Annotated in this window: 50 protein-coding genes and 2 pseudogenes (2 of these 52 cut by a window edge); 36 read left to right on the top strand and 16 right to left on the bottom strand. The window is 70.5% G+C overall.

Features of this window, described 5'->3' with window-relative positions; translation table 11 throughout:
* From ABZV78_RS02780 to ABZV78_RS02760, 5 genes are all read left to right on the top strand, one after another.
* Positions 1-493, top strand: the 3' portion of a protein-coding gene (locus ABZV78_RS02780) for an EAL domain-containing protein (RefSeq protein ID WP_355635054.1). 1,787 nt of this gene lie to the left of the window's left edge; 493 of the gene's 2,280 nt are visible here — the last part of the coding sequence; its start codon lies beyond the left edge, outside the window; its stop codon occupies positions 491-493.
* 128 nt (positions 494-621) lie between these two features.
* Entirely contained in the window at positions 622-1,254 is a 633-nt protein-coding gene (locus ABZV78_RS02775; protein ID WP_355635053.1) for a hypothetical protein, read from the top strand.
* Positions 1,255-1,340: 86 nt separating this feature from the next.
* The gene (locus ABZV78_RS02770; RefSeq protein ID WP_355635052.1) at positions 1,341-1,964 is read left to right on the top strand and encodes a hypothetical protein; all 624 of its coding nucleotides are present in this window, start codon (positions 1,341-1,343) and stop codon (positions 1,962-1,964) included.
* A gap of 69 nt (positions 1,965-2,033) precedes the next feature.
* Positions 2,034-2,792, top strand: a complete 759-nt coding sequence (locus ABZV78_RS02765; RefSeq protein ID WP_355635051.1) for a MerR family transcriptional regulator — start codon at positions 2,034-2,036, stop codon at positions 2,790-2,792.
* Between the two features lie 50 nt (positions 2,793-2,842).
* Positions 2,843-3,127, top strand: coding sequence for an antibiotic biosynthesis monooxygenase family protein (locus ABZV78_RS02760; protein WP_355635050.1), 285 nt, complete (start codon positions 2,843-2,845; stop codon positions 3,125-3,127).
* 172 nt (positions 3,128-3,299) lie between these two features.
* Here ABZV78_RS02760 and ABZV78_RS02755 read toward each other — a convergent pair whose 3' ends face one another.
* Positions 3,300-4,817: an SLC13 family permease gene (locus ABZV78_RS02755; protein WP_355635049.1), complete on the bottom strand. Its 1,518-nt coding sequence runs from the start codon at positions 4,815-4,817 to the stop codon at positions 3,300-3,302.
* Between the two features lie 46 nt (positions 4,818-4,863).
* A complete protein-coding gene (locus ABZV78_RS02750; RefSeq protein WP_355635048.1) occupies positions 4,864-6,405 on the bottom strand; it encodes a gluconokinase in 1,542 nt (513 codons plus the stop codon).
* Positions 6,406-6,660: 255 nt separating this feature from the next.
* Between ABZV78_RS02750 and ABZV78_RS02745 the strand changes: the two genes are divergently transcribed.
* Positions 6,661-7,830 (top strand): hypothetical protein, encoded by a 1,170-nt coding sequence (locus ABZV78_RS02745; protein WP_355635047.1) that lies wholly within the window; start codon positions 6,661-6,663, stop codon positions 7,828-7,830.
* Positions 7,831-7,834: 4 nt separating this feature from the next.
* On the opposite strand, the gene ABZV78_RS02740 is transcribed toward ABZV78_RS02745, so the two are convergent.
* Positions 7,835-8,272, bottom strand: coding sequence for a VOC family protein (locus ABZV78_RS02740; RefSeq protein WP_355635046.1), 438 nt, complete (start codon positions 8,270-8,272; stop codon positions 7,835-7,837).
* Positions 8,273-8,448: 176 nt separating this feature from the next.
* Between ABZV78_RS02740 and ABZV78_RS02735 the strand changes: the two genes are divergently transcribed.
* Positions 8,449-9,738, top strand: coding sequence for a hypothetical protein (locus ABZV78_RS02735; RefSeq protein ID WP_355635045.1), 1,290 nt, complete (start codon positions 8,449-8,451; stop codon positions 9,736-9,738).
* Here ABZV78_RS02735 and ABZV78_RS02730 read toward each other — a convergent pair.
* On the bottom strand, positions 9,726-10,319 hold the full coding sequence (locus ABZV78_RS02730) for a hypothetical protein (RefSeq protein WP_355635044.1): 594 nt from the start codon (positions 10,317-10,319) through the stop codon (positions 9,726-9,728). The two genes, ABZV78_RS02735 and ABZV78_RS02730, sit on opposite strands and share 13 nt — an antisense overlap.
* A 151-nt stretch (positions 10,320-10,470) precedes the next feature.
* Here ABZV78_RS02730 and ABZV78_RS02725 point away from each other — a divergent pair, with 151 nt between their 5' ends.
* Both ABZV78_RS02725 and ABZV78_RS02720 read left to right on the top strand, forming a co-directional pair.
* Positions 10,471-11,907, top strand: coding sequence for a transposase (locus ABZV78_RS02725; RefSeq protein ID WP_355635043.1), 1,437 nt, complete (start codon positions 10,471-10,473; stop codon positions 11,905-11,907).
* A gap of 25 nt (positions 11,908-11,932) precedes the next feature.
* Positions 11,933-13,102 (top strand): aminoglycoside phosphotransferase family protein, encoded by a 1,170-nt coding sequence (locus ABZV78_RS02720; RefSeq protein ID WP_355635042.1) that lies wholly within the window; start codon positions 11,933-11,935, stop codon positions 13,100-13,102.
* Here ABZV78_RS02720 and ABZV78_RS02715 read toward each other — a convergent pair.
* Both ABZV78_RS02715 and ABZV78_RS02710 read right to left on the bottom strand, forming a co-directional pair.
* Positions 13,072-13,953 (bottom strand): AraC family transcriptional regulator, encoded by an 882-nt coding sequence (locus ABZV78_RS02715; protein ID WP_355635041.1) that lies wholly within the window; start codon positions 13,951-13,953, stop codon positions 13,072-13,074. The two genes, ABZV78_RS02720 and ABZV78_RS02715, sit on opposite strands and share 31 nt — an antisense overlap.
* A gap of 142 nt (positions 13,954-14,095) precedes the next feature.
* Positions 14,096-14,830, bottom strand: coding sequence for a DUF2071 domain-containing protein (locus ABZV78_RS02710; RefSeq protein WP_355635040.1), 735 nt, complete (start codon positions 14,828-14,830; stop codon positions 14,096-14,098).
* A gap of 156 nt (positions 14,831-14,986) precedes the next feature.
* Between ABZV78_RS02710 and ABZV78_RS02705 the strand changes: the two genes are divergently transcribed.
* On the top strand, positions 14,987-15,736 hold the full coding sequence (locus ABZV78_RS02705; RefSeq protein ID WP_355635039.1) for a hypothetical protein: 750 nt from the start codon (positions 14,987-14,989) through the stop codon (positions 15,734-15,736).
* Positions 15,726-16,415 carry a Fic family protein gene (locus ABZV78_RS02700; RefSeq protein ID WP_355635038.1) on the top strand — a complete coding sequence of 230 codons (690 nt, stop codon included), beginning with the start codon at positions 15,726-15,728 and terminating at the stop codon, positions 16,413-16,415. Before ABZV78_RS02705 ends, ABZV78_RS02700 begins: the two co-directional genes overlap by 11 nt.
* Here ABZV78_RS02700 and ABZV78_RS02695 read toward each other — a convergent pair.
* A complete protein-coding gene (locus ABZV78_RS02695; protein WP_355635037.1) occupies positions 16,346-16,714 on the bottom strand; it encodes a VOC family protein in 369 nt (122 codons plus the stop codon). The two genes, ABZV78_RS02700 and ABZV78_RS02695, sit on opposite strands and share 70 nt — an antisense overlap.
* 127 nt (positions 16,715-16,841) lie before the next feature.
* Here ABZV78_RS02695 and ABZV78_RS02690 point away from each other — a divergent pair, with 127 nt between their 5' ends.
* The 8 genes from ABZV78_RS02690 (at position 16,842) to ABZV78_RS02655 (ending at position 24,800) form a co-directional block, all read left to right on the top strand.
* Positions 16,842-18,089 (top strand): RNA polymerase sigma factor, encoded by a 1,248-nt coding sequence (locus tag ABZV78_RS02690; RefSeq protein ID WP_355635036.1) that lies wholly within the window; start codon positions 16,842-16,844, stop codon positions 18,087-18,089.
* A gap of 77 nt (positions 18,090-18,166) precedes the next feature.
* Positions 18,167-18,817: a DUF998 domain-containing protein gene (locus tag ABZV78_RS02685; protein WP_355635035.1), complete on the top strand. Its 651-nt coding sequence runs from the start codon at positions 18,167-18,169 to the stop codon at positions 18,815-18,817.
* A gap of 1 nt (position 18,818) precedes the next feature.
* Complete coding sequence (locus tag ABZV78_RS02680) at positions 18,819-19,190, top strand: YciI family protein (protein ID WP_262281714.1); 372 nt, start codon at positions 18,819-18,821, stop codon at positions 19,188-19,190.
* A 153-nt stretch (positions 19,191-19,343) separates the two neighbouring features.
* A complete protein-coding gene (locus tag ABZV78_RS02675) occupies positions 19,344-20,465 on the top strand; it encodes a hypothetical protein (protein ID WP_355635034.1) in 1,122 nt (373 codons plus the stop codon).
* A gap of 69 nt (positions 20,466-20,534) precedes the next feature.
* Positions 20,535-21,317 (top strand): PPOX class F420-dependent oxidoreductase, encoded by a 783-nt coding sequence (locus tag ABZV78_RS02670; RefSeq protein WP_355635033.1) that lies wholly within the window; start codon positions 20,535-20,537, stop codon positions 21,315-21,317.
* Positions 21,318-21,358: 41 nt separating this feature from the next.
* On the top strand, positions 21,359-21,883 hold the full coding sequence (locus ABZV78_RS02665; protein WP_355635032.1) for a PadR family transcriptional regulator: 525 nt from the start codon (positions 21,359-21,361) through the stop codon (positions 21,881-21,883).
* On the top strand, positions 21,880-22,551 hold the full coding sequence (locus tag ABZV78_RS02660) for an ABC transporter ATP-binding protein (RefSeq protein ID WP_355635031.1): 672 nt from the start codon (positions 21,880-21,882) through the stop codon (positions 22,549-22,551). The genes ABZV78_RS02665 and ABZV78_RS02660 overlap by 4 nt, the downstream gene beginning before the upstream one ends.
* A complete protein-coding gene (locus ABZV78_RS02655; RefSeq protein WP_355635030.1) occupies positions 22,548-24,800 on the top strand; it encodes an FtsX-like permease family protein in 2,253 nt (750 codons plus the stop codon). Before ABZV78_RS02660 ends, ABZV78_RS02655 begins: the two co-directional genes overlap by 4 nt.
* Before the next feature lie 6 nt (positions 24,801-24,806).
* Here ABZV78_RS02655 and ABZV78_RS02650 read toward each other — a convergent pair whose 3' ends face one another.
* On the bottom strand, positions 24,807-25,160 hold the full coding sequence (locus ABZV78_RS02650) for a nitroreductase/quinone reductase family protein (RefSeq protein ID WP_355635029.1): 354 nt from the start codon (positions 25,158-25,160) through the stop codon (positions 24,807-24,809).
* Positions 25,161-26,263: 1,103 nt separating this feature from the next.
* On the opposite strand from ABZV78_RS02650, the gene ABZV78_RS02645 reads away from it, so the two are divergent.
* The 6 genes from ABZV78_RS02645 (at position 26,264) to ABZV78_RS02620 (ending at position 34,105) form a co-directional block, all read left to right on the top strand.
* Entirely contained in the window at positions 26,264-27,445 is a 1,182-nt protein-coding gene (locus ABZV78_RS02645) for an L-histidine N(alpha)-methyltransferase (protein WP_355635028.1), read from the top strand.
* Between the two features lie 47 nt (positions 27,446-27,492).
* Positions 27,493-28,113, top strand: coding sequence for a hypothetical protein (locus tag ABZV78_RS02640; RefSeq protein ID WP_355635027.1), 621 nt, complete (start codon positions 27,493-27,495; stop codon positions 28,111-28,113).
* Positions 28,114-28,267: 154 nt separating this feature from the next.
* Positions 28,268-30,421 (top strand): MMPL family transporter, encoded by a 2,154-nt coding sequence (locus ABZV78_RS02635; RefSeq protein WP_355635026.1) that lies wholly within the window; start codon positions 28,268-28,270, stop codon positions 30,419-30,421.
* A 103-nt stretch (positions 30,422-30,524) separates the two neighbouring features.
* Complete coding sequence (locus tag ABZV78_RS02630; RefSeq protein WP_355635025.1) at positions 30,525-31,424, top strand: hypothetical protein; 900 nt, start codon at positions 30,525-30,527, stop codon at positions 31,422-31,424.
* A gap of 243 nt (positions 31,425-31,667) precedes the next feature.
* Positions 31,668-32,513: a hypothetical protein gene (locus tag ABZV78_RS02625; protein ID WP_355635024.1), complete on the top strand. Its 846-nt coding sequence runs from the start codon at positions 31,668-31,670 to the stop codon at positions 32,511-32,513.
* Positions 32,420-34,105 (top strand): M14 family zinc carboxypeptidase, encoded by a 1,686-nt coding sequence (locus tag ABZV78_RS02620; protein WP_355635023.1) that lies wholly within the window; start codon positions 32,420-32,422, stop codon positions 34,103-34,105. The genes ABZV78_RS02625 and ABZV78_RS02620 overlap by 94 nt, the downstream gene beginning before the upstream one ends.
* Before the next feature lie 63 nt (positions 34,106-34,168).
* Here the strand turns inward: ABZV78_RS02620 and ABZV78_RS02615 are convergent, their stop codons facing one another.
* Positions 34,169-35,278, bottom strand: coding sequence for an HNH endonuclease (locus tag ABZV78_RS02615; RefSeq protein WP_355635022.1), 1,110 nt, complete (start codon positions 35,276-35,278; stop codon positions 34,169-34,171).
* A 532-nt stretch (positions 35,279-35,810) separates the two neighbouring features.
* On the opposite strand from ABZV78_RS02615, the gene ABZV78_RS02610 reads away from it, so the two are divergent.
* The gene (locus ABZV78_RS02610) at positions 35,811-36,320 is read left to right on the top strand and encodes a hypothetical protein (RefSeq protein WP_355635021.1); all 510 of its coding nucleotides are present in this window, start codon (positions 35,811-35,813) and stop codon (positions 36,318-36,320) included.
* Positions 36,321-36,550: 230 nt separating this feature from the next.
* On the opposite strand, the gene ABZV78_RS02605 is transcribed toward ABZV78_RS02610, so the two are convergent.
* Both ABZV78_RS02605 and ABZV78_RS02600 read right to left on the bottom strand, forming a co-directional pair.
* Positions 36,551-38,221, bottom strand: a complete 1,671-nt coding sequence (locus ABZV78_RS02605) for a protein kinase (protein ID WP_355635020.1) — start codon at positions 38,219-38,221, stop codon at positions 36,551-36,553.
* Positions 38,218-38,541, bottom strand: coding sequence for a hypothetical protein (locus tag ABZV78_RS02600; RefSeq protein ID WP_355635019.1), 324 nt, complete (start codon positions 38,539-38,541; stop codon positions 38,218-38,220). Before ABZV78_RS02600 ends, ABZV78_RS02605 begins: the two co-directional genes overlap by 4 nt.
* A gap of 161 nt (positions 38,542-38,702) precedes the next feature.
* On the opposite strand from ABZV78_RS02600, the pseudogene ABZV78_RS02595 reads away from it, so the two are divergent.
* A pseudogene (locus tag ABZV78_RS02595) lies at positions 38,703-38,915 on the top strand (kinase); the annotation flags it as partial.
* A gap of 7 nt (positions 38,916-38,922) precedes the next feature.
* Here the strand turns inward: ABZV78_RS02595 and ABZV78_RS02590 are convergent.
* Positions 38,923-40,104 carry a toll/interleukin-1 receptor domain-containing protein gene (locus tag ABZV78_RS02590; protein WP_355635018.1) on the bottom strand — a complete coding sequence of 394 codons (1,182 nt, stop codon included), beginning with the start codon at positions 40,102-40,104 and terminating at the stop codon, positions 38,923-38,925.
* A gap of 327 nt (positions 40,105-40,431) precedes the next feature.
* On the opposite strand from ABZV78_RS02590, the gene ABZV78_RS02585 reads away from it, so the two are divergent.
* Complete coding sequence (locus tag ABZV78_RS02585; protein ID WP_355635017.1) at positions 40,432-40,674, top strand: hypothetical protein; 243 nt, start codon at positions 40,432-40,434, stop codon at positions 40,672-40,674.
* Positions 40,656-40,925: pseudogene (locus tag ABZV78_RS02580) on the top strand (transposase family protein); the annotation flags it as partial. The gene ABZV78_RS02585 and the pseudogene ABZV78_RS02580, both read left to right, overlap by 19 nt.
* A gap of 1,046 nt (positions 40,926-41,971) precedes the next feature.
* Here ABZV78_RS02580 and ABZV78_RS02575 read toward each other — a convergent pair.
* Positions 41,972-43,078, bottom strand: a complete 1,107-nt coding sequence (locus ABZV78_RS02575) for an XRE family transcriptional regulator (RefSeq protein WP_355635016.1) — start codon at positions 43,076-43,078, stop codon at positions 41,972-41,974.
* Complete coding sequence (locus ABZV78_RS02570; RefSeq protein WP_355635015.1) at positions 43,075-43,770, bottom strand: hypothetical protein; 696 nt, start codon at positions 43,768-43,770, stop codon at positions 43,075-43,077. Before ABZV78_RS02570 ends, ABZV78_RS02575 begins: the two co-directional genes overlap by 4 nt.
* A gap of 353 nt (positions 43,771-44,123) precedes the next feature.
* On the opposite strand from ABZV78_RS02570, the gene ABZV78_RS02565 reads away from it, so the two are divergent.
* The 5 genes from ABZV78_RS02565 to ABZV78_RS02545 all read left to right on the top strand — a co-directional run bounded on the left by ABZV78_RS02565 (position 44,124) and on the right by ABZV78_RS02545 (position 54,024).
* Positions 44,124-45,239: a DNA cytosine methyltransferase gene (locus ABZV78_RS02565; protein ID WP_355635014.1), complete on the top strand. Its 1,116-nt coding sequence runs from the start codon at positions 44,124-44,126 to the stop codon at positions 45,237-45,239.
* Positions 45,239-47,122 carry an ATP-binding protein gene (locus ABZV78_RS02560; RefSeq protein ID WP_355635013.1) on the top strand — a complete coding sequence of 628 codons (1,884 nt, stop codon included), beginning with the start codon at positions 45,239-45,241 and terminating at the stop codon, positions 47,120-47,122. Before ABZV78_RS02565 ends, ABZV78_RS02560 begins: the two co-directional genes overlap by 1 nt.
* The gene (locus ABZV78_RS02555) at positions 47,112-48,653 is read left to right on the top strand and encodes a hypothetical protein (protein WP_355635012.1); all 1,542 of its coding nucleotides are present in this window, start codon (positions 47,112-47,114) and stop codon (positions 48,651-48,653) included. Before ABZV78_RS02560 ends, ABZV78_RS02555 begins: the two co-directional genes overlap by 11 nt.
* A complete protein-coding gene (locus tag ABZV78_RS02550) occupies positions 48,650-53,530 on the top strand; it encodes a helicase HerA-like domain-containing protein (RefSeq protein ID WP_355635011.1) in 4,881 nt (1,626 codons plus the stop codon). Before ABZV78_RS02555 ends, ABZV78_RS02550 begins: the two co-directional genes overlap by 4 nt.
* 83 nt (positions 53,531-53,613) lie before the next feature.
* A complete protein-coding gene (locus ABZV78_RS02545) occupies positions 53,614-54,024 on the top strand; it encodes a very short patch repair endonuclease (protein ID WP_355635010.1) in 411 nt (136 codons plus the stop codon).
* A gap of 366 nt (positions 54,025-54,390) precedes the next feature.
* On the opposite strand, the gene ABZV78_RS02540 is transcribed toward ABZV78_RS02545, so the two are convergent.
* Together ABZV78_RS02540 and ABZV78_RS02535 are read right to left on the bottom strand one after the other, a co-directional pair.
* Positions 54,391-54,903 (bottom strand): flavoprotein, encoded by a 513-nt coding sequence (locus ABZV78_RS02540; protein ID WP_355635009.1) that lies wholly within the window; start codon positions 54,901-54,903, stop codon positions 54,391-54,393.
* Positions 54,900-56,138, bottom strand: a complete 1,239-nt coding sequence (locus ABZV78_RS02535; protein ID WP_355635008.1) for a helix-turn-helix domain-containing protein — start codon at positions 56,136-56,138, stop codon at positions 54,900-54,902. Before ABZV78_RS02535 ends, ABZV78_RS02540 begins: the two co-directional genes overlap by 4 nt.
* Before the next feature lie 249 nt (positions 56,139-56,387).
* On the opposite strand from ABZV78_RS02535, the gene ABZV78_RS02530 reads away from it, so the two are divergent.
* Positions 56,388-56,609, top strand: coding sequence for a hypothetical protein (locus ABZV78_RS02530; RefSeq protein ID WP_355635007.1), 222 nt, complete (start codon positions 56,388-56,390; stop codon positions 56,607-56,609).
* Positions 56,606-57,671, top strand: partial view of an FAD-binding oxidoreductase gene (locus tag ABZV78_RS02525; RefSeq protein ID WP_355635006.1) — the 5' portion only. It continues 95 nt past the right edge of the window; 1,066 of the gene's 1,161 nt are visible here — the first part of the coding sequence; the start codon lies at positions 56,606-56,608; its stop codon lies off the right edge, out of view. Before ABZV78_RS02530 ends, ABZV78_RS02525 begins: the two co-directional genes overlap by 4 nt.

The following is a 57,671-nucleotide window of genomic DNA, read 5'->3' as shown; positions in this document are numbered from 1 at the left end:
CGCCGCCGCCCACCTGCGCCGTCCCGACCTGATCGCCACGGTCACCGGGGCCGTCGGCGCGGCCGGCCTGCCGCCCCGCGCACTCACCCTGGAACTCACCGAGTCGGCCCTGATCGAGGGGAGCGAGGCGGTGCTCGACGGGCTGACCCAGCTCCGCGACCTCGGGGTGCGCATCGCCATCGACGACTTCGGCACCGGCTACTCCTCGCTGAGCTACCTGCACCGGATCCCGGCCACCGAGCTGAAGATCGACCGGTCCTTCGTGTCCCGACTCGACGCCGGCGACGCGCGGGCGTACGCCACGGTGGAGATGGTCACCCGGCTGGCGGGCGCGTTCGACCTGGCCGTGGTGGCCGAGGGCGTGGAGACCGGCAGCCAGCACGCCGCGGTGGCCGCGATCGGCTGCCTGCACGGCCAGGGCTGGCGCTACGGCCGCCCAGCCGCCCTGTCGGAGCTGCTCCCCGCGCTCACCCCGGTCGACGCGGCCCGCTGACCGGCCCGCCCGGCGCAGGGTCGAAGGTCCCGGGCAGGACGGGGGGTTCGGCCCTGCCGGCGGTGCCCCGCCCACCGCCACGATGGTGTCGACAAGAAACGCAGACACCATCCACACAGGAGCCGAAGATGAAGCGACGGACGCTCGACCTGTTGTTCAGCATCGGTGGGCTGGGCCTCGCGGTCCTGCTGCTCGTCGTCGGCGTCGTCCTGACGACGAACGCCAACTTCGCCAACCGCTACGTGCACGACCAGCTCGCCGCCCAGCACATCAGCTTTACTCCGGCCGACCGGCTGAGCGACGAGGAGAAGAAGTCGGACTGCCTGCGCGAGTACGCCGGCAAGCAGCTCACCACCGGCAAACAGGCCGAGTGCTACGCAAATGAGTACATCGGCCTGCACCTCAAGTCGATCGGCGACGGCAAGACCTACGCCGACCTGGGCGCGCCGCAGACCGCGCTGCGCGAGCAGGTGGCCCAGGCCCAGCAGAGCAACGCCGCCAACCTGGCCGACCTGCAGAAGCAGCTCGCCGACGTCACCGCCCAGCGGGAGACCGTGTTCAAGGGTGAGACCCTGCGCGGCCTGCTGCTCACCTCGTACGGCTTCAGCGAGTTCGGCCGCAAGGCCGAGCAGGGCGCCCTGGCCATGTACCTCGGCGCGGCGCTGCTCCTGCTGCTCTCGGTCGCCGGCCTGGTGCACGCCTTCCGCACCCCGGCCAGCGAGACCTTCGCCGCACCTGAGAAGGAGCGGGTCACCGCCTGACCTGGTCCCCGACCGCCCCGGCCTCCCGCATCTCCCGGCGGAGGCTGGGGCCGTCGCTGTCCGCCCGAGCGAAGATACTGTCGCGCATGAACCGTCCCACCCCGTTCGACTTCGGCCTCACCTGGTTCGCCACCCAGTTCCATCAGGACTGGCGCTATTCGGGCACAGCCGATGAACTCATTGGGAAGGCGCTCGGTCCGGAGACGGATCCGTGGGAGGTCGAGGCGCTGCGGCGGGACGCCGCCTCGATGCTCCACGGGCTGACCGCGGAGGAGATCGAACTCCTTTGGATCACGGGAACCTGGCAGCCGATCTTTTTCGGCCCGGACGCCGCGTCGCCGTCCGGGCCAGAGTGGCTGCGGCTGATCATCGAGCGGTGTGTGCGCTGGCAGCAGGAACACGGCGAGTCGCCACGACCGGAGGCGGATTGGGAGTCGGGCATCGCCCTCGCTGACGCTGTCGCCAGCGAGATCGTCGGACTGGCGGCGTCCGTACCGGAGGAGTGGAGCCCGGAGGGCCGGCTGACGACGACCCTCCTGCGCTGCAACCGGGCCTGCAGCCCGGACCTGGCCCTGCGCTGGTCGCTCCGGATGGCGACGCAGCACGTGCCATCGATCAAAGCCGATCAGTTCGCGCGCCTGCTCCGCCTGGGCGAGGCTCTCGGGTACGGCGAATATGTCGTCCCCGAGCTTCTGGACTGGGTGGAATGAGAGTTCCGAATCACGCTTGACCCTCACGCAACGGGAGGCGGGAGCCTTGGTCGCGGAAGGGAGGGAACCATGGCGTACACGGTGGGTCAGGTGGCGCGGGCGGCCCGGGTGACGGTCCGGACGCTGCACCACTACGACGAGATCGGGCTGCTCTCGCCGAGCGGCCGCACCGCGGCGGGCTACCGCCGCTACGACGACGCGGACCTGGAACGGTTGCAGCTGATCCGGGCCTACCGGGAGCTGGGGTTCCCGTTGGAGGAGATCGCCGAGATCCTCGACGACCCGGGCGGCGATCCGTTGCCGCACCTACGCCGGCAGCACGAGCTGCTGACCGGGCGGATCGGGAAGTTGCGGGACATGGTCGCGGCGATCGAACTCGCGATGGAGGCGAGAAAGTTGGACATTCAGCTCACCCCGGAGGAGCGGTTCGAGGTGTTCGGGGACTTCGACCCGGACGAGCACGCCGAGGAGGCCGAGCGGCGCTGGGGCGGCACCGACGCGTACCGGCAGTCGACCGAGCGGGCCGCCCGCTACTCGAAGGAGGACTGGCTGCGCAACAAGGCCGAGAACGAGGAGTGGGGGCGGCGGATCACCGCGCTGATGGAGTCGGGCGCCCCGGCCGACTCGCCGGAGGCCATGGCCATGGCCGAGGAGCACCGCCAGCTCATCAGCCGGTGGTTCTACGACTGCTCGTACGAGATCCACACCGGGCTGGCGGACATGTACCTGGCCGACCCGCGGTTCACCGCGTACTACGAGAACATCCGGCCGGGCCTGGCCGCGTACCTGAACGAGGCGATCCACGCCAACGCGATCAGCCGGGCCTGATCCGCCCCGGGTGCCAGGATGGGCCGGACGACTCACCCTCGGGAGGACACGTGTTCATCGTCGCCGGCACCCTCTACGTCGACCCGGCCCAGCGGGACGCCTACCTGGCCTCCTGCACAGAGGTCGTCCGGGCGGCCCGCTCGGCGCCGGGCTGCGTGGACTTCGCGGTCAGCGCGGACCTGGTCGAGCCGGGCCGGATCAACGTCTACGAGCGGTGGGAGTCCGACGAGCAACTGCTCGACTTCCGCGGCTCCGGCCCGGGCGGCGAACAGGCGGCGATGATCCTCGGCGCGGAGGTGCACCGGTTCCTCATCTCCGGCGTCGAAGCGCCGTGACCCGGTCCAAGGGGTTTGAGTCACCCACGTCATCAAGTTCGTAGTCGCTCGCGGGAACATCACCGGCCGGCCGCGACCTGCGCAGAGCGCGCGGACCGCTGAGTCGTTCCCGAGGTCAGCGACGAGCGGGCGCCCGACCAGCCTGGCCGGGCGCCCGCGCGACAGACGCCCGCTACAACACCAGGTCGAGCAGGAGGACGCCGGCGAAGCCGACCACCGAGATGATCGTCTCCATCACCGACCAGCTCTTGATGGTCTGCCCGACGGTCAACCCGAAGTACTCCTTCACGAGCCAGAAGCCGGCGTCGTTGACGTGCGAGAAGAACAGCGAGCCGCAGCCGATGGCCAGCGCGAGCAGCGCCACCTCCGGGCCCTGGAGGGTGGCCGCGAGCGGCGAGACGATGCCGGCGGCGGTGATGGTGGCGACGGTGGCCGAGCCGGTGGCCACCCGGATGCCGACCGCGACCAGCCAGCCCAGCAGCAGCGGCGACAGGTTCGCGCCCTCGGAGGCGTCCGCGACCAGGTTGCCCACGCCCGCGTCGACCAGCACCTGCTTGAAGCCGCCGCCGGCGGCGACGATCAGCAGGATGCCGGCGATCGCCGGCAGCGAGCCGCCCAGGAAGCCGGAGACCTGGTTGCGGCTGAACCCGGTCCCGTAGCCCAGGAAGATCATCGCGAAGATGACGCCGGCCAGCAGCGCGACGATCGGGGTGCCGACGATGTCCAGCGCCTTGCGGCCGGCGGTGTCCTCGGCCAGGGTCAGCTCGCCGATCGCGCGCAGCAGCATGAGCACCACCGGCAGCAGCACGGTGACCACGGCGGCCCAGAGCGCCGGCTCGCGGCGGGCGCGCGGGCCCACCGGCTCCTCGATCGGCGCGCCGGGGCGGCCGGCGCCTGGGTTGACCAGGTCGTCCTCGGTGACCAGGTCACCGTCGGCGTCGAGCCGGCCCTCGCCGGGGCGGGTCGGCCGCCGGTCCCCGCCGACGGCGAGCGGCCGCCGGGTGGGCAGCAGCGCCTCCGGCGCGGTGGCCGGCACGTAGCGGGCGATGAAGTTGCCGAAGACCGGGCCGGCGATGATCACCGTGGGGATCGCGACCAGCAGGCCCAGGGCCAGGGTCTGGCCGAGGTTGGCGCCGAGCGCGTCGATCGCGACCAGCGGGCCGGGGTGCGGTGGCACCAGGCCGTGCAGCACCGACAGGCCGGCCAGCGCCGGGATGCCGATCTTCATCAGCGGCACGTCGACCCGGCGGGAGACCAGCAGCACGATCGGCACCAGCAGGACCACGCCGACCTCGAAGAAGAGGGGGAGCCCGATCAGCGCGGCCACGCCGGCCATGGCCCAGGGCAGCGCGCCGCCGGAGACCCGGCCGACCACCCGTTCCACGATGCTGTCCGCGCCGCCGGATTCGGCGAGCAGGCCGCCGATCATCGCGCCGAGCGCGATCAGCAGGCCGACGCCGCCGACCGTGGACCCGACCCCGCCGCTGAACGAGGTGACGATCTTGTCGGCGCTGACCCCGGCGACCACGCCGAGCACGGCCGCGCCGAGGATCAGCGCCAGGAACGGGTGCACCTTGCCCCAGGCGATCAGCACCACCACCGCGGCGATGCCGAGCAGAGCGGCGATGACGAGTTGGGTGTTGCCGGCGTTCGTGAGCGGTTCCGCCGGTGCGGCGAGCAGTGTGACCACGGCAATCACGACCTTCGGTAGTCGTCCGTGCCTCCGGTACGGGCGATCACTGGGGAGGAGCGGTGGGTGGTGGTTCCGGCGGCAGGCTCGGCGCCAGCCGCCGCAGGGACGCGAACGTCGGTACGAGCGCGTCGTACAGCTCGGAGAAGAGCGGCAGCAGAGCCGCGTACGTGGCGGCGGAGGCGGGGTTCGGGCGTACCGTCTCGTCGATCCTGACCAGGTCGGCGGCGACCTCGATCGACTCGATCAGGCCGAGCGCCTGCATGCCGAGCAGGGCGGCGCCGAAGCTGGACCCCTCGTGCCCGGTCGGGAAGCGCACCGGCATGCCGAGCGCGTCGGCGAGGATCTGCCGCCACAGGGGACTGCGGGCGAAGCCGCCGCTGGCGCGGACCTCGCGTACCTCGTTGCCGGCCGCCCGGACCGAGGCGAGGACCAGCGCGAGCTGCTGGCAGACCCCCTCCAGCGCGGCCCGGACCAGGTGCGCCCGGCCGTGCCCGTGGGTCAGCCCCACGTACGCGCCGCGGGGCAGCGCGCTCCAGTGCGGCGCCCGCTCGCTGAGCAGGTAGGGCAGCATGATCAGCCCGCCGGAGCCGACCGGCGCCCCGGCGGCCAGGTCGAGCAGTTCCTCCTCGGCGTGCTCGCCCAGCTCGGGGGCGAGCGCCTCGTTGGCCCACTGGAGGACGATCCCGCCGTTGTTGATCGCCCCGCCGACCACCCAGCGCTGCTCGGTCAGCGCGTAGCAGAAGACGCCACCGAGCGGGTCGACGCCGGGGCGCTCCACCATCACCCGCATCGCCCCGCTGGTGCCGATCGAGCAGGCCACCTCGCCGGGATGCACCGCGCCGAGCCCCAGGTTCGCCAGCGGCCCGTCGCCGGCGCCCACCACGATCGGGGTGTCCGGGGGCAGGCCGGTGGCCCGGGCCGCCTCGGCGGTCAGCCCGGGCAGCACGTGGGTGGTGGGGACGAGCTGCGGAAGCTGCTCCTCGGTGATCCCGGCGATGCCGAGCGCCTCGGCGTCCCAGGCCAGCCGGTGGATGTTCATGAGCCCGGTGGCGGAGGCGACCGAGTGGTCGGTGACCAGCGCCCCGGCCAGGCGCAGCAGCACATAGTCCTTGATCCCGACCCAGTGCGCGACCCGCTCGTGCAGCTTCGGTTGCTGCTCGGCGAACCAGACCAGCTTGGGCAGCGGCGCCATCGGGTGCACGGGGGTGCCGGTGCGCCGGTGGATGGCCAGCCCGGAAGGGACGGCCCGTAGCCGCTCGGCCTGGGCGCTGGCCCGGGAGTCGGCCCAGGTGACCGACGGGGTGAGCGGAGCGCCGCCGGCGTCCAGCCCGATCAGGCTGTGCATCGCGGTGCTGAACGACAGGCCGGCGATCGGCCGGCGCAGCTCCTCGGCCACCGCCCGGATCGACCCCACCACGGCGTCGAAGATCCGGACCGGGTCCTGCTCGGCGTAGCCGGGGCGCGGCTCCTCTAGGGGGTAGCCGATCGAGTGGGTGGCGAGTTGCCGGCCACCGGTGTCGTACGCGACCGCCTTGGTGCTGGTGGTGCCGATGTCCACCCCCACCACGACGGCCGGGTCGCCCACCGGTGCACCTCCTCGCGTCCCCGGGGGTCGCGGCGCGTCCCGCCCTGCGGCTGACGTTACCGACGCGCCGACCCCCTCGCATGGCGAAGCGGCCCGCCCACGGAAGCCGTGAACCGACGCGGAAGATTCCGCCTAACGTGTCGCGCAATCACCCTTTCGGTCAAATCGGCAATTTGCGCGTGTCTTGCCACCCCCGCGCCGCCGTTGACATGAATGACACCCCGATTGGTGGGCTCGCGCGGCGGAGGAGTCGGCGTGGCGATGACTGATTCGACGGGTTCCACATGGCGCTACCGGTGGGCGCACCGGCAGAACGACCGGCGGCAGCGGGCCTTCCGCGCGGCCGACGAGGCGTGGCGACGCCGCGACGACGAGCTGCGGCGGCTGCGTACTCTCGCCGGTTCCTTCCACGGCTCGACCGAGGCCGGCGCGGGCCTGCCCATCGAGTTGGCCCCCGGTGAGGTCGTCTTCTGGACCCTGCCGGCCGCGCAACTGGTCGAGGTCCGGCACACCGCCGTGCTGCCGGCCCCCGAGCTGACCGTCGACCCGGAACCGCCGACGCTGCGCCCCCGCCGCCCCGAAGGGGTGAAGGTGGTCGACGCCGGGCTCGCCGTGCTGACCAACCGCCGTCTCGTTCTGCTCGGCGGTCGCGGCCGGCGCGACTGGACGTACGGGCGGATGACCGGGCTGTCCCACGACCCGGGGGCGCCCGTCACGCTGATCCAGGTCCTCGACCGGAGGCGTACCTCCGGTCTGCTGCTACCCACCGGCGCGGTGGCCGACTTCCGGTTCACGCTCACCCTGGCCTTCGCCGACGCGATCGAGCAGCGCGCCGCGGTCGTCGCCCAGCTTGACGAGCTGATCGCGGAGCACGAGGCGGAGCGGCCGGCCCGGCCGGCCGTGCTCACCCCGGCCCAGGCCCGCCTCTCCGCGCTGCTCCCCGGCGGCCGGCGGACCATCGCGGTCGCCGTGGCCCTCGCGCTGATCGTGCCGGCCCTGCTCTTCGAGTCCGACCCGCCGGTGCGCCCCGGCTCGGAGATGGCCTCCGCGGCCACCCCCGCCACCAGCGCCACCGCCACCCCCGCCCCCGCGCCCCCGCCGATCGCCCCCGCCGTCCAGCCCCGCGCGAAGCCGCAGCGCACCCGGACCGCGCCGGCCACCGCGCCGACCGGGAGCACCCCGTCGCAGCCGGCGCCCGAGCGCCGCTGCGGCGCCCCGGCCAACCCCTACGGGTACGACTTCTGCGGCGGCCAGCGGATCCGCAAGCCGGCCGCCGGGGTCTGCGACTGGTTCGAGTGTGTGCCCGGCTTCTGGTCCGGTCGCGGCTGGCTGGTGCAGTGCCGCGACGGCACGGTCAGCCTGACCGGCGGGCAGCGCGACTCCTGCGCCGACAACCGGGGCTTCCGCCGGACCTTCTGGACCTGACCGGTCAGCCGCCGAAGTCGGGGACGGTGAGCGAGCCGTCCTCGGCCAGCGGGAAACCGGGGTTCCAGGCGATCTCCCACAGGTGGCCGTCCGGGTCGGTGAAGCAGCCCGCGTACCCGCCGTAGAAGGTGTCCCGGGCCGGCCGGGTGACCGTCGCGCCGGCCCCGGCTGCCCGGCCCATGATCTCGTCCACCTCGGCGCGGCTGCGCACGTTCTGCGCCAGGCTCATCCCGCCGAAGCCGTCCCCGCCCGGGTCGGCCAGGCCGGCGTCGTCGGCCAGCTTGCTCCGCCCCCAGAGCACCAGGGCGAGGCCGCCGGCCTGGAAGAAGACGGTCTCCTCGACCTCCTGGCCGCGCCAGCCCAGCCGCTCGTAGAACGCCCGGGCCCGGGCCCGGGCCACGTCGGCCACGCCGAGGGTGATCAGACTGACGCGCTGGTCCATATCCGGACCGTACCGCCGCTTAGGCCCGCGCACGAAGGGACCTGGTTCGAGGTCGCCTCCCCCGATCGGCCGGCCGGAAAAAGCCGAAACCCGTCGATGCCGTCCATGTCCCTTCCCGGACCCCGACGGTTGTAACGGATGGACGCGGAAGCCCTTTCATGATGCGAGGCAACCCGGTGACGGCGAAAGACGGCGAGGCGCGCGGCTGGCGGGCTCGGTGGGTCGGACGGGAGAACGAGCGGCGGCGCATGGCGTACGAGGCCGCTCTGCAGGCGTGGCACCGGCGCGACGAGGAGTTGCGCCAGCTCTACACCGAGGCCGAGGAACCCATCCAGCAGGCGGAGACACCCGCGGGGCTGCCCGTGCAGCTCGACGACGACGAAATCGTGCTGGCCGTCGAGCCCGCCGCGGAACTCGTCGAGGTGACCGCGCGACACACCGCGGGTCTGCCGACCGCAACGCTCACCGTCGTGCCCCTCGAGGACGGATCGACCCCACAGCGGAGGGGCATCAGCGTGGTCGACGCCGGCACGGCGGTGGTGACCGACCGGCGGCTGATCATCGTGGGCCGCGACGAGCAGGAGGAGTGGCCGTACGCGCAGGTCGCCGGGATCGCCCACCACCCCGGCGACCCGTTCACCCTGCTGCACGCGAAGAGCCCGGGCCGGATCCGGGGCGTGCGGGTGCCCCGGGCCGCCGTATCCGCCTTCCGGCTGCGACTCACCGTGGCGTACGCCGACGCGACGGGAGCGCGCGAGGCGCTGCTGGACCGGCTCGACGACGCGGTGGTGGACCACTGGCACGACAAGCCGCCCGGGCCGGCGCCGGCCACCCCCGCCGACGCGCCGCTGACCGCCCGACTCGTCCGGCCGGCTCTGGTCACCGCCGTCGCGGTGGCACTGGCCATCGCCGCGGTCGCCAGCGTCGTCCATGGGTCCCTCCCGGACCGGCCCGTGATCGGGATGAAGGTGGACGGCGGCACCCGGGTGGAGCCCACCGGTCCGGGCCTGCCGTCCGCGTCCACCGGTCTCGGCGCACCGGGCAGCTCCAGCACTCCCTCCGCCACCGGCACCACCTCCGACCCGCCGCCGGGCGCGGCACCCGGCACCGCCGCGCCCACCTCCGCGCCGACCACCTCCGCGACGACCCCACCCGCCGTCGGCGGGCCAACGAACCCTCCGTCGTCGCCGCGCGCGACCGGCACGCCCGCACCGACCTCGCCGAGCCCCACCCCAGCGGACCTCTGCGGGGCGCCGGCCAACCCGTACGGCTACAACTACTGCGGCGGCTCCTACGTGTACGACCCCGCCTCGGACGTGTGCGACTACTTCGCCTGCGTCGACAACCTCTGGAACGGCAACGGATACCTGGTCCAGTGCGAGGACGGCCTGACCAGCAGGACCGGCATGAAGGGTGGGGGGTGCGCCGAACACGGCGGCCTCAGACGCCCGATCTACGCCGCCTGACCGGGGCCGCCCGCACCGTCGACCGCAGGCGGCCGCAGCGGGACCAGTCCACCGAAGACCAGGGCTGCGCCGACCGGCAGCAGGTCCAGGTTCACCGCGATCGCCACGAACCCGACCAGCACCAGCACCGGCGCCCACACCGGCAGCAGCCGCGCCGCGGCGACCCGGTACAGCAGCACCAGCAGGCCCAGCTCGAACAGCGCCGGCCCGCCGAGCAGCACCACATCCGGCGTGTCCACCGCGTCGGCGAAGCGCGGGAACAGGTCGCCGAGGATCACCCAGACGAAGGCGGCCGCGCCGACCAGGCCGGCCAGCGCGGCCGCGTCGTCCACCGCCCGCAGCCGGGTCGAGCGGGTACGCAGCACGCCGTGCAGCCCGACGATCAGCGCGGCGAAGCCGAGAATGCCCAGCAGGAACAGGGTGTGCCCGGTGTTCCACGCCCAGGCGCCCTTGTCGCTGTGTCCGTCGAGGCGGTCGATCAGGCGGAGCAGGCCGTAGCCGAGGAGCAGCAGCGACGCGGCCACGGCCACCGGCCGCAACCAGGGGTACGCGGGACGGGTCCGGATATCGGTGAGGGTCATGGCGTCAGCCTTCTCGGCGGACCGGCCGGGGACATCCGGGCTCGACCCCCACCGCCCCCCGATTAACCGTTCGCGTCCCTCAGGGACGCGCGGCTAGTGCCGTGACCACAAACGTTCGCCGGGTCGGTGGCTGGAGAGTTTTGTCGTACTGGTGGTGTTGGGTGTGGTTGTGCCTCGTCGTCGGGATCCTGCCGCGCCTCGGGTGGTGCATCGCACCGCGCGTGTGGCGTTGCGGGTGACGTCGGGGCAGCGGCGGCGGTGTTTCGGCCTGCTGCGTTCGGCTGGTGATGTGTGGGCGTGTGTGTTGGAGGTCAACGCGTGGCGGCGTCGCCGCCGGGATGCGCCGTTGACCAGCTATCAGGAGTTGTGTCGGGAGCTGTCGGCGTCGGGGCCGGGCACGTTCGGGGAGTTGGATTCGACGGGTGCCCGGTCGGTGCTGCGCCGGTTCTCTGACGCCTGGTTCGCGGCGGCGAAGCGCCGCAAGGACGGTGACGTGTTGGCGCGTTTCCCGCGCCGGCGGCGGGGGTTGGTGCCGGTGCGCTGGTATCACGGCACCTTCACCGTCGACGGGCGTCGGGTCCGGGTCCCCTGCGCCAAGGGTGGTCCGCAGTTGTGGGTGCGGTTGGCGCGGGAGGTGCCGTATCCGGTTGAGCAGGTTCGGTCGGTCACGCTTCTGTGCGAGGGCGGCCGGCTGTTCCTCGATATCACTGCTGAAGTGCCGGTGGCGACGTATCCGGCCGGTGAGGAACCGGACCCGGCCAGGGTGGCCGGGGTGGACCTGGGGATCATCCACCCGTACGCGGTGGCCGGCCCGGACGGTGCGGGGCTGTTGGTGTCGGGGCGGGCGATCCGCGCCGAACACCGCATGCACCTCGCGGATACGAAGGCCCGCCGCCGTGAGGTCGCGCGGCGGGTGCCGAAGCCGGGGCAGAAGGGGTCACGGCGGTGGCGCCAGTACCGGCGTCGGGCGCGGCTGGTGGAGGGCCGGCACCGGCGTCGGGTGCGTCAGGCCCAGCACGAGGCCGCCCGTCAGGTGGTGTCCTGGGCGGTACGCCAGCGGGTGGGTGTGCTGCACGTGGGTGACCCACGCGGCGTGCTCGACCTGGACGCGGGGCGGCGGCACAACCTGCGGCTGCGGCAGTGGCAGATCGGCCGGCTCCTACAGGTCCTCACCGACAAAGCTGTCCTGGCCGGCATCACCGTCCACCTCGTCGACGAGCGCGGCACCTCCTCGACCTGCCCCGCCTGCCGGCGGCGGGTGCCGAAACCCCGCGGCCGGACCCTGACCTGCCCACACTGCCACTTCACCGGGCACCGCGACCTCGTCGCGGCCGCCACCATCGCCACCCGCACCCCGGGCGGCGGACCCACCACCCCCACACCCGCTCGGGTGCCCGGGGTGATCACGCACCGTCGAGCCGGACGACACCTTCCCGGTGCCGGTCGGTCCCGGCGTGACCCCCGCCGCCCGAGCAGGGCGGCGCGAGGATCAGTTGGCCCGCGGAGGCCCGCCCCACCACCCGGTGGGAAGTCGCTCGCCCAAAAAGCGAGGATCCACAACACCCACCGGACACCCGGTGAAAGTTAGTGGAAACCGCACTAGCGTCCGGCAGGTGTCCCGCACCGTGACCCTGATCCTGGTCGACGCGGCCGGCCGGCCGCTCGGCGCCCTGCCCCCGTACGACGTGCCCGAGCCGTGGTGGCAGCAGGTCGGCTCGATCGTCGACGAGGCCCGCCGCCGCTACGACGTCGACGTGGCCGTGCTGCGGCTGCTCGCCGGCGACCGCCCCGAGCCACCCGGCGGCCACGTCACCTACCTGGGCCAGGTCACCGAGCCCCCCGCCATACCTCTGGCCTTGGCGCCGGTGGACCTCGCGCCGCACCCGCTGCGCGCCGCGTACGCCGAGCCCGGCGGCCCGGCCCGCAGCGTCGCCTGGGCCACGGGCGAGCTGCGCCGGCTCGGCCAGTCGGTGACCGCGGTGGCGCAGCACCGCACCTGGAACCTGTCGGCGATCTGGCGGCTCGACGGCCCGGCCGGCAGCGCCTGGCTCAAGCAGGTGCCGCCATTCTTCCGGCACGAGGCCGCCGTCCTGCGCTGGCTCGGCGCCACCGCACCCACGACCGCCCCCACCCTGCTCGCCGCCGACGACACCGGCCGGATGCTGCTCGACCACGTGCCCGGCGAGGACCGCTACGACGCCGACGAGGCGGAGCGGGCCGCCATCGCCGCCGACCACCACGCCGTCCAGCTTCGCGCCGCCGGCGAGGCCGCCGGGCTGGTCGCGGCCGGCGTACCCGATCTGCGCGGGCCGGCGCTGGCCGGCTGGATCCGCGACCGGCTGGCCCCGCACGACCCGACCGTGGCCACCGACCTGCTCGCCGGCCTCGACGACCGGCTCGACCAGGTCCGCGACTGCGGCCTGCCCGACACCCTCGTGCACGGCGACCTGCACCCCGGCAACGTGCGCGGCGACGGCACCCGGCGCGTCGTCATCGACTGGGGCGACTCGTTCGTCGGCCACCCCGCCTTCGACATCCTGCGCCTCACCGAAACGCTCGACCCGCCCGTCGCCGCCCGACTGCGCGACGCCTGGGCGGCGCGCTGGCGGGCCGAGGTGCCCGGCAGCCACCCCGAGCGCGCCGTCGAGCTGCTCCGCCCGGTCGCCGAGCTGCGGCTGGCCGCCGTGTACGCGATGTTCCTCGCCGGCATCGAACCGAGCGAGCACCCCTACCACCGCGGCGACGTGCCGACCTACCTGGAACGGGCCGCCGCCGCGGCCTGACGCACCGGGATCCACAGCTCGGCGTCGGCCGTCTTCCCGTCCGCCGACACCCGCACCTTCGAGATCTCCGGTCCCGGACGGCTCTCGTAGGGGTTGGACGGGAACCACTGGGTGAACACGTCCCGCCACAGGTGCTGCACCGCCTGCGGGAACGCCCCCGATACGGTGAACACCGCCCAGGAACCGGCCGCCACCGGCAGCCGGTCCAGGCCCTCCGGCACGTCCGCGCCGGTCACCACCCCGTGCCAGTAGTCCAGCTCGGTGCCCTCCGCCCGGGAACCGGCCAGGTCGTCGCTGACGTTGACGATGCCGCCCGGCTCCTGGTCCGACAGCGCCTCGATCCGCCGCACCGTCGCCGGGTCGAGACCCTTGATGAACGCCACGATGTGCGGGTTCATCCCCTCGTGGACCAGCGGCACCCGGGCCTTCAACCCGGCGAGCTGGAAGGCGTCCTTGGTCACGATCCGGTAGTCCATGCTGGTGCTCCCTTCGACGACGAGCCGGAAGGACATCCGGGGCTGCGCCCGCAGCACCGCACCGGTGCGCCGGGCCTCGGCCGGGCCGACCCCGTGCACCGCGCGGAACGCCCGGGCGAACGCCTCGTTCGAGCCGTACCCCCAGCGGACCGCCACATCGAGCAGCGACGCCTCACCGGCGAGCACCTCGGCCCCGGCCACGGTGAGCCGGCGCCGGCGCACGTACTCCGACAGCGGCATCCCGGCCAGGACCGAGAAGAGCCGCCGAAAGTGGTGCTCCGACGTGCAGGCGATCCGGGCCAGCCCGGCCACGTCGAGCGGTTCGTCGAGGTGGCGTTCGAGATGGTCCATGGCCTGGTTGAGCCGCTCCAGCACCCGGTGCTCCTTCCTTTGACGCCCTCGACGCTAGGCATCCAGGATCCGCCCCACCCGACCCCACCGAACCCGATCCGATCGGTTGGCCGCCGCCCCGCCATCACGCCGAGCTGGAGTCGATCAAGCAGGGAGCGACCCAAGGTCAGTGCAGCGGTGCCGGGCCGCCGAACACGACCGGGATGCCGGGGGAGTAGAGCACGCTCACCGGCGGCCCAGCCGGCGGCGCCAACCCGGCCGCGGCGACCAGTTCGTCGTCGAGGTGCAGCAGTTCGGCCCGGTGCAACGGCCACTGGGGATGCCAGTTCGGCAGGTGCAGCGTGCGCCCGTGGGCCCGGGTGTGCAGGCCCCAGCGGGCGGTGAGGAAGTGCTCCAGCGGCGTCGGGTCGGCGATGGGCGCACCGACCCGGACCTCCATCCGGCTCGACGCCCCGGCCGGGCCGGGCCAGCGGCGCCGGCAGCGGTAGGTGAGGCGGTCCCCGGCCCGGTCCAGCCGCATCGCCGACCACCTGTACGGCAGCCGCAGACTCAGCTGCGCGACCAGCACCGGCACCAGCCGGGAGGCGTCGAGCGAGCGGAATACCACGGCCCGACGGCCGCTGCCGTCGACTGAGTAGAGCCGGACGTTGGTCTCCCAGAACGTGCCGAAGTACGGCACGCCCGGTCCCCGGCCGAGGCCGAGCCCGACCATCTTGAAGCCGATCAGCCCGACGTAGCTGAGCCCGTCGATGGTGTCCGGGCGGGTGCCGGCGGGCAGCAGCGGCGCGACCCGCTCCGGCTCGACCGCCCAGTGCAGGAAGGTGAGGTCCTGCCAGCGCTGCCGCAGCCACACCCGCCGGAACCCCCGGACGGGCGCGCACTCCACCGGCTCGATGTCCACGCGTCCCATCGTGCCCCGCCATGTCCTCGTCTGGTCTGGCGAGGAACGCCAGCAGGTGCCGGGGCGTCTCGTCGGCGCCGCCCAACCCGGTTGAGAACGGGCGACCGGCTTGCTCTGATGACCTCACCATCCACGACGCCGACCCCCGGGAGTCGCATGAACCGCACGCCCGACCCGGACGAGTACGCCAGGTTGCAGGCCCGCTTCGAGGCCCGCAAGCCGATCCTCCCGTGGTCGCTGACCTGGTACGAGGTTGACCCGACCCGGCACCCGTTCGACCCGGCCACGGCACCGGAGGTCATCCGCTCGCTGCCCCCGGCCACCACCGTGCCCGCCCCCGCCGAGCGGTCGGCGCTGCGCTACGAGGCCGGTGACGAGTGGGCCGACGCCATGAGCTTCGCCATCCTCGACCGCTACGGGCGCTGGGCCACCGGCTGGCGCTACAACGTCGGCGAGGGCGACATCGGCGGCGGCCCCGTCGGCGCCTGGTGCTGCCCCAGCCACTCCATCAGCACGCCGGCGGCGACCCTGACCGTGGTCGCCGACGCGCTGCTCGAGTGGCGGGCCTACCTGGAGGACCTGGCGGAGCGCTTCGGCCGTTTCCTGCCCCTGGTCACCGACCCAGGCCAGCCCGACGACATCGTCCTCGACGCCTGGGAGCGGGCCGTCGCCAACCTGGTGACCGTCGTCGTCGACCGCACCGGCGCGGAGAGCGGCTGGGAGCACCACTGCAGGCAGGTGCTCGGCTGGTTCCTCACCGCCGCCGACGTGCCCGCCGACCGGCAACAGCGGCTGATCGACACCGCCATCGGCGGCCGGTTCGCCAGCTGGGTCACCCCGTCCAACCTGGTCGTCGGCGAGGTCGCCGAACGACTCGCCGCCGAGGTCACCGACGATGCGCGATGACCTGGCGACCTGGTGCCGGATCCGCGAGCAGGTCGACTGGGCGGCCGCCGCCCGGCCGGTCGACGGCCCGGTCACCGGCCTCCGCGACGGGATCGTGGACTTCGTCCGCGGCCCGGTCGCCGCCCGCGACCCGGCCCGGGCCGTCCGGCTGCTGACCGCCGTCGGCCAGGCCCGCGCCACCGCTCTGCCACTGTCCTATGAGCTGCTGGCCGGCTGGCAGGCCACCGTGCTCGGCGTGCCCGAGGTGGGCTTCCGGCGCGGACCTGCGTACGCCAAGGGTGGCCGGGAGCGGTACGGCCTGGCCGCGGACACCGCCGAGCGGTTCCGGCGCTGCCTCGCCCAGGCCGCCGACGCCGAACCGCCGCTGGCCGCACGGGCGGCCCGCGCCTACCTCGATGTGGCCTTCTTCCACCCGTTCCCGGACGGCAACGGCCGCGCCGCCATGCTGGCCCTCGACGCCGTCCTGCGGCGCCACGGCGTGGTGCTGGACCAGGTCGCCCCGATCCTGCTGGTCGCGCGCCGCGCCGACGATCCCGACGGGGCCCGCGGCCTGGCCGGGCTGATCGACGTGCTGATCGCCGCCACCCGCCGTCGCGCCCGGCGGACGCCTCACTCCGGCCGGTGGCAGACCGCCTCGACGTTGTTGCCGTCCGGGTCGCGGACGAACGTCCCGAAGTAGGTCGGGTGGTATTCCGGCCATACCCGCGGCGCGTGCAGCACCTCGGCGCCGGCGGCCACCGCCGCGTCGTGGAACGCCTGCACCGCGGCCCGGTCCGGGGCCGTGAAGGCGATGTGCGACTCCAGCGGCGCGCCGGCCTCGGCGGACGCGGGCACCAGCCAGAAGTCGGGGCGGTCGACGCCGTAGCCGATCGGGCCGGGCTCCATGATCCGGCGGCCGCCCAGCGGGGCGAGCACCGCGTCGTAGAAGGCGGCGCTGGCCGGCAGGTCGCGCACCATGACGGAGAAGTGGTCGAGCACGTTCGCCTCCCTGCGATCGTCGATGACCGCGCCAGGCTACGAGCCGCCTACGACACTTCCCCGCCCGCGCGGTGCCGGACCCCACAGGTGCTGGCGGAACGTCGGCCCGGCCTGCTGAGATGTGCCCATGGGGGAGTCCGACGCGCGGCGCACCGTCGAGGCGGTGTGGCGGATGGAGGCCGCGCGGGTGGTCGCCGGAATCGCGGCCCTGGTCCGCGACGTCGGCCTGGCCGAGGAACTGGCCCAGGACGCGCTCGTCGCCGCGCTGGAGCAGTGGCCGCGCGACGGCGTACCGGCCAACCCCGGGGCGTGGCTGACGACCGTGGGCAAGCGCCGGGCCGTCGACACGCTGCGCCGCAGGCAGACCCAGCAGCGTACGCTCGCCGAGCTCGGCCGGGACCTTGACGAGCAGGTCACCCCCGACTTCGACGCCGCGCTCGACGAGCACATCGAGGACGACCTGCTGCGGCTCATCTTCGTGGCCTGCCACCCGATCCTGTCGCCGATCGCCCGCGCCGCGCTGACCCTGCGGCTGGTCGGCGGCCTCACCACCGGCGAGATCGCCCGCGCCTTCCTCACCACCGAACCCACCGTCGGGCAGCGCATCACCCGGGCCAAGCAGACCCTCGCCACCGCCCGGATCCCGTTCGAGGTGCCCGGCCCGGCCGAGCGGGCCGAACGTCTCGACTCGGTCCTCGAAGTCGTCTACCTCATCTTCAACGAGGGCTACTCGGCCACCGCCGGCGACGACTGGATGCGCCCGGCCCTCTGCCAGGAGGCGCTCCGTCTGGCCCGGCTGCTCCAGGGGCTCATGCCCGACGAGCCCGAGGTGCACGGCCTCGCCGCGCTGCTGGAGATCCAGGCGTCGCGCACCCGCGCCCGCACCGGCCCCGACGGTGCGCCGATCCTCCTCAACGACCAGGACCGCGGCCGCTGGGACCAGTGGCTCATCCGGCGCGGCCTCGCCGCCCTCGACAAGGCCCGCACCGACCACCCCGGCCCGTACGCCGTCCAGGCCGAGATCGCGGCCTGTCACGCGCGGGCGCGTACCCCGGAGGAGACCGACTGGGCACGGATCGCCGCGCTCTACGCGGAGCTGGCCCGGCTCGTGCCCTCGCCCGTGGTGGAGCTGAACCGGGCCGTCGCCGTCGCCCAGGCCGACGGGCCCGCCGCCGGCCTGGAACTGGCCCGGGAGTTGGAGTCCGAGCCGGCGCTGGCCAGCTACCACCTGCTCCCCAGCGTGGTCGGTGACCTGCTGTTCAAGCTCGGTCGGCTGCCGGAGGCCAGGGCCGAGTTCGAGCGGGCCGCCGCGCTCACCGGCAATGCCCGCGAGCGGGCGCTGCTGCTCGACCGCGCCGCCGCCTGCGGCTGTTAAAAAATCTTGAGAAGTCATGTCGGATCCCGGTCGCCCCGATCGACGCGTCAGTGAGAACCGATGACGAGGAGATCGAGATGACCAGTACGACGCTCACCCGGGCCGGGACGACACGGCGTGTCTCGACCGCCACCCTGCTCACCGCCGGCGCCGCCGCCGGGCCGCTGTTCCTCGGTCTGGGCCTGGCCCAGGCGTTCACCCGGGACGGCTTCGACCTGAGCCGGCAGCCGCTCAGCCTGCTCTCCCTCGGCGAGCACGGCTGGATCCAGATCGCCAACTTCGTCGTCTCCGGGCTGCTGGCCCTCGCCGGGGCGGTCGGCTTCCGGCGGGCGCTGCGCGGCGGACCGGCCGGGACGTGGGGTCCGGCGCTGGTCGCGGTGCTCGGCGTCGGACTGATCGTCGCCGGGGTGCTCCGCGCCGACCCGAGCATGGGCTGGCCGGCCGGCGCGCCGGAAGGCAACCCCGAGACGATGAGCTGGCACTCCTACGGGCACGGGGTCGGGGCGATGCTCTCCTTCGGTTCGCTCACCGTCGCCTGCCTGGTCTTCGCCCGCCGCTTCGGGCGGGTGGGGGCGCTGTCGTCGGTCCTCGTCGCCCTGGCGACGGTCGTCGTCATGGCCTGGCCCGACCAGGACAGCATCAGCGTCCGGATGGCGCTCGGCTCGGCCCTGGTCTTCGCCTGGCTCACCGCGGTTTCCCTGCACACGATCACCGAGAGGAAGCACTGAGATGCGATTCATGATGATGCACAAGCTGGACGAGGCCGTTCCCGGCAACTTCGAGCCCACCCCGGAGTTCATGAAGTCGATGGGCGCCTACATGGAGGAGGTCGCCAAGGCCGGCATCCTGGTGGCCGCCGAGGGGCTCTGCAAGAGCAGCGAGGAGTCGGCGCGGATCACCGCGACCAAGGGCAAGAAGACCGTCACCGACGGGCCGTTCACCGAGACCAAGGAGCTGATCGCCGGGTTCGGGCTGGTCGAGGTGCGGTCGAAGGAGGAGGCGGTCGAGTGGGCGAAGCGGTTCGTCGACGTCTTCACCGAGCACGGCATCGACGTCGAGGTGGACGTGCGGCGGGTGAGTGAGGGACCGCACGAGGGCTGAGCATGCCGCGGCCGGTACCGGTGCGAACCGGTACCGGCCGGCGAAGTCCGGAACGGAAATCCTGGTTCTGGCCGTCAGCCGACGGTGATATCGCTACTGTCGTCCCTAGCGTCCTATTTGTGCCGGTTCGTCCCGGCCTGACCAGGGGGAGCAATGCTAGCGGGACAGTACTCCAGCCAGTACCACATGCCCTTCGACCTCGACACGCCGGAAGCGGATCGTCGCCGGGCGGAGGAGGTAGCCGAGGACTACGACCGGCGCCGCCGCAGTGCGGCCGAGATCCGTGACGTGCGGCTGGCCGACACGGTAGAGCGCGGCAATCGCCGCATCCGCGACCTCCTCGGCGAGGAGAACTGGCTGTCGCTGCGCAAGCGGATGCACGGCGAACGCGTGAGATTCCGTGATCTCCTCCAACCACCCGTCGGCCTGGACGCCGACTACGACGCCCTCGACGCGCAGCGCAAGGCGAACGTCCAGGCGTACTTCGACAGCCTGGGCGTCGACGAAGCGGCGCTGAAGCGCATCGTCGCCGAGACGAGGTCGGCGGTGCAGGAGCTGCTGCCCCGCACGGAGGCGACCGGCGGATACGCCTCCTGGCTGCACGACACCCAGGCGCCGACGCCCCCAGATCAGGGCGGGAGTCGGGACGATCCGCACGCCTGGACACCGTTCCGTCCGCCGTACCCCGGCTTTCAGCAGGGCTTCGATCCGCACAACCTCGGTGGCTTCCGGATCGGGCGGGTGCACTCCCTCGACCGGTTCACCGGGCTGACCGGTCACGACCTCACGCTCGACAACAACAACGCGGACGACTTCGACAACGGCTGGGCGGTCGTCGACACGCAGATCGGGTTCAACTTCCGGGCGCCGGCAACGGGTGCGGTGGAGATCTTCATCGAGGCTCGGTGTGGCCGCGCTCTGCACGAGCTGCGCGTGGTGGACGAGTTCGGCGTCTCGGACTCGTCCACCTCTCAGGAGAACTTCCTGATGATGCACGTCCTGCATCCCAACGTCACCGCGCCGTCGTTCGCCTCGATGTCCCGCTTCCGGTGGAACACCGACCGCACCGGCGTGATCGTCCGGGAGTTCCTCGCCCAGGGCGGCGCCTTCACGGCTCGGCTGTTCAGCAACGGCCCGATCCAGCAGGGTCAGACCGTCCACATCCGCGCCGGCACCCGCAGCAGCGACGGCTCGATCACCAACGACATGGAGATCAACAGCAAGTCGACCATGCGGTGGTCCCTCGGCACGGTGTGGGCCCGGATCGCACCCTGACCACCCTGGCAATCTCTCCGCCTCGGCGCCCGGCGGTCACACCGCCGGGCGCCGCGCCGTCCGACGAGCATGAGAGCACTGGTACGTGGTACGGCCGCGCTGCTCGGCGCGGCGTCGCTGGTCGTCGGGGTGTGGGCGCTGGCCCGGGCGGATTCGTTCAGCTCGGCGGTGGGTTTCCCGCCGCACGAGCACTTCGTGCACGACGTCGGGGCGTTCCAACTCGGCATCGGGGCGACCCTGCTGCTGGCGCTGATCTGGGGCGACGCCCTGGCGGTCGCCCTGGCCGGCTACGTCATCGGCGGGGTGGCACACACCGTGTCGCACGTGGTCGACGCCGATCTGGGTGGCAGCGCGGCCCAGACCTGGCTGGTCCTGCTGTCGGCCCTCCTGGCCCTGGCCGCGCTGGTGGCCCGGCTGCGGCAACTCGGCTGGGTGGTCGGGTACGTCGACCCCGCCCCGACGCCCGGGTGGGCGCCGCTGGCGCGGCAGAAGACCGTGGTGTTGACGACGTTCAAGCGGGACGGGACGCCGGTGCCGACGGCCGTGAGCGTCGCGGTGGCGGGGGAGCGGGCGTACGTGCGCAGCTTCGAGAAGGCGTGGAAGACCCGGCGGATCCGCAACAACCCCCACGTGACGATGGCCCCGTCGACGGCCCTGGGCAAGCCGACCGGGGACGCGGTGGAGGCGGTGGCGCGGCGGTTGAGCGGGGCGGAGTACCGGGCGGCCAGCCACGCGCTGGTCCGGAAGCATCCGCTGCTGCACGGCGTGCTCGTGCCGTTGACGCACCGCCTCGGGCGGGCGAAGACCGGCCACACGGTCCACTTCGAACTGACTCTCCCACGAATTCGCTGAGGATATATACGCGAGGTATACACTCAGGGTATGGTGACGCCATGAGTGTTCCCATGACCCTCCTCGGCCTGCTCGAACGGGAGCCCAGCCACGGCTACGACCTGAAGCGCGACTACGACTCCTTCTTCAGCCGCGGCAAGCCCCTACCGTTCGGCCAGGTCTACGCGACCCTCGGCCGGCTCGTCCGCGACGGCAAGATCGTGGTGGGCGAGGTCGAGCCGGGGGTGGGCCCCGAGCGCAAGCGCTACGTCATCACCGACCGGGGCGCGACCGAGTTCGAGTCCTGGCTGACCGAGCCGGTCGAGGCCGAACCCAACCTCCAGACCCTGCTGTTCACCAAGGTCGTGCTGGCGCTGATGCTCGACCGTCCGGCCGAGGAGTACCTCGACAGCCAGCGCGCCACCCACCTGCGCCGGATGAAGGAACTCACCGACATCCGGCGCGGCGGCAACCTGGTCGACACCATGCTGGCCGATCACGGCCTGTTCCACCTGGAGGCCGACCTGCACTGGATCGACACCACGGCCGCCCGCCTGGACGCCCTGCGAAAGGTGGTGCGGGGATGAAGGCCATCGAGGCACGCGACGTCGCGCTGTCCTTCGGCGAGACCGCGGCGCTGCGCGGCGCGAGCGTCGCGGTGGCGCCCGGCGAGATCGTCGCCATCATGGGCCCGAGCGGCTCCGGCAAGACCACACTGCTGCACTGCCTGGCCGGGATCCTGGTGCCCGACACCGGCGAGATCCACTTCGACGGCCGCCGGATCGACACCCTCAGCGAGACGGCGCGCAGCGTCCTGCGCCGGGACCAGTTCGGGTTCGTGTTCCAGTTCGGCCAGCTCGTGCCAGAGCTGACCGCGGAGGAGAACGTCGCGCTGCCGCTGCTGCTCCGCGGCGTCAAGCGGGCCGCCGCGCTGAAGGAAGCACGGCCCTGGTTCGAGCGGCTCGGCCTGGGCGGGCTGGAGCGACGCCGGTCCGGTGAACTCTCCGGCGGGCAGGCGCAGCGGGTCGCGCTGGCCCGCGGCCTGGTCTCCCGTCCCGGCGCGCTGTTCGCCGACGAGCCGACCGGGGCGCTCGACTCGCTGACCGGCGAGCAGGTGATGGACCTGCTGGTCTCCTCGGCCCGCGAGGAGGGCACCACCGTCGTGCTCGTCACCCACGAGGCCCGGGTCGCCGCGTACGCCGACCGGCAGGTCATCGTGCGCGACGGCAAGGTGAATGCGCTGGTGTCCGCATGATCCGGTTCGCGGTACGGCTGTCCCTGGCCGGCGGGCGGGAGGCCGCCACCCGGCTCGTCATCTTCGCCACCGCCGTGGCGCTCGGCGTGGGCATGCTGCTGACGACGCTCGCCGGCATGAACGCGGTCAACAAGCAGAACCAGCGGTACGCCTGGCTGAACACCGCCGTCGCCCCGGCCGCCACCGACCCGTCGGTCGACCCGCTGTGGTGGCTGGTCCGGGAGGACTACTACCACGGCGAGTCCATCGGCCGCGTCGAGATCGCGGCGACCGGTCCGGACGCGCCCGTCCCGCCGGGCATCCCGCGCCTGCCCGGCCCTGGCGAGTTCTACGTCTCGCCCGCCCTCGGCGAGTTGCTGCACGCCACCCCGGCCGCGCAGCTCGGCGACCGGTTCCCCGGCCACCAGGTCGGCACCATCGGACCGGTGGCGCTGCCGTCCCCCGACTCGCTGCTGATCGTCATCGGCCGCACGCCCGGCGACCTGGAGCACCTGGGGGCGCGCAAGGCCACGCAGATCATGACCACCTCGCCGAGCAGCTGCTCCAGGGGCTGCTACGTCGGCATCAACCACGACGGCATGGCCCTCGTGCTCTCCATCGTCGCGGTCGCGCTGCTGTTCCCGGTGCTCATCTTCATCGGCACCGCCACCCGGCTGGCCGCGACCCGTCGCGAGCAACGCTTCGCGGCGATGCGGCTGATCGGCGCCACGCCTCGGCAGATCTCCGTCATCTCCGCCGTCGAATCCGTGCTCGCGGCCGCGGTGGGCACGGCCGTGGGGTTCGGCCTGTTCCTCGCGCTCCGCCCGGGGCTCGCCGCGATCCCGTTCACCGGCGAGCGCTTCTTCACCGCCGACCTGTCGCTCACCGTCGTCGACGTCCTGGCGGTCGCGCTCGGCATTCCGCTCGGCGCCGTCGTGGCGTCCTGGCTGGCGCTGCGCCGGGTGCAGATCTCCCCGCTGGGCGTGACCCGGCGCGTGACCCCGAAACCGCCGCGCGCCTGGCGGCTGATTCCGCTGGTCGCCGGGCTCGTCGAGCTGACGTACTTCATCGGCCGGCGCCCGCCCACGACCAACGGGCAGCTCACCGCGTACCTCTCGGGGTTTCTGCTGATCCTGACCGGGCTGGTGCTGGCCGGGCCGTGGCTGACCATGGTCGGCGCGCGGCTGCTGGCCGGGCGGGCCGGCCGTCCCGCCACCCTCATCGCCGGGCGACGGCTCGCGGACAATCCCAGGGCGGCCTTCCGGTCGGTCAGCGGGCTGATCGTGGCGCTCTTCGTGACCAGCGTCGCCACCGGCATCATCACCACCTACGTGGCCAACCGCGGCGAGCCACGCACCGACTCGGTGGCCGCCACGTCCCTGACGAAGTGGTTCGCGACCGAGGAGGGTCCCGCACCGACCGCGGACCAGATTCCGGCCGGGCTGGCGACGATCCCGGGGGTGCGCAGTGTGACCCTGGTCCGCGCCAACCCGGTCGACCAACCACCCCCGATGGAGGTTCGCGGGGCGCCGACGGACTCCACCCCCGATCGGTGGTGGTGGCCGGGCATCGTCACGTGCGCCGAGTTGGACCGCCTGGCGGTGTTCGGCAGCTGCCCCGCCGGCGCGCAGGTCGCGGCGGTCGCCGACGACCTCATCGGCGAGCGCGCCTGGGACCTGACCAGTGACTCCTACGTCTGGCCCGCCGCCGACGCCTCTCCGGCCGAGGTCGACCGGCAGCCGATCCGGTCGGTGGTCGTCAACACCACCAGCCGCGCCGCGTTCGAACAGGCCCGGACGATGCTGATCAACGCGTTCCCGACCGGGGGGTTCCCGAACAGCACCGCCGAGTGGGAGGCGGACTCCGCGCGGCTGTTGCGGCAGTTCCAGCAGCTGGCCAACGTGGTCATGCTGGCCAGCCTGCCGATCGCCGGGTGCAGCCTGGCGGTGAGCGTCGCCGGAGGGTTGAGCGACCGGAAGCGGCCGTTCAGCATGCTGCGGCTCACCGGGGTGCAGCTGCGTACGCTGCGGCGGGTGGTGGCGCTGGAGACCGTCGTGCCGCTGCTGCTGGTCGCGGCGGTGGCGACCGGGATGGGCTTCCTGGCGGCGCACCTGTTCCTGCGGGCGCAGCTGGGCTACACGCTGCTGGCGCCGGACGGGTCGTTCTACCTGCTGGTGGCCGGTGGGCTGGCGGTGTCGCTGGGGATCGTCGCCTCGACGCTGCCGCTGCTTCGCCGGATCACCGGACCAGAGATCGCCCGCAACGAGTAGCCTCCGCTATCCCAGCGGGACCTGGACCGCGACGTCGTGCTTCGGGTAGTAGTTCTCCACCGTGTCCGCGCCGTACTTGGCCTTGAACAGCTCCACCACGTGGTTGACCCGGCCGGCGTCGGTGATCGGGGTGGCACTGGAACTCAGTGCCGTGCCGTTCGCCGACACCTCGATCATCGGCGTCTGCCGGACGTTCTTGTACCACTGGCTGTCCGAGCCGGTCACCGGGACGAGGAACACGCTGTCCTCGTCCAGCACGAACCACACCGGGTGGGTGATCTGCCGGCCGGTCCTCCGGCCGGTCACGGTGATCTCGACCTCGCGGACGCCGTCCAGCGCGTCCCAGACCACGTTCGCCACGATGCCCCCTTCGCCGCCTCTCCGCCAGGCTAGGGATTCCCATGCCGGGCCGGGGCGGGTTCCGGGACCTCGTCACCCGGTACGGGCGTGGCCGGAGGCCTTCCTGGGTAGGCGACAGGTCAGCGACCCGGTTCGATCGACGAGGAGGTGGCGGCGGTGGCCTGGAGCGGCCGGCGGGCCTACGCCCCACGCCATGCCGCGTCACCACCGGTCGCGGCCATCGATCCACGTCGCTTCGCGATACTGGCGGCCGCCGTCGCGCTCGCCGCACTGTCCGTGTACGCCCTGACCGCCGACTGGACGGCACCCAGGAGACCGGGGGGCACCTTCGGTGGCGGCGCACCGGTCACCCCGGATGCCCTGCCCAGCGCGGACGTGTCCAGCGCCGCTCCCTCGACGCCCGCCACGACCGCTTCCCCCACGGCGGACCCTGATGTCCCCGACGGAGGATCGGCTCCCACGGCGGCCGGCCCCACCGCCTTCCGCACCGCGGATCCCGATGCCGCGAGCGAAGGGCCGGCTCGTGTAGCGCCCCGCACGAGGGCGTCCCGAACGACCGCTCCCCGCCCGGCGGCTCCCGGTGCTGTGACCGGCGGACCGGCTGGCGGTCGGGTGCACCCCGGTGCGCCCCGACCCAGCCCGACGCCGGGACGCACCGAACCGGCACCGAGCCCCACCGGCTCTCTGGTCAAGCCACCGCCGTCGCCCGCCCCCGAGCGGTGCGGGGCGCCGGAGAATCCCTACGGCTACAACTACTGCGGCGGCGTGCTGGTCCACGACCCGGCTCCCGACGTGTGCCGCTGGTTCGCCTGCGTACCCGGGTTCTGGGCGGGCCGCGGCTACCTCACCGTGTGCTCGGACGGCAGGATCGGCATGGTGGGCGGCCCGGCCGGCAGATGTCCGGAGCGCGCCGGCCGGAAAGACCCGGTGTACGCCGATCAGCCAGCCGCCGGCTGACCGCGCATTGTCGCAATCACCACTAAAAGGTTCGTTGCCCTGGCCCGGGGCCGCCGCAAAGTGGGTGCCTTCAGAGACTTTGACGCTGATAAGGTTGGCGAGCGTCGCATGGGGATGGTCGGACCTCGCCCGGGGGATGGCAGAACATGGATCAGCAGGCCAGGGAGCAGTTGAAACTGCTGCGCAGACTCGAGAAAGTCATTTCGGAAACCGAGTTCTCCTGGTCGCTCTGCCTGGTGGGGGAAGACCAGTCCCGCAAGCTCAACGAGCTGGCCGCCGAGTTGCAGCGGCCCTTTTCGTCCACAGGGGACGAGAAGCGGATCGTGTCCGGCTACTCCTACTGGGGGATCGAGCCGGCGGTCAACTGGCAGCGGGCCTGCACCGACCCCAACTATCCCGTCATGAGAGACGGGATCGAGACCTTCAGCCGGCGCTGGCGAAACCTGCACTCCCGGCACAACGGCCGGCCCTACCACTACATCAGCCTCGGCCCGGGCACCGGCGAGAAGGATGCCGTGGTGCTGGCCGATCTCCATCCGCTGAATCCGGAAATGTATTACGTGCCCGTCGACATGAGCGCGGAGATGCTGCGGCTGGGCCTGAAGCCGATAAAGTCCCTGCCCTTCTTCCGGCAGTTCCGGAATCAGCTGCTTCCGGTGCAACTCGACTTCTCGGTCGAAGAGAACGTGGCTGAGCTGAATGAACTGCGTGACCGGCTCATGGGAGACGAGCCGGTGCTGTTTTCTCTGCTCGGCAACACGATGGCCAACTTCGACGAGGACGTCGACCTGGTCGAGCGGCTGAGCAAGCAACTGCTCCGCCCCCAGGACCGGCTCATGGTGGAGGTGGCGACCGCCTCCCACCTCGACGACCGGATGGCGCAGCAGGCCGCCCGCGAATACGAGACCAGTTGGGTGTTCCGCGAGTTCGTCATCAGCGCCCTGCGCCAGAACACCGACCTCTCGGTGAACATGAACTACGTCCGCTTCGAAGGGGTGGTCGAGGAGGGCCGGTCACTGGTCATCAAGGTGATCTACTGCAACCAGTCGGCCGAGGACCTGAAGATCGTGCTCCCGAACCGCAGCGAGGTCCACTTCCCCAGCGGCGACACCATCCGCCTCCTCATCACCCGGAAATACCAGCTCAAGGCCCTGGCCGCCGCGCTGGTCAAGGCCGGCCTGTTCGTGGAGAGCGAGGCCTTCACGCAGTTCCAGGCGTACGAGCGGGTCCGCCGGTTCGGCATGGACCTGATGCTCCTGTCGAGCAGCGACGCCAGCACCGGTCCCGACACCGCCGCCCGGGACGTCTTCCGCCGACCCGGCAAATGACCAGCGGAACGGGGCGGCGACCACGCCCGGCTACCCTGCCGTCGTGGGTGACGGCACCACGCACCTGGATCATGCTGGTCACCGCGGGCAGCCTGGCGGTGGCCTTCGTGATCAGTGCCGTCTGGTGGACCCGGTCATCCGGCACGTCGAGCTTCGAGCCGGCGGTGCAGATCCTCGGCCTGCTCGGCGGCATCACCGGCATCGTCGCCGAACGGTGGGCGGCAGGCCGCGAGAGGCGCACGGAGGCCCTCCAGGCCATCGGCGAGGAGTTGCAGGACAACCGGAAGACCCTCGCCTCGCCGCCCTTCGCCGCCGGCGCGGCGCAGCCCGCTCGCCGGCAGGTCTACCCCCGGATGAGCCTGTCGGCCGTGAACGCCGCGCTGTCCTCAGCCGTGCTGTCACCCCGGCGCGACGAGGGGCTGGCCGGCATGCTCCACGACTGGCGGAACGAGGCCGAGATCTTCAACCACCAGCTCTCCCTCGCCGAGATCCTGGCCTTCACCAACGGATCCGACGACGTGCTCCGCGACCTCCACCAGGGGCTGCACAGCGCCGACGGGCCACTGGAACGGATGCAGGAACAGCTCGCCGCGCTCCTGGCCAGCTCCCCGCTCGCCACGGCCGGGCTCCGAACGCGCGATCCCAGGGAAGCCGGCAGCACCCAGTAGCACAGCACCGCGGAACCGTGCGGCGTCCGAAAAGGATTGCGCGGCGGCGGTAGCATTCACCCGTGGTAGCGAAGGCTGCCGTCAACGTGACGGGCAGGCGGGCGACAGCGCGCCAGGCCCGGATGTCAGGAGAGCCGGACACGCGGGGGAAACCATGTTCGAGCGGCTGGGCAGATTCGTCGTCGGCAAAGCGTGGTGGGTGATCGCGGGCTGGGTGCTCGCGGCCGTCGCCATCATCGCCACCACGCCGTCGCTGAGCGACATCACCTCCGCCGACCAGGAGAGCTTCCTGCCGCACTCCTACGAGTCCGTGCAGGCCACCGAACTCGGCATGAAGGCGTTCCCGCAGCAGGCCACCGCCACGGCGACCATCGTGGTCAAGCGCGCCGACGGGAAGCCGCTCAACCCGGCCGACGAGGCGAGGGTCGGCCAGTTCGCCCAGTCGCTCAAGGCCAGGAACATTCCCAGCACGTCCGGCTACCAGACCGGCCCGCCGGCTGTCGCGCCGGACAAGTCGGTGCAGGTGGTCAGCGTCGGGCTCGACGCGACCACCCCGGACGACCCGGCACTGCTCGACTCCGTACGCGATCTGCGGTCGGCCATCGGCCCCGACCTGGCCGGCAGCGGACTGACCGCGGGCGTGGCCGGCGACGTGGCGAGCTTCGTCGACAACGAGGACACCTTCAACAAGGCCTTCGCCGTGGTCGGCGTCGCCACGATCATCCTGATCATCGGACTGATCCTGATCATCTTCCGCAGCCCCATCGCCGCGCTGCTGCCCGTCGTGGTCGTCAGCGTCGTCATGACCATCACCACCGGGCTCGTCGCCGCCGCCGGCAAGGCGTTCGACCTGAACGTGAGCCAGGACCTGCAGACGATCCTGCTGATCGTGCTGTTCGGCATCGGCACCGACTACATCCTGTTCCTGCTCTTCCGCTACCGCGAACGACTGCGCGCCGGCGACGACAAGCGCACCGCCATGATCGTCTCCGTCGAGCGGGTCGGCGAGGTCATCACCTCGGCCGCGGGAGCCGTCATCGTCGCGTTCCTCGTGCTGCTGCTGGCCTCGCTGGGCTTCTTCGGCTCGCTCGGCCCGGCGCTCGCCATCGCCGTCGCCGTCATGCTGATCACCTCGCTCACCCTCATCCCGGCGGTCGTCTCACTGCTCGGCCGATACGTCTTCTGGCCCTCGAAGGCGTGGCAGCGTACCCCCAAGGCCACCCTGTCGCGGCGGCTCGGCACTGTCGTCGGACGCCGGCCGGCGATTGTCGCGGCGGCCTCCGGCGCCCTGCTGGTCGCGCTCGCCGCGGGCGTGCTCAGCTACAAGGCCGACTACGACTTCAGCGCCGGCTTCCCCCAGGACACCGAGTCGGCGAAGGCGGCCAAGGACCTGCAGCGCGGGTTCGCCGCCGGCGCCCTCGCGCCCACCGAGGTCTACCTGACCACCGGCAACGGGACGCCGCTGACCGAGCAGCAGGTAACCGACTTCGCGGCGGACGCGGCGAAGGCCCCGGGAGTGGGCCAGGCGCAGCCGCCGGAGCGGAGCACCGATCCGAGCGTGGCCCGGGTCAACCTGCTGCTGAACGAGAACCCGGTCTCCAACGAGGCGATCACGCTCGTCCGGGACGACCTGCGCGACGCGCTGCACAAAGCGGCACCGCCCGGCACTAAGGCGCTGGTCGGCGGCACCACCGCGATCTTCGCGGACATCAACTCGGCGAACAACCGCGACCTGTCGGTGATCCTGCCGGTGGCGGCGGCCCTGATCGCGCTCATCCTCGCGCTGCTCCTACGCAGCCTCGTCGCGCCCATCTACCTGGTGATCGCGGTGCTGCTCAACTTCGCCGCCACGCTCGGTGCGACCGTCTACCTCTTCCAGGGGTTGCAGGACAAGCCCGGGGTGACGTTCCAGCTGCCGATCATCCTCTATCTGTTCGTGGTGGCGATCGGGACGGACTACAACATCCTGATGATCGCCCGGCTGCGGGAGGAGGCTCGGGAGGGGAACGAACCGCACGAGGCTGCCGCTATTGGCGTGGAGCATGCGGGGCCGACCGTTGCCGCGGCTGGGCTGATCCTGGCCGGGACCTTTGGGGTGTTGATGTTGGCGCCGATCTCGTTCCTGCAGCAGATGGGGTTCGCGGTGGCGATCGGGATCGTGCTGTCGGCGTTCGTCATGTCGATGTTCTTTGTGCCGGCGTTGACGGCGCTGATCGGGCACAAGGCGTGGTGGCCGGGGCATGGGGACGAGCGGCCGGCCAAGGGGCGGCATGCAGCGCCGGAGCCAGCGACCGTGACGGAGGCATAGGGCGCAGGACCGGCGTTACGGGGCTCCCAGCGGGCCGAAGCCGGTACACCGCGGTCAGGCGCAACCCGGACCGGCGTGCGGGCGTCTCAAGGAGGTGGAGGCAGTGCGCATGCATCGGTACCCGGCACTGCCTTGGATCACGGTCGCGGCCCTGCTCGTCAGTTGTGGGTCCGCCGGGAACAGCCCAGCCGTCGACCCGCTCGACGGGCTGCGCCAGCAGGCGGGCGGCACCCTGACCCGGTACGACCAGGCGGTTCGCGCTGCGGGAGGTGCGCGCTTCGTGCCGGTGGGGGAGCTGACCCGCCAACTCGGCGACTGGGAGCCGGCGAACGGGTCCTACAAGGAGAGCCTGTCGGCCGGCCGCGTTGAGGCCGCCTCGACGCTGCCCGGAGCGCCCCAGCCGGCGGTCGGCACCATCGTCTGGACCAACGGCACTCGTCACGACGTGCCGTTGATCTCGGCGGACGGGGCGCTGGCGCAGCTGGGCGCCGCGGGGACGGGCGACTGTTCCGGCTGCGCGCCGCTCAAGCTCACCGGGGCTCGCCTCACCACGATGACGGTCCCGACCACCCGCGGCCCGGCGACCGCCCCGGCGTGGGAATATACCCTCGACGGAACGACCGTGCGGCTGGCGCGAGTGGCGGTGGATCCCTCGGCCATCGTGCGGGTGACCCCACCGCCCCGGGACGCCGATCACCCACCCGCGGGGCTGGCGATCGAGTCAGCGACCACCACGACCGCGAGCAGCGAACTGACCGTCACCTTCACCGGCAGACCCGACCCCAGCAGCAAGCCGTGCGGAGCCGACTACAGCGCCGAAGCCGTCGAATCGGACCTGGCGGTCGTCGTGATCGTCATCGAGTACCGGCACGCCAAGGACGAGGCATGCCTGGACATCGGAGCGCAGCGCAGCGCCACCCTCAAGCTGTCGCGACCATTGGGGGAGCGGGCGGTCCTGGAGGTTACGCAGGGCCTGCCGGCGGAGCTGACCATCACTGGCTGACCGTCACGCTGTCCCGGCTCGGCGCCGGAGGGCCCGCCCAGCGGCGACCTCGTTTATGTGCTGGCCGCTGCCGCCTGCAGCTACCGCTCCCGCATGGACGAAATCCGGGCGGGCGCGGGCCGCCATAGATCTCGACTGATGGTGAGGCGGCGACGACGCTTTGTGTAGCTGCGGCAGCTGGGGGTGACCTACCCCGACGCCTCGACTGCGCGGCCTTCTGGATCGCCTGCCGGAAGGACTCTCATGAGGAGTACAACCAGATCCAACCGCCCGCGCCGATTCCTGGCCCTGCTCGCACTACCGCTGGCGCTCGCCGTCAGCGCCCCCGGCCTCGCCAGCCCCACGACAGACGGCACGGTAGCCCCCGACCGGTCGTCGACTGGCGAACAGAACGGCGTCGGCCTGATGCGCATCGTCGTCGCCGACAAGTCGGGCATCGACCGCCTCAACCAACTCGGCGTCGACCTCGCCGAGTACGTCAAGCCCGTCGACAACGGCATCGAGGTGCACGCCATCCTCAGCCCCGAGGAGAGCCAGGCGCTGTTCGACAAGGGCTTCGACGTCCAGGACGCCATCTCCGACCAGGGCGACTACGCGCAGAACATGGCCGAACGCTCCGCCGCCATCCGGGCCGCGACGGCGGCGACCGCCACCACCGACACCCTGACCGTGCTGCGGGCGGAATGGTTCTCCAGCCTCGACAACCAGCTCTTCCTCAACATCGAGGTGAAGTCGGGCGCCGGCACCGACTCGACGACGGTGCTCACGGCCAGCTGGGACAGCGGGTCAGGCACGGAGATCGGCTCCGGCGGCACCGCCACCATGTCCCGGTTCACCGACGCCGGCCAGTACATGTACCACCGGTTCAGCAACCCGGTCCCCCATCACCGCCGCCGGCCAAGGCCACCATCACCAGCAACAAGGGCGGCTCGGCCACGATCGACGTCGCGAAATGGCTGGGCACCCCGCGACAGGACCCCGGCAAGCACCCGTACGTGTCGGACTTCGTCGACCACTACATGGACCCGACCGAGGTCACCGCACGGTTCACCGGCCTGGCCACGGAGTTCCCCAAGCTCACCGAGCTGATCGACCTGCCGTACAAGACGAACGGCTACCGGCGCAACGCGCAGGCCCAGTTCGGCACCGCCGCCAGCACCGTCTACGTCACCTCCACGGCCTACGGTTCCGAGGGCGGCAACGACATCACCATGTCACTGCTCAGCCCGGGCACGGCGAACGCCCCGCTGATGGTGAGCGTGGCCGGCAAGGCCGTCACCGTGAGCCTGGCCACCAACGGCTCCGGCGCGATCACCAGCACTGCCGCGCAGGTCGCCGCCGCGGTCAACGCCAACGCCGACGCGGCCAAGCTGCTCACCGCCAGCACGTACCGGGGCAACACCGGCACCGGCGTGGTGGCCGCCGTTCCCGTGACGGGGCTGACCGACAACCTGAAGGCACCCGCAAGCGTGTCCCGCGAGCCGTTCCAGATGAAGGTGCTGCGCATCGGCAAGCACCGCGACGGCTCGAAGGTCGGCGTCTTCCTCTACTGCCAGGAGCACGCCCGGGAATGGGTGACCCCGCTGGTCTGCGTGGAGTCCGCCGAGCGGCTGCTGCGCAACTACGCGAAGGACCCGGACACCCGCAAGATCGTCGATGACCTGGACATCTTCATCCTGCCGGTCGTCAACCCGGACGGCGCGCACTACAGCATGTACGACTTCAACATGCAGCGGCGGAACATGACCAACTACTGCCCGGCGTCCAACGCGGACCCGGGCCGTAGCAACGCCTGGGGCGTGGACATCAACCGGAACTTCTCGGTCGGCTCCGTCTTCGACGGCTACATCGGCGCATCGGCGACCAGCTGTACCAGCGACACCTTCGCCGGCCCGAGCGAACTGTCCGAGCCGGAGGCCCGCAACGAGGTCTGGCTGGTCGACACCTTCCCGAACATCAAGCTCTCGATGAACACCCACTCCTACGGCGGGTACTTCATGTGGCCGCCGGGGGCGTACAAGGCCGACGGGCGGGAGGTGCTGCCGCGGGTCGACCAGGGCACCGAGGCGTACTTCTGGACCTCCTCGGACTACATCCTCTCCCGGGTTCAGGAGTACGGGGGCACGGCGATCTGGCCGGGCCGCACCGGACCGGTGACCGACGTGCTGTACTCGGCGGCCGGCAACAGCGCCGACGAGCACTGGTACAACCGGGGCATCATCGGCTGGGACTTCGAGGTCGGCGCGGACATCTACAACCCGGCGACCGGGCGGTTCACCGCGGTCGGCTTCCAGCCGCCGTTCGCCGAGGGGCACGAGGAGGCGATGGAGTTCGCCAACGGCAACATCGCCATCCTCGAGGTGGCCCGGGCGTACGCGACGGACAAGATCCAGCCGAAGACTTCGCTGAAGGTTGTCAAGCAGGAGGCGGGGGCTACGGCGTTCACGTTCAGCACGAGTGAGCCGGCGAACGTGTACTACACGCTTGATGGGAGCCGGCCTACGTACGGCTCGTCCAAGCTGGCGCTGGCTGGGATGCGCGAGGGGGTCCAGAACATCACGGTGAACAGCGACATCACCGTCAACTGGTTCTCGATCGACATCGCGGGCAACGTGGAAAGCAACTACAAGCCGGACGGGCAGGGAAGCAACTACAACAAGCAGCGGGTGGCCGTTCAGTAGGCGATTTACCGCTTGAACGCTGGTGGCCGCCGACCACGAGTCGGCGGCCACCAGGGCGCCAGGTCATGCCACAAGTGGGCTTTCCGGGGTAAACGAGGGGGGACGGGCACCACCCACCCGCCGGTACACGTGCTCGTAGTGCCAGTCCAGGTACCGGACTCCAGGCGGGATCGCATTCTGCGGCAGTAGTAGGTGCTGGGCCAGGGGCGGGCGTCCAAAGGACGACCGCACAGCTGTGTCGTCCTCCGCAGCCTCCTGCACCTCAGGGCGAACGTGGATGCGGAGGTCATGGTCGATGGTCAAGAGACCTGTGTCGAAGGCGACATCGTGGGTGGGGCAGGCCGCAATCCCGTTCCTCGGGTCGAGCCGCTCGCCTGAATTGCTTACGCGCCAAGGCTTGATGTGGCTTGCGACGAGCATTCGCTGGGCCCTGAGCCCGCCGGCCCTTACTCCCAACCCACAGAATGTGCAGCGGTGGCCGTTGTTCTGCAGCACGCTCCGGGCGAACCGGTGTTGCCCAACCCGGGCGGCGGCGGTAAGGAGGCGCTCCGTCACCGATTCGGCGATGTCCGGAAACTTCTCGGCCCACCGGGCGACCTGCGCTTGGACAGCCGCCTCAAGGTCCGACTGCAGTAGCTCCTCCTGGCCAAGGAGCACGAGCTCGTCGTCATCCTCAAGGCCAAGGAAATCCGGCAGCTCGTCCGGCCCGATTCCCGCCATCCTTGCGCTGTCGAGAATTAGGCGGTAGCTAGCATCGAGCTGGGCGGGGGAGCCGAGTAACTGTGCGGCGACGTGGACCTCATGTTTGGCGCCATGGGCGAGGCTGCCGTCCAGGTTGGACATCTTGGCAATGATGCTGCCATTAGGACGCTTGAAGAGCCTTGCAAGCGTCGGAACCGGTTCTCCGGCCAGATGGCTCGTGGAGCCACCATACTTCCGGCGATCAAAGACGAGGCTCGCTGCGAGGCAGAGCAGCGTCTCCAACGGGGTGAAGGGGACCTGCCTGCCTCCAGGTCTCGACTCGCGAACCAGGATGCCCTGCCACTGACTCATCGCCTGGGCTCTGGTGAGGTCCAAGTAATCCCGCTCTGACGGCATCAGCCCCTCAACCCCTGCATACATCTCGACGGAGCCCTTGCCCGGGCGTGCTCGTCGGCCAGTCTTTGTGACCAATCAGCCTCACCTGGATCAGCAGGAGTCGACCAAGTGGGAGCTTCGAGCCATCACCCTATATGTAAAGAGCCTTCGCGTTAAGCCGCAGTCGGTTGGACGGGCGTACCCCGCTGCAACTGTCGGATTCTTGACATTAGTGCCGGCCCTGTACCGGCTTCCACCGACGTATCGGGCTACTACCGCTGCTGTTCTTGGCTCCCCGCGCCACTGTGAGATACGACGGCGTCGAGCTCGTCTACGCATGCGTTATCCAGGCATGACGCGGGCAGCGACGAGCGAGGGTGCCAAGCAGGCAGAGGTCTGTCCGACGCGGTACGTCAGGGTCGCCTTGATCGGCTACTTGCCGCCCGCGCTCTTCGAAACTGCCTCAACTGTCAGACGTGCAGGGGAGGCCGGCGTCGGCCTTGATCGACTAGTGTCTGCGTTCCTGGGATCACGGTAACCGGGCGTTCAGACGCGAACGTCTTCCTGGTTACGGACGTAGCTCCCCGCAGCCACACTCCACCTGGTGTCTCTGTTAGAAGGGATGCGAATGAGCGACTCGTTCACGACGTTCATGTGCCTTGCACTCGTTGTCCTGTTCTTCGTGGCGGCAATCAACAAAGGCATTCAAGACGGTAAGAAAAAGCAGGGTATTGAGGAAGAGCTTCGGCGAGTGGGGGCGATCGAGGCGCGCGTTGGCCAGTCGGTCGTCTTGTTTTCCGATCCTCCTCGTGTGTCTGTGCAGAAGGCTGACGGCAGTTTCGACCTTAGGCCACTGACATCAGACACGGTTGTTTCGGTCGAAAGTGCCGGAAGTATTACGGCTGTACGGGGTCGCAACCTCGCATCGAAAGCCGTAGCCGGCGCCTTCACCTTCGGTGCTGGAGCATTTGTCGTAGGAAACGCAAAGACCAAGAACATCGACAACCGAGAGCTGTACGTCATCATCGAGTCGCCATCGTGGGCTCATGTGCAGAAGGTCGACCCAACGTTGGGGCAGGAGGCTCGCCAGTTCGCGGCGTCCGCCAACAGGCTGGCCAAGCAGCTGTCGGAGAAGTAGAGCTTCCAAAGTTGGCTGGACGAAAGTATTAGCTGCGCCTCACCACCACCAGTTCGTCCCGCGCCCTGGTCGCTGCCACGTACCTCAGCGACCGGGCCCGGAGATGCGCCCAGGAACGAGCCCAGCGTCGACGGGGCATACACGCTGGTGAACAGCGACCGCATCCCGCCAGCACCGGGGTGAGGACCAGCAGGGTCCGAGCCGGACCTGCGGCTCTGCCGGACGGGTGGTCACGGAGGGGCGCCGTAGAGGACTTCTGCTATGGCCGCGCGCATGTCGGCCGCCGTCGGAAAGCGGCCGGCGGGGTCCTTGGCCATGGCTCGCTCCACGATCTTGTCGTAGGCTGCGGGAACGTCGGCCCGCACCGAGCTCGGCACCCGTACCGGCTCTTTCGTGGCCGCGATGAACAACTTATGAATGTTCGTGTGCGGGAACGGATGCTCCCCGGTGAGAAACAGGAAGAAGCTGACGCCGGCGGCGTAGATGTCGGCCGCCACACTGGGCACCGAGCCGGTGATCATCTCCGGGGCCAGAAACGCGGGTGTGCCGATGATCTTCCCTTCTTCCCAGAGCGGGTGCGCAGAGGTTTCGTTAACCAAAAACGAGATCCCGAAGTCAAGAATCTTTATCGAGCCTTCGGGCGTCAGCATGATGTTGGCGGGTTTGACGTCGCAGTGGATCACCCCGGCACGGTGCGCGTGCTCTAGGGCCGCCAGCGTCTCGCACATGATCTCCGCGGCGTCGTCCGGCTCGACCTCGCCGTGCCCAGTCAGCTCGGACAGCGGCTGGCCTGGCACGTACTCCATCACGAAGAACCGCCTTCCGCCCTGTTCCACTACGTCGTAGATGGCGGCGATGTTCGGGTGGTTGAGTGCGGCTACGGCACGAACCTCCGCCCAGAACGCGGTCTCCAGGTGTAAGCCGTCGTGTGGTGTCTTGCACGCGACCGTTCGCCTCAGGAAGTGGTCCCAGGCCAGAGATACCGTGCCCATACCGCCCATCCCGACCTTCTTGTCGAGCATCTCGTAACGAGACCGGGAGGTGTCAGGGGCGCCTACGCTCGGCCGGGCGAGCGTCCCCGGCTCCATCGGGAGGTTCAGGCGTTCCGCCAGCGCGACCAGGCGGGCGCCGCGGGGAAGCCGGGCCTGTACCGGGGCTTCTGGCCGGTGGAGCGGATTGCGAGCCAGGCCGAGCGCCCCGGACGTATCCGTACCGGTGCGTTCTGGCAGGGGGCGGCCTCTGGCGGCGAGCGCCGACTTGACGTGAGCGTAGGCGAGATCCACCGTGATCACCTTGGGGCCGCCGGCGATGCCGCTGGTGAGCAAGTCGAGTAGTTCTCCGGTGAAGGCGGTGTACCGCTCGCCCGGCGGGGCAAGCGCCGGGCCGTCCTCGCTCGCCGAACTGAGGACAACCGCGCCCGCTGTGGCCGCCTGCAGGCGGACCGCGTCGGCTGCGCCCGCCATCAGGCCGTGTGCCTTGCCGCTGAAGCAACTGTCCAGAATCACTACCCGGCGGGTGGCCCGCGTGTCGGCCAGCAGCGTCTTGATCCAGGTGAACGGCACGCATGTCCATGGTTCGTTGTGACGTGACCCGGTCAGCGACAGTGAGAATTGCATCTGGTCGTCCAGATGGCCATGTCCGCTGTAGTAGACGAGCAGGGTGTCGGTAGCCTCGGCGGCTGCCCGGCGGACCGGCTCGACCAGGTGGGCCACCTGCCCGGGGTCGACCACCGGCAGGATGTTCTCCCGGGGAAGCTGCCAGCCGTCCGACGCGGCGAGGTGATCGGCGAGCGCCTGGACGTTGTTCCGAACGGCTGGCAGCGGGTCGAGATGCACATACCCGGCGGTCCCGATCAGGCACGCTCGCGATCCGCTCGGGCTCGGCAGGGTCACTGCGGTCACTCGTCCGCTGTAGCCGATTTTATCGCCCGCGTCACCTCGGCCGGATCGGTGACGTCGATGACCACGGTCCGCTCGCCGACCTCGATCCGCACCACCGGCGCCTGTGCCCGGCTGCGCCGCCAGGCCGCGATTGCCAGCGCGAGATTCGCCGATGAGAACCCGATGTTGACCACCAGTTCGATGACCTCGGTGGCGCCCATAGTCCCCGGCGCCGGCTGCACGGGCATGACCGCGATCTTCGCAGTCGTCCGGATCTCGTCTTTCTCCCGCAGCCACTGCGCAAGTCGCCGAAGGTCATGCGTCGATCCGTCGAGCGTCACCCGGTAGATAGTCAACCCGGAACCATCCCATCCTCTGTGGTCAGCAGCACCATAGTGGCGTCCGCGCGCCAGCCCGTCAGGCACGGTGACGTCAAGAAGACGGTCGCGACGTATTGAGAAAGTGCAGAGCCGCCAAGGAGATCCGTCATGGTTGGTAACCCCGAGACGATCTACGTGGATCTCTTCGGCGGGACGGGGACAAGCCCGGTGGGCTCGCGCCCGGCCCTCATCGAACAGACGGTCCGCATGGCCCTCGACCACGGCCAAGTCATCCTCGAAGGGATCATGCACGCCGCCCGGTACCGGCGGATGCTCATGTCATTGCGCGACGGCCACCGTGGCAGGACGCTGTCCTCCATCTGGACGTGTCCCTGACGACTGTCAGCGTAGGCCCGTGGCGGCCCGGTGGTCGGCGATGAGCCGTGCGACGAGTTCGGCGGCCACGTCGGCGGGGCGGGCGATGACGCTGCCGTAGTCGATGGCTTCGTCCGGGGAGACGTGGATGTGGTCTGCCTGCCCGAACCCGTAGGTGGCGGTGTTGCTCGGCACGTTGACCCTGCCGTAGGAGATCATGGTGGCGGGGTCGAGCCCGATGGCGGGTACGACGAGGTCGCCGTGAGGTAGATCCAGCGCCGTCAGCGTGTTGAGCATGCCAGTGAGTTGCTTGGTCAGGTCGTCCCGGTCGAGCACCGCGCCCATTTGACCTTCGGGCAGCGGGGCCCACGCTGACCGTTGCCCGGATCGGGTGACCACGAGCCCTTTCTCGTTGTCCCGACCGCTGCTCGTCGCCCGGGCGACGGCGGAGTCGGCGTGCGCGTGCAGGGCTTCCAGCCGGGTGAATACGCCGTGCTGTCGGCCATGGTCGGGCAGCAGGTCGGCGAGGGCGGCCAGCTCGCTCACCTGCAGTCGCGCGTCGTCGGCGGTGAAGACCAGGTGCACCTCGACGGCTGCGGCGCCTAGCCTGCGGTCCTGCGCACGTTGGTCAAGGTCGCTGCGCCAGGAGACGCTGACCGGCGGGGCCGGGCTCTGCCAGCGCAGCCGCGATGGGCTGGCCGGCGCGGCGGCGCTGGCTGTCGGATATGGCACAGCCTGAGCGGGCGAATCAGTGGACGCCACCGAGGTGCCGGGGAACGGCGGGGGTGTGGAGGGCTTGTTCCGCTCGCGGCGGACGCCTTCGAGAATCTGCTTCCGCGCAGCGGCTTCGTCGAGTCGGTGAATGCGAATCTGCACCACCTGACTGAGCAGCCCTGTCGGCTGGCACTCCTGCACCATGATCGGCACGAGGGCGTTCTTCGCGCCCTCCGGGTCGCTGGCGAAGACGGCTGCCCACTCCGATGCTGGGAAGGGCGCCTTCAGGTACGCCGGGGAGAGCACAGCGATCATCCGGGGACACTGCTTCAGGGCCTTGTCCATCTCAACGGCGAAGTTGCTGCCCGGCCTGAAGTCCCACTCCTGAATCGTCACGGCGAAGCCGTCCGCCTCGAGGATATAGGCGATCCAGCTGGCCCACGCCTTGTCGGCGGCCGTATACGAGATGAAGAAGTCTTTCGCTACAACGTCCACCTGGCCAGGATAGGTACAGGCGGCGACATCGCCCCGTCGTGGACCGCCGCGATGGGCCATTCCTGCTCCCAGAGTCTGCTGCTCGGCTCTGACCCGCGCGGTGGGGACTCGGCAGACGGCGACGAAGGCGATGCCCGGCCGCGGGACATAGTGGCACCGGCGTCATCGGCCCCGAGTGCTCTCCGCCTCGATGGGTCAGCTCGGTTGGGGGAGGACGACAGGTAGCAGCGAGAGCCTGATCACGCGTTGGCGATCCCCGTGCGCGTGGAGGAGGTAGTCACGACGGCGGGTTGGCTCCGCGGGTGTAATGGCCTGAAGAAGCCTGGAGTGCTTGGCCAGGCAGGCTGCGGCGCTGTCGATCACGGCGCTGGTGTCCATTCGGTTACGGATGAACAGCACCAACGCGACTCGGGTGTCACGCCAGATGGTGTAGCCGAGGAGCTGATCGACAGCCTCGACGAACTTGGCTGGGCCGTGCCAGATCTTGCACTCGCCGATGAAGGCGTCTCGGTCTCGCCACCGCAGCAGAATGTCGGTCTTTCGACCAGAAGTTGGCCGGACGGCCGGTGATGGCCGACGGCGCCTACCGCGGCAACCCAGAGGTGATCATCCCGTACCGCAAGCCAGCCGACGGCAGCGAGCTACCCGAGTGGAAGGCAGACCTGAACAGACAACACCGCGCCGTCCGAGCACAGGTGGAACACGCCCTGGCCAGGATGAAGTGCTTCAAGATCCTCCGCGACTACCGTCGCGCCGCCCATACATTGACCGATGCTGCTTCCGGCATCGCCCATCTCCACAACATCATCCTCGCCGGCTGAACCGCCAGCCCCGGGGCGGGGCAACACCTACAGCGAGTTACGAGACGTCCTTTAGCACCGCAGGCCGCTGATGAGCGACGGCAGCCCTTTCCGCCCACTCTATGGCGATTGCCGCTGCCGTTTCCAGCGCACGGTCCGCCGTGAACGGCACCCACGCCGCATGGAATCCGGAGTTCATGGCGAGAAGGTACGGCGAAGGGGCGAGAAGGTACGGCGAAGGTACGACAGGCTATTGCTGGTCGCAACAGCCTGGGCGCCACGCGATGCTGGTGGAGGCCGTCGCCCGCACCCTCAGCGACCGTCATCCCGGCCGAAGGTCAGAGATGGCTCACACGAGGGGCAGGAGACGCGCGCCAGGGTGCAGTCATTCGAGCACGGGCTCCAGTCCCGACAACGGTGGCATTCCCTGTCCAGATCATGCCGGCTCGTCGCCGGCCGGCGACAGTAGTTGCAGATCCACCAACTGTCCGCCGGAGCCATCGGCTGCGGGACTGTCAGCAGATGAAACGATCCGCGGACGGTACAGCGACGACCTCCAGTTAGCTCGACCAGCCCTTCGTGCAAAATGCCGGCTTCGTAGTCGGCGGTCCGCCGGGTGATCTCAGCGCTCGAGCGTCGGACGGCGCCGACGGCCCGTGCAACGTCTGCTCTGGAGATCATCCACCGGCCGGAGACCTTTACCGCCGGTGCTGGCTGCCCATGAGTACAGCCCCACCTTGATGAGCTTGGTTGCGGTACCAGGAGTACGCGTTTTCGCCACCGAAGATGACCACGCCCTTGGCCAACGGAATCAGGTCAGGAGCCGCACCCATGATCCGACCACTTCCTTCCTCGCCCCAGAACCGGGCAGGGCCGCGACTAAGGTCACGTTACGCCGGACCGCCGACAGGAAGCGCGGCAACAGGTGGCGGGACAGAAGACGATGAGAGGTGCTGGGCTACGGCTTCTCCATCATGCACCGGGGGCGGCTCCCGAGTTGGTGCACCGCAGGGTTCCGGCTGAGGCTTGAGCTACCGCGGCAGTCCGGACGGCTGCGTACTGGGCTATTACTCGAGAGTGACTCGCGGGGCAGCCTGCGAGCCCGCGGCGACTACGACGCCGAGCAGGTCGGCCGACATGCCGGCCCGCTGTGCGACGGACGCAACGGTGTGCTGGTGTTCGGCGAGGAGTTCGGCTGCTTTGCCTAGTAGGGAGGGCTGTTCGCGAGGGCCCAGGTCCGCTGGCTCCGGGTAGCCCCACTCGGCGAGCATGTTCATGGCCCGCCGATACGTGTAGTCACTGTAAACGCCCATGGCGTGGCCTCGGTAGACAAGTGCTTTGAGCGAGAGGCCCCAGCGGCGTTTGACCTGCTGCAGCTGGTCGAAGTCGAGTCGGGTGGGCAGCTCGTCGCGGAGCCGAGTGCTCGGCGCAAGGAAATGCGAGCCGAAGGCGGTAGCCTCCCGCTCGAGGATCTGGCTGCCAGGTTCGGCGTCGTGGTGCAGCAGCAGGTGGGCCAGCTCGTGTGCGGCATCCATCCGAGAGCGCGCCTTGTCGTTCTTCCGCGGGCTGATGAACACGAACGGCCTGGTCCCGTACCAGTGGGAGAAGGCATCTACCCGTTCCGAGACGTCCGGCAGGGTGAGCACGACGACGCCGGCGGCCTCGAGAAGGCGGACCATGTGAGGCACGGGCTCGTCGCCTAGGCCGAAGGCGTGGCGCGCGACAACCGCTGCCGCCTCGATGTCGCGGTTGCAGGCGTCCTCTGGCAAATCGATCGACGGCAGGCGCAGCGCCGGCAGCTCCAGGTGCTGCTCGATGGCGTCAACGACGCGCCAAGCGATTTCGCCGAAGGCGAGGGCTTGGTCCCGTTCGGCCTGCGTGGTAATGCGCAGGCTGCGGAAGTGCGGGTGCCCGGCTGTGGCTGGAGCAGGTATGCCGGCGGCAAAGAACTGAACCGGGACGGCGAGGGCGAGGGCGAGGCGGGCCAGCGTCGCGGGCGACGGCCGGGACTGCCCCAGCTCGTACTGGCTCACTGCGGTGGCGGTCACACCGACTTGGTGGGCCAGTTCCTTCTTGCGGATGCGTCGCCACCGCCGCGCGAGTGTCAGTGCATGCGGCTGGAACGCCACCGCTGCCAGCGCCGGTGCTTCTGCCCGCCCGCGGGTGACCGTCACGCGAGCGCTGACAGCGGCACGCCGTCACCGCGCCGCTTCGACCGGACCAGGACGTCGAGCTCCGGGATCGGCACCTCGCCGGGCAGGACAGGATCCGGGGCTGCAGGGCTGCCGCTCGCCGTCAGCACCGGGTGAGCCGGTTGACCGATCCAGAGCTGCACCTCGAACCAGGGCGACCCACCGTCGCGGTTGTCCCGCGGCAGCCCGAGGTAGGCGACCGCTTCGCCGGTGTCGAGGTCGCCCGCGTGGGCGACGCGAACGTGGCGCCGGCGCGGAACCACACCGGTGAACGCCTCGGGGAACTGCTCTTCGTCGTCGAGTGCAAGTTGGCCACCTCGGCTGTTCTCCACGGCCCCGCCGAGCCGCGCTTCGCTGCCTTCCCAGCGGATCGACTCGACGCTCGCGCCGGTGCCGCCCTGGAGGGAGTAGAGCCGCACGATGTAGCCCGCGCAGAGGATCTCCAACGAGTTGTCCTCGATCCGGGCGTCGACGCCGGCCAGACCGGCGAATTGCGCCGCTCCCAGGTTCGTCAGGTTGCGCCAGACGGTGGTTCCGAAGCTCATGGCGTCGTCGCCGAGGTCCGGCTCGTGTCGGTCAGCTGCCCTCCGGTACACCTGCCGGATTAGGTCCGCGAGGGGAGTGAGCACGCCGTTCTTGCCGAGAGTTGCGACGGCTTCGCTCAGGTGATCCACGAACGGAAACATAGCAGGTACTCCAGTTGATGTTGTGGAAGTAAAGTGCGGGTCGTTAGTTGGGCCTTCTGGTAGGCGGCCCAAGTTCGCTAGCTGAGCGGCGGCGAGGCCTTTGCGGCCTTTCCCTGATCGCTGCGCGACCGGCAGCGCGAGCGCGTAGAATGCCTGCGGGTCGCCTGCCTCCTGTCGGAGGCTGCCGATAGGGTGCAACCCATGCTCAGGAAGACCCCGCGACACGCGACGTCGACGCAGGTCGGCGAATACCGATGGACTACAACAGGCCATGGCCGTTCCGTCGGGTCGGGCGGCGGGCTCTGATGGCGCGACCAACTGGGCGCTACGCTGCGGTTTCCATGTTCTCCGGCTGCGGCGGGATGGACCTCGGCGCGGAGCAGACCAAGCGCGTGGGCGTCGTCTGGGCGAACGACATCGAGCCGTGGGCCGTTGAGACTTACAGGCGCAACCTCGGGCGGCACATCGTTGCCGAGGACATCGCCGAGCTAGACGTGCCGGAGGTGCCCTGCGACATCCTGCTTGCCGGGCCGCCGTGTCAGGACTACTCCACCCTGTGGAACCACGACGGGCTGAAGACTGCGCGCGGCAACCTGTTCCGCCATGTCGCACGGTTCCTGGACGGGCTGCGTCCGGCGGCCTTCGTGCTCGAGAACGTGCCGGGCCTGCTCTCCGCCAACCACGGGGCCGCGTGGACCCTTGTCCGGCACGCCCTGCGGTCCCCGTCGAGCTTCGTGAGCGGCCCGAGGAACGGTCCCGGTGTGCGCTATGACCTGTCCGCCCAGGTCATCGACATGGCGGACCTGGGCGTTCCCCAGCACCGCGAGCGCCTGATCGTCGTCGGGGTGCGCCGAGACCTCAAGGTTCGCCCGCCGATCATCCCGGAGCCCTATGCCGGGCGGCACGTGACAGTCGCCGATGCACTCGACAGAAGCCCTCTTCCAGACGACGCGCCGAACCACGAGCGCGGTCTCGACGGACCCGAGGTGGTCAAGAGGCTCGAGCTCATCCCGCCGGGGGCGAACTACGGCGTCATCCCGGAGGGGCACCCGTCCGCGGTCAAGGGGCTGATCAGCCACGTCTACCGACGGCTGGACCCAGACAAGCCGGCGTACACCATGATCGCGGGCGGCGGCGGCGGCACGCATGGCTACCACCACGTCGAGCCGCGGCGGCTGAGCAACCGCGAGAAGGCGCGGCTGCAGGGTTTTCCCGACGACTTCGTCTTCGAGCACGGGACGGTGCGCAACCGGGCATCGGCGTACGCTCGCGTCCGCCGGCAGATCGGCAACGCTGTCCCGCCTCCGGCGGCGAAGGAGATCGTCGACGCGCTGACTCAGGTCCTCCTTGCGGCTGGCGTGCCAACCCGCAGGGCGGCCGAGCTGACCGCTGCACGCCGGCTGGCAGGACGCACCATCCACCCTGAGCGCCAAGCCGAAAGGAAGGCAGCCGGCTAGTGACAGACCCCCGAGAACTGTCGGACGAACTGCCCGCCGTCGCCGCCCTGCGGTCGCTGTCCGTGTTCAGCGCCGACCAGGCCGGCGCCTACCGCGAACACTTCCAGCGCCTCGGCGAGGCGCTGGGCGCCGACGTCCCCACCCGCTTGGCACAGTACGTCGCTGCGTGGGCCAAATCTGGGCAAGCTGGGGCCGTAGTGTTGACCGGCAACGCTGGCACGGGCAAGACCGCAGTGGCGGAGACGTACTCCCGTGCAGTCGGTAGCGACCTTCCCGAAGGCGACGACCTGTGCGAGGTCGCCACGGGCCGCTGGGTCGTCAAGGACCTCTCAGGGCTTCCGGACGACGCGGCGCGACGCTCGGCACTGCAGGCGGTCCTTGGCGGCCTGACGACAGGCTCGAGCCAGTATCTGGTGTGCGCGAACGAGGGCGTCCTGCGCGACGCGCTCGACATCCTCGACCACGAAGACCTCGCCTCAGCCCTCGATCAGTCGCTGCGCAGCGGAGCTGCTGAGGTCGGCAAGCTGGTAGTGGTCAACGTCAATCGCCAACGCCCGACCGCGCCGGGGCTGTGGGACGCCCTGCTCGACTTCCTCGTGCGAGGAGATCTGTGGTCTGGCTGCACCGGCTGCCCGTTCGACCTCGGCAGCTGCCCCATGCGCAGCAACGCCGAAGCGCTGCGGGACCCGCGGGTGCGCGAGCAGCTGCGGACCCTGGTCCGACTCGGCGCCGGCGAAGCGGTACCGACGATCCGGGAGGTCCTGTCGGTGCTCGCATGGGCCGTCGTGGGCGACCGGACCTGCAAGCAGGTCAAGGCAGCCACGCGGGACATGGAAAGGGCCGCCTTCACCGCCACCGACGGGTACTTCACCCGGGTCGTGGGCGGAGGCCTGTCCCTCGACGCCATCGAACGCTCGCCGCTGATGTCAGGGATGCGCACCGCGCAGCTAGGGCACGTCAGCGACCTGGAGATCGACGGCTGGCTGCGGGACACCACCGGAGCCCCCGAGGAGGTTCGGCTGCTCGCCGGCGACCCTTCGCTGGTCGAGGACGGGCCCGACGGCAGCCTCGCCCTGGCTGGGAGTCGCTCACCGCTGGACCGCGTGCGCACGAAGCAGGGAACCATGACGTTCCACCACCTCGGCGAACTGGTCAGCACCAGCGAAGACCCGACCAAGGTCGACGACGGGTTGGACGCACTCGTCTCCGGCGACCGGGACAGCAACGCGCCCGCCCAGGTGCTGTGGCGCCAGCGCCTCTACTTCGAGGCGAGCCAAGCGCTGGGCGGCGCCGACGTCGCGTCGAAACGGCTGCTGGGATACCGCTACGTCGCGGACCTCGTGCGCTTGGCGCAGAAGGCCGCCCGTAGCGAGGATGTCGTCATCGAGGTCTCGGAAGTGGTGCGTGGCCTGAACTTCCTCGTCACCGGGTTCTCCAGCCCGCACGAGGGGCTCGTCGTGCCGGACCCCGCCTGCCTGTTTGCCCGCGACCCCGGATCCTTCCGACCGGCGAGGCCGTCGCTGGTGTACGGACTGGTCCCGCTAGAGCGGCTGTCTGTGCGGGTGCCGGACCGCGGGCTCGTGGAGCGGCTGCTGGATGTTGACCACGTCGACGTGGAGCTCGTTGTGGACGGCCGCGACGACTTGTCGCTGCGGATCCGCCCGAAGATGTACGAGGCCGTCCGCGAGGCCGCCGACTTCCAGGGGCCCGTCGGCCAAGGCGTCGCCGAGATGAACGACCTGCGCGGCTTCTATAGCCGCCTCGCCTCGGCGGAGGTTGCCGGCGACGCCATCCGCGTTGCCGACCCCGACTCCGACCCGCCGGCACTCGTCAAGGTCAACCTGCCGTACTTCGCGACATCCGGAGGGCATAGTGCTCGTTGACAGCCGGAACCTCACCCCCGGCCGGGTCGCGCAGGTCCTGTTCGGCTTGGACCCTGACCGCGACGAGCGGGCTCCGCAGCTGTGTGCGGAAACCCTGCTCACGCTCGCCCAGAACCGCTACCGCGCCCCTGCCAGCAGCGACGAGCTGCGCAGCCCCAAGCGGCAGCGGTTTGCCCTGCGCAGCTTGGCGCTTGCCACCAACTTCCTGGCGGGCAGGGAGGGTCGCGCGGGCGAGGACAACATGACGCCTCACCTGTACGGCAAGCTGCTCGCCTCAGGTTCCGACGTGCGCAACAGCGCCAACCTCGCGCTGGCCCAGAGCGCCCTGCAGGGGCTCGTCGACCCGGACACGCAGCGAGGCCAGCCGGGGGCGTGGCTGCTGAGGCCGTTCCACGAGTCGCTGCTGTGGTACGACGCGCGCAAGGCGCCGAGCCGGCCCGACTGGACGGTGCGCAAGGTGTACATGCGCGGTAGCGGGATCACTCTCGCCCGGCTGCTCCTCGCGCCGAGCGACCCGGAGGCAGCCGAGCAAGGAGCACGAGCGGTCTCCGCCATACAAGAGGCCCTGACGGGGCCGAGTCCGCTGGCAGACATCAGCCGTCGCCTAGAATCGGCACTGCAGACCGGCGAGCCGTACACCAAGACGCCGGACACCGAAGAAGACGAGAAGGCAGCTTGGGAACGGGGCGAGGACGAGCTGCTACAGCCGCTCGCGGCCAGCCTGTGCCGGCATGCCGAAGGGGTGATGTGTCAGGGCGGCGCCAGCGGGCCGGCCAAGCTGTGGCAGCTGCGCACCATCCTCGCGCTGGACTTGGCGGTGCATGCCCTGCGGGTGGCCTGGGACGCCACGTCGACACCCGAGGAAGACCGCTTCCTCCTGCTGAGCTTCGGCGGGGGGCCGCGGGCGCAGGACCGGGTTCGGCAGCGATCGGAGGAGTCGTATCGGCGGGCCCGGATCCGGCTCAACGAGGCCACCGTATCCACGGTGGCCCGCATCATGCGGCAACTCGTCGAGAAGAAGACCGTCGCGTGGGGCCAGGAGTTCGAGAAGCGCAGCAAGCTCGACCAGGACAAGAGCGAGGACGGCCTGCTGCACCAGCTCGCCAAGCTGAACGCCCGCAGCTCCGACGACGAGTACCTGCGACTGGCGCGCACGTCGGTGGAGAGCGCGAACTACGGCCGGGCTGAGGACGGGTTCCGGGTTCTGCTCGAGTCAGTGGGTCTCGTTGCCGGGACCCGCTACCGCTACCTGACGGCTACGCCGGACCTACTGGCTGCCCTCGTGGGTGCGCTGTCGAGTCAGATGCCGATGCCCAGCAACGAGTTTTTCGCAGCAGTGCGGCAGGAGTGGGGACTGGTGATCAACCAAGAGTCGGCGGCGTCGACGAGCCTGCGCGGCCAGGTCGACGGCGCCGGCCTCGAACGCAACGCCCGCCGTGCCGAGAGGCTCATGAGCGAGGCGGGACTGGCGCTGAGCCTGTCCGACCGAACCACGGTGGTGGGCGAACGCGCGCAGAGGCGGTCCAAGTGAGTCAGCGGCTCGGCGGCGCACTGGCCGCATACATCGGAAGCATGAGCGGAAGCTCCAAGTTCGTCCTGGTCGAGGGCGTCCCGACTAGCCTCGCACTGGGCATGGCGGCGGCGTGGAGCGAGGCGCTGCCGCCGTTGGCCGTAGTGTCCGACTCCCCCCGCCGTTTCGGCGCCCACGCGCTGTCGGGCTCCGGGACGGGCCTGCGCAACCGCTACCCGCAGGGCGTCGTGCTGGTCCTGTGCGAAGGTCTGCAGGTTCCTGACCGCAGCGGCCTCAACTTGTTCGAGAACCTGTCGCCCGGCGTACTCCTAGACTCCCCCGAAGGCCTTGTCACGATAGCCCGCCAACAACCGGCCGCCAGCCTCGACGGCCCGGTGCGAGCGGTGCGGGAAGCCATCGCCCGGGCGGGCATCGCCCACAAGCCGAGTGCTGCCCAGGTGGCGGCATACTTCGACCTGGTCGCTGCCGGTGAAGACCCCTTGAAAAGCCTGCCCTCCCTGGGCGCCTTCGCCGACACCGCCACCGGCGATAGGGTCGACGCCGACCGCATCGGCGACAACCTCGCCCTCGCCGCCCGCCGAACCAGCGACGACGTCCTGCGGCCCAGCGCTTACACCGAGATCCGCCGGCGTGCCGAGACGGTCCTCGGCCGTCGGCCCAGGCTGCGGAACGAGCCGGCGGTGGCGTCCGCCGCCGCTGCGGCAGTGATGACGATGCTGCAGTCCGGCAGCGAGCAGCTGCTCCAGGAACTGGAGTTCGACGAGGCCCGCGAGATCCTCGAACAGCGCACCAAGGACCTCGCCGACGTCGCGCTGCAGGCGCTGTTCGACTACCAGCGGCGGCACGAAGACGAGCGGATTGCGCTGCTGCCCTGGCCTAGGTACCACTCGCGCGCTGAGGAACTGCGCCGCTCCGCCCAGCAGCGAGACGCCGCTCGGGACCTGCTCGACCTCGACGAAGCCCAAGCGCACGGCATCTTCGACAAGCCGACCAGAATCAAGCTCGAGAAGCTGCTGCGCGACAAGGCCATCAACGGCAGCAACCCGTCCTGCCCCGAGAACGCCCTGATCAAGGCGGTGCAGCAGCTCGGCGGGCCGCTGAAGCGCATCAGCCTTCTCAGCCCGAAGCCGTCGGCAGAAAACGCGAAGCCGAACCGCAGCGGCGCGGTGAAGTGCATCACCCTCGCCTGCGCGCGGCTGCGGCTGGGCGGGTTGATGCGCCGGCTCGAAAGCCGGGGGGTCGAAGTCGACGGTCTCCTCCTCCAGCCAGCCAACACCGACAAGACTGTCGAGGCATCCTTCCACGACGCTGACCTCGAGTCGGGGGAGCTCGCTCTGTTGCAGCTGCGGCTCTACGCTGCCGACGGCAGCACCGTCCAGGTCGACTGGCGGCCCGACCTCGACGACGCCGCGCTGCTGCGGGCCGCGCTGCTGTTCGCCGAGGAGACCGCCCTCACCCTGGCGACTGCCGACGAGCCGACCCTCACGTCGTTCTGCAGCAACGAGGCACCGAGCCCGCAGCCGGTGTCGAGCGATCTCAAGCCGCTCGCGCACGAGCTGCGCGAGCTTGCGCGGCTGTCGCTGCAGGAAGGGCTCACCCCTCAGCCCCTGCGCCGGTGGGCTGCCAGCTGGGCCGCCACCAGCAACGAACAGGCACCCGGCGTGGAGGCCGAGGCGGCAGAGGCACTCTCGCTGGCGGGGGCGGTCGCGGGCCCGGCCCACTGCGTGGCTCTCACCGGCTTCGCGCCGCTGAAGGCCGAGTGGCTCGCCCAGTACCTCGACGCGTTGTGGTCCCTGCTGGACGCCGCCGCCGGTGCGGCCGACGACAAGCCTGTCGCCGCAACAGCCGCTGGCATCGCCCGCACGACAGCCTCGCACCACCCCGCGCACGTGCGCGCCTGCCTGCGGGACAAAGCCATGCTGCCCACCAGCGAAGGGCGGCTGTGGAGCCTCTATGGCGGAGCCAACACCCGCGACGAAAGCGGCTACGCCGGCGCGGCGCTCACCTCGGTCGTGGTCCGGCTGCTGACACTGCAGCCCGAGGCCGCTGGGCACTTGCGCTGCCTCGCCTACGGGCCCGGCGCCGCCGACCTTCTCGTCTCGCAGGCAGTCAAGCTCATCGGCCGCAGGACCGGCCGCGGCACCGTCGCCAAGATCGAGGTTTTCTGCGTCGGACAGGAGCCCACCGACAGGCCACACTGGCAGACCCTCGCGCGAGCTGACGAAGAGCTACGCGACAGCCGCGACGTGCTCGAGCTGCGCTACCTCGACAGCCTCGCCCGAGCCCGCGAGGTCCTGCAGCAGCCCGGCTCGCCGAACCCGGCGGTGCACCTCGCGCTGGTAACCGGAATTAGCGACGGCGGCAACCGGCTCCAGATCGAATTTCCCGAAGTACCCGCACCGCCGGAGGACTCCGAGGTCCTCTTCGCTCCCCGGACCTCCCAGCGACCCGGGAAGGAGCGGCGCATGCTGCTGATGCCGCCCGCTACGACGCGGGCCGGCATCACGTGGCTCAAGCTGCAGGCGGCCGTGGACGAAGCCTGGCCGGAGGAAGGCGAAAAGATTCCGGTACCGGAAGTCCGCACCGGAGCCATGGATATCGCCGAGCAGCTCCGGGAGGTCCACGACCTCGCGCTCTGGGTGGCCACCCTCGACCGCTACGCCACCCGCGACAGCCTCGAACAGGCCCTCGGCGCCCACCGCATCGCCATCCTGCACCAGGAGCGCCGCCTCGGCGGCGACAGCCCGCTGTCGCTGGTGCTGAGCCAGAAGTCGGGCGGCCCGGCAGACCGCGCCATCGGCCGCAGCTTGCGGGCAGCCAATATCGTCGGCGACCGAGACGTCGCCTTCAGCGTTGGGACTGACCTCCGCAAGGTTGCGAGCCAGGGCTACGGCATCCTGGCCCTCGAGGCCGCCACCAGCGGCACGGGAATCAATGAGCTCGTCGGCCACGTCGTGGCATTCTCGCTACTCGCCCGCACTACCACACCCTGGCCCCTGCCGCCGGGGTGCCGCGTCCTACTCGTCAGTCTCGACGAGTATCGGCACTGGTTCCCCAGCCGCCGAGCGGACCTTCTCGCGATCGCACTCGATCCTTCCGAGGAAGGGGTCCACGTCGCGGCCATCGAGGTGAAGGCCAGGCGCAGCGACGAGACCGACGCCGCTGCCGGCGCGCTTGACCAGCTCAACCAGACGCTCGCGGCCACAAGGTGGGCCGCCTACCCTGAGCCCGGGTCCATCCACAGCCGCCTGTGGCTCAACCGCATCGCGGAGGCCGCCTACTCGGTCGCCCGGGAGTCGCGCTTCAAGCTCGACGCCGAAGAACTGGCGGCCCTTGAGGCGTTCCGCACCGGCGCCGGCACCTTAGAGTGGGCGGGCGTAGGCCTGGTTTTCGGCCCCAACGTAGAGGAGTTCGACAGGTACTACCCGAGGGAGGTGGCCAGCGACATCGTCCCGGTGGTGCTGCACAGCATCAAACTCACCGAGGACCTGCTGCTCGACGCTGCGCAAGTGCGCATCACCGACCTGAGGACCGTCGAAGCCGAGCGCCCGCCTCTCAAGGGCGGACGCACGCGACGCAGGCCGGAGGCCAAGCCCGCACAGCAGGCGCAGCCGCCGACCGACGGAAGCCCGGACATCGGCACCCCTGAGCCTGCCCGACCTGCCCCAGGCGAGACGGCCGCGTCGCAGCGCGGCCAGGCCAGTGAGCCGGAGCAGGACCGCACGACCGAGCCGACCGCGACCGAGGAGCCGCGCAGGCAAACTGAACCGGCGACATCCGCCACAGAACCAGTTCCGTTCCGCGCCCCGGTCCTGGGCTGGGACGCAGCCACGGGCGAGGAGGTGCGCTGGCACCCGGCCGGCCCTGAGCAGGGTGTGCTCCAGAACGGCCACGTGGAGGTGTGGGGCAGCTCGGGGATGGGTAAGACGCAGTTCACGATGAGCCTGCTCGCGCAGCTCGCCCACCACAGCGGGAGCAAGTTCGGCATCGCCGACTTCAAGAACGACTACAGCGACGAGACGGGCTTTCCTCACCTGGCCGGCGCGAAGTTCCTCGACCTCTGGAACGACGGTGCGCCGTACAATCCCCTCGCCTTGGGCGAATTCACTGAGCGCGCAGTCAACACCGCCGTCATCGAACTGCGCGACACCGTCGAAGTCGCCACCAAGTCGTTTACCCGAATCGGTGTGAGGCAGCGGGCGAAGCTGGAGAAGGCGCTGCGCAGTGCCTACGCGGTCGGGCGGGCAGAAGGCCGGTGGCCGACGCTCCGGCTCCTCGACGACGAACTCGACGCTGACCTGTCGGGGGTGATCGGCGACCTCACCCACAACGAACTGTTCCGCGACGGGCCTCCCCTCGGTGAAGTCATCGACCACAACGTCGTCTTCGGGCTGAGTCGGATCCCGGGCAACGGCCAAACTACCGTCCTAGCCGCCGGGTTCATCCTGTCGGCCCTGCTGCTGCGAGTGCAGTCCCTGCCGCCGGTACCGAACTCTGTCCGGTACGTCACCGTGGTCGATGAGGCCCACCGAGTCGCGGCCTTCAAGGCGATCGACACCATGATCCGGGAAGGCCGCTCGAAGGGCCTCGGCGTCGTGCTCGCCACTCAGCAGCCGGGAGACCTGCCCGACGTCGTCGCTACCAACGCCCAGACCAAGGTGTGCTTCCGCCTTCCGGACGCCACCGTCGCAGCCGCAGCCGCCCGTAAGCTCAACCCGAACGACTCGCGCCTGGCCGAGCAGATTCGGACCCTGGGCAAGGGGGAAGCGCTAGTCAGCTTCGGGGGGACGAAGCCCCGGCTGCTGCGTATGGCGCAGGCATACCGCGACCGCCGCGAACTCGGGCTTCCCGGCGAGGAGGTTGCAGCCGGGCGATGAAGAAGCACCAAGGGCGCCCTGCCACCGCGCACCGGACGCCTCGGAGCGATACGGCCGCGCACTCCTGGGCAAGCAGCCCAGGGGTGCGTGGCCGTATGCAGCGCCAGCGGACCCGCGACACCCAGCCCGAGCTTGCGATACGACGCCTGCTGCACGCTGCCGGACTGCGCTATCGAATCGACGTCGCGCCCACGCAGTCGCTCCGTCGTCGGGCTGACATCGTCTTCGGCCCAGCCCGCGTCGCCGTCTTCGTCGACGGATGCTTCTGGCACGGGTGCCCCAAGCATGGAAGCAGAAAGACCAAGACCAACACCACCTACTGGTCTGACAAGGTCGCACGGAACCAAGCCCGAGACGCCACCACCGACGATCTCCTCACTGACGACGGCTGGCTCGTCATCCGTGTTTGGGAGCACGAGGACCCCCGGGAAGCCGCCGAGCGAATCGCCAGCAGCGTGCACAACCGGCGAAAGTTCGGTGGCCACCTGCCTTAGTTGAGGCTTCCGCAGGCTCTCCCTCGGCGTTGCGCCCAGCGGCGCATCCATTGCCGTCAACAGTTTACCACCACGATTGGTGGCCACATGGGCGACGGTCTGGCCGGTCGGATTACCCGTTCAAGGCTGCGTGACGGGGCAATAGGCCCTCGCGCCCTCGTAGCTCAGGGGTTAGAGCATCGGTTTCCTAACCGCTTGAATAGCCGAGTCGCGGGATCAACCCGTACTGCGCGCCCCGCCTATCACCAGGGCGGCAGGCAGGGCTTGCGAACAAGCGAGCATTCTAGGAGCACCCACGCTGTTCACTCTCGCCGACAGGCTGAAGCAGTTGCCGTTTCGGTGACATCCGGCGTGAGTTGAGTCCGATCAAACAGAAGGCTTGAGTCGAGTGGACGTGTGGAGTCGGTCGCCGATCATTTGCCAGTTGGGATCGCTCGTCATCGACATTGCCTGGACGCCGACACTCTCAAGTTGTTTCAGGTGTCGGTCGTAGCTCGGGTGGGCGGCAAGTTGAGTTTTGACGTTCGGGAAGGCGTATACCGGGATGCCGGTGCCGAGTGCCTCGTTGAGGATGCCGAGCGCGAGCGTGTCGTTGATCCCCAGCGCCCACTTGTTGATCACGTTGAAGGTCGCCGGCACCACGGCAACTACATCCGCCGACGGATGCGCTTCCGGCTCACCGGGCATTCGCCACTCCACCCGCACCGGATACCCCGTCTGGCGCGCCAAAGCCTCCCGATCAATCCACGTGGCCGCTGTCGGCGTAGCGGTCACGCAGACGGCCCACTCGTCTGAGAGCAGCAGTTCAATCAGCTCACCGATCCGCAGCACTGGAGGAGCAGCACAGACCACCAGAGCCAGCACACCCCGTTGAGTCATGCCAGCAGCCCAGCCCGCTCCGCCAGCGGCCGCAGCCCTGGCGTAGGCGCCCGCCGTTGCCTGGCCAGCAGGTCCAGCAGCAACGCTCGCGCCTGCACGTTGGCGTAAACCACCTCGGCGCCCACCCGCTCGGCCTCAAGAAGGTGAAGCACGGAGACTGATCGATCGCCGGAGGACATGAACGCCGCTGCCGCCAAGTCGACGTGTACCTGGGCCCGTCGACCGACCAGCACGGCCGGCAACCGCGACGTGTCGAGCCGCGACCCAATCTCCAGCGCCTGATCCGCATTGCCGGCTCGAACCGCAGCGGAGACCGCGTGGATGACGACATTCGTCGGACCAAACCCGGTCCACAGCCGGTTGCGATCTGAGCCGAGAACCGCCGCCAGGTCTCCGGCCTGTGCAAGGAACTGGCCCGCTTCCTTAGAGCTGCCCTGTCCGGCGGCCATCACGGCAGCCAGCAGTATCAACGCGCCCTGCGCAGACAGCAGGTCCGGGTCATCTACGGCACCGAGGCGGTTAACGCTGGTGAGGACGATCTGTTCGGCGTCGCCCGCTCTCCCGGGCAGCCGCATGAGCCCGCATGCTGCCTGATAGGCGGCCACGGCTGCCAAGGCGTGGTCGTCCGCCAACCGGGCGGCGGTGGAAGCCCGATCGGCGGTCAGCAGGGCGGTGTCACCGTCACCGACCTTGGCTGCCAGCTTCGATGCCGCGATGTAGGCGGCAGCGAGCAGCCGAAAGGCGCTGCTGCGATGCAGCCCGCTGGCGTGGCCAGTCAGGGCTGTCGTCTGGCTGAGCACGTCCGGCAGCAGACGAGCGGCCGAGGTGTAGCTCGCCCGCTGGTAGAGGGTGTGTACCCGGCCAACGCCCCGCCGCACGTCGGCAAGCGTTGGCATCGGCCCGTCAGACGCCGTCAGGTAGCTGGTGAGGAAGGTGCGAAGGCTGCTCAGCAGCTCCGGCCGAGCGGCGCCGGAAGCGGGACTACGAGCGTCATCTCCCATGGCCTGCCCTCGGTGTGCCGCCACCGACACGTCTACGAGCATGTCGTCGAGCTGTTCGAGCGTAACCCCCAACGCGGAGGCGATTCGGGCGCGATGCCACGGCTGGGGATCGGTCTCGGCGTTCTCCCAGCGCACCACGGTCGACCGTTCCACGCCGAGAAGTTCGGCAAGGCGCTCCTGGCTGAACCCGAGCGCCTTGCGCCGTTGACAGAGCCGGTGCCGCTTCAGGGCCACGCCCGATCTCCCTCCGTTCTGCCGTCACTGTAGTAACCGTCTATCGATTGGGCGGGTACGCAGACGCCTCATTTCTGCATCACTCAAGCCCCTCTGGCGCTGTAGTTCCTCCTCGGGCTGAACCCGAGGCTGGACCCAAGGCCCGGGGCGGGTGCTGGGCTCCGGCCGCGTCGTTCCCCCGTACGGCGGTGGCCGTCCCCGCCCGCCCCGGCGCCACTCCACGCATCCCACCGCCGGAGGCGCCCACCGATGTCCGCTGTACTCGCCGACTTTCCCGTGCTCACCCCGGTCACCGACGAGGACCTGGCCCTTGCCACCCACGCGGCCCGGGTCCACACCCGCGAGCCCTGGCCGCAGGGCCTGCTGTGCCGCAGCGAAGGCGTCCCGAACCCATGCCGCCTGGCCCGCTGGGCCCACACCACGATCCACGCCGCCGGCCTCACCGAGGAGCAGTTCGGAGAGCCGGCGTGACAGAACAGGAGACACCCGAGGCGATCGCCCGCTGGCTTAGCCTCGTCGCGGCGGACGCGGAGCTGTCCCAGTACCTGATCGGGGTGGACCGGGACCGGTTGAAGGAGCAGGTCGCGAAAGCGTTGGCCTCCGGCACCGACCTGCCGTACCTCGGTTGGTCGGAGTCCGAGCGGCGGCGCGCGGAGAGCTACCTGCGGCGGCGCTCGTTCTGGGAGGAGGTCGAGGACCGCTGCGCGGGCCTGCTGCCCGAGCGGGACGCCCCGCTGATCGAGGCCGCCCTGCGCCGGCTCACCGACCGGCCGGACCGCCCCGAGAAGCTGGCGCTGATGAGCGTCCTGGGCCGCGCGTATCGCCGCTTCGGCCTGCGACCGGAGCACCGGGCGGTCATCGACGACGCGCTACGGACCGCGGTGCCTTGGCAAGAAGTCGAGCGGGCAGCCACAAGAGCAGGGGACGGCCCGGCCTGGTGGCCGGTGGAGGTGCTCGACCACGACCCGGCCTGCGACGGGGTCGCCGTCATCACGGTACGGCCGTGGCGGCGCCTGCCCTACCGGCCCGGCCAGGCGGTGCCGGTCTGCACGCCCCGCCGGCCCGACCGGTGGCGTTGGCTGTGCCCGGCGAACGCGCCGCGCCCGGACGGCACCGTCGAGCTGCACGTCCGCGCGGTCCGCGGCGGCGCCGTCTCCACCAGCCTGGTCCACCAGGTACGCCCCGGAGAACTGCTCCACCTCGGCCCGCCGGCGGACACCGGGCTGAGCCTGCACGGCGGCGGGGACCTGCTGCTGATCGCCGGCGGCACCGGGCTGGCGCCGCTGCGCGCGATCGTCGAGCAGGTCGCCGCCGCCCCGGACGGCCGGCAGGTGACGTTGATCGCGGGAAGCCGTGACGTGGCGAGCCTGTACGACGCGATCACTCTCGACAAGCTTCAGCAGGCCCACGGCTGGCTGACCGTCGTGCCGGCGTTCTCCCATGATCCGCTCGCTGAGCCGGGGGAGCGGGGCGATGCATTGACCGTCGCCCTCGACCACCTCTGCGGTCAGCAGCAGGTCTATGTGTGCGGGC

The organism is Micromonospora sp. NPDC004540 (assembly GCF_040610095.1).
Taxonomy (GTDB): Bacteria; Actinomycetota; Actinomycetes; order Mycobacteriales; family Micromonosporaceae; genus Micromonospora.
This window is presented reverse-complemented; position numbering and strand designations above follow the sequence as displayed.

Coding starts and splice junctions, on each gene's coding strand:
- ABZV78_RS02775 (WP_355635053.1), top strand. CDS start 622: ATGAAGCGACGGACGCTCGACCTGTTGTTCAGCATCGGTGGGCTGGGC.
- ABZV78_RS02770 (WP_355635052.1), top strand. CDS start 1,341: ATGAACCGTCCCACCCCGTTCGACTTCGGCCTCACCTGGTTCGCCACC.
- ABZV78_RS02765 (WP_355635051.1), top strand. CDS start 2,034: ATGGCGTACACGGTGGGTCAGGTGGCGCGGGCGGCCCGGGTGACGGTC.
- ABZV78_RS02740 (WP_355635046.1), bottom strand. CDS start 8,272: ATGGACCAGCGCGTCAGTCTGATCACCCTCGGCGTGGCCGACGTGGCC.
- ABZV78_RS02730 (WP_355635044.1), bottom strand. CDS start 10,319: ATGACCCTCACCGATATCCGGACCCGTCCCGCGTACCCCTGGTTGCGG.
- ABZV78_RS02705 (WP_355635039.1), top strand. CDS start 14,987: ATGAACCGCACGCCCGACCCGGACGAGTACGCCAGGTTGCAGGCCCGC.
- ABZV78_RS02700 (WP_355635038.1), top strand. CDS start 15,726: ATGCGCGATGACCTGGCGACCTGGTGCCGGATCCGCGAGCAGGTCGAC.
- ABZV78_RS02690 (WP_355635036.1), top strand. CDS start 16,842: ATGGGGGAGTCCGACGCGCGGCGCACCGTCGAGGCGGTGTGGCGGATG.
- ABZV78_RS02685 (WP_355635035.1), top strand. CDS start 18,167: ATGACCAGTACGACGCTCACCCGGGCCGGGACGACACGGCGTGTCTCG.
- ABZV78_RS02680 (WP_262281714.1), top strand. CDS start 18,819: ATGCGATTCATGATGATGCACAAGCTGGACGAGGCCGTTCCCGGCAAC.
- ABZV78_RS02675 (WP_355635034.1), top strand. CDS start 19,344: ATGCTAGCGGGACAGTACTCCAGCCAGTACCACATGCCCTTCGACCTC.
- ABZV78_RS02670 (WP_355635033.1), top strand. CDS start 20,535: ATGAGAGCACTGGTACGTGGTACGGCCGCGCTGCTCGGCGCGGCGTCG.
- ABZV78_RS02665 (WP_355635032.1), top strand. CDS start 21,359: ATGAGTGTTCCCATGACCCTCCTCGGCCTGCTCGAACGGGAGCCCAGC.
- ABZV78_RS02660 (WP_355635031.1), top strand. CDS start 21,880: ATGAAGGCCATCGAGGCACGCGACGTCGCGCTGTCCTTCGGCGAGACC.
- ABZV78_RS02655 (WP_355635030.1), top strand. CDS start 22,548: ATGATCCGGTTCGCGGTACGGCTGTCCCTGGCCGGCGGGCGGGAGGCC.
- ABZV78_RS02645 (WP_355635028.1), top strand. CDS start 26,264: ATGGATCAGCAGGCCAGGGAGCAGTTGAAACTGCTGCGCAGACTCGAG.
- ABZV78_RS02635 (WP_355635026.1), top strand. CDS start 28,268: ATGTTCGAGCGGCTGGGCAGATTCGTCGTCGGCAAAGCGTGGTGGGTG.
- ABZV78_RS02625 (WP_355635024.1), top strand. CDS start 31,668: ATGAGGAGTACAACCAGATCCAACCGCCCGCGCCGATTCCTGGCCCTG.
- ABZV78_RS02610 (WP_355635021.1), top strand. CDS start 35,811: ATGAGCGACTCGTTCACGACGTTCATGTGCCTTGCACTCGTTGTCCTG.
- ABZV78_RS02565 (WP_355635014.1), top strand. CDS start 44,124: ATGTTCTCCGGCTGCGGCGGGATGGACCTCGGCGCGGAGCAGACCAAG.
- ABZV78_RS02540 (WP_355635009.1), bottom strand. CDS start 54,903: ATGACTCAACGGGGTGTGCTGGCTCTGGTGGTCTGTGCTGCTCCTCCA.
- ABZV78_RS02530 (WP_355635007.1), top strand. CDS start 56,388: ATGTCCGCTGTACTCGCCGACTTTCCCGTGCTCACCCCGGTCACCGAC.